The following is a 50,904-nucleotide window of genomic DNA, read 5'->3' as shown; positions in this document are numbered from 1 at the left end:
TTCGTGTTTTTGCCTGATTAATGACATTTTTATTCATATCATTAAACCAGCATGCGGCAAAACCCGAGAGTTTTGCACCTTGAACATCCGTCACCAGATGATCGCCAACATGAAGAATGTGCTCGTTTCCCGTTTCCCGTTTCCCGTTTCCCGTTTCCCGTTTCCCGTTTTAGTTCGGCCAAGTATCCGGTACAACAAACCAAAATTGACCGTTCTTTGTTTGAGCGTGAACAAACCTATCGGATGGTTTATCGATAGGCTCTAAGAACTGCTCATTGCCTATTGCCCAAAGTGGTTTAGAGAGGGCGTAAAGTGGCTCTTCAATTTGCTCCCATTGGCTTTGATAGCACCAGTAACCGGATATTTGGCTTGGGTCTAGTTCGTAACCTAAACAGCTTGTCGGGATAGGTTCTGCTGAAAAAGGGTTAACGTAAAGACGTCCCTGCATTAGAAGGTGCTCACTCGGTATATTGTCTAACGGCAACTGTTGGTGGAACTCTTCTCTTTGACTCATTTTTAGTTGGTGGGTGAGCATGCGGTCGAGTTTCTTGTGCAGTTGGTCGTGAGCATTCGGCCCATACCAAATACCCTCATGCAGTAAGTAGAACTTGATGGCCACTTCCCAATGCTCGTGTTGTTTGGTTTCCTGATTCTTGAGGATCAAATCAACGGCGCCAATCGTGCGGCCAGTCTTGTCATTGAGTTGAATCTCTTCAGCAATCAATTCATATCGAGGCGAGTAAGTCAGCAGCTTGGTGCAAAGGTGTTGGTAAAGGAAGCCAAGTCGTGGATTACCATCGTAGTCTTCGTTGTCTGATAGAGGTGATGCCAGAAGATCTTCTACAGTGGCAAATGGCGTTTGAAGTTTAAAAAGTGGCGGGGTGCAAGCAATCCATTGATAGAAACGTTGTAGAGAATTCATCCATTATCCTTGTTGTCACTGGCATAGCCTTCCTATTGTATCGAAATTTATTTGAGTTGGGGATGTCACAACTGGCATCTAGATTGCGGTTCGATATACACTTTGCTCAAGCCACAAGTATTGGAAGTAAAAATGAATAACTTACAGCTGGAAAAGATCCTTAACGAGAAACTGTCGCCGCAACTTATCAAAGATTACGCGCCAAATGGTATGCAAGTAGAAGGCAAATCAGAAATCAAACGCATTGTGACTGGAGTTACAGCCTCACAGGCATTGATCGACAAAGCCATCGAGTTAAAGGCAGATGCACTGCTTGTTCACCACGGTTACTTTTGGAAAGGAGAGCCTGAGCCAATTCGTGGTATGAAAGGAAATCGCATCCGTAGCTTGATTAAAAATGATATCAATCTATATGGTTATCACTTACCGTTAGACATTCATCCTGAGCTAGGTAATAACGCAGAACTTGCTCGTTTGCTAGATATTGAAGTGGAAGGCGGCTTGGAAGGGCACCCACAATCGGTAGCGATGTTTGGGCGCTTGAAACAGGCAATGACAGGCGCTGACTTCGCACACAAAATCAATCAAGTCCTAAACCGTGAACCTTTGCATATTGCGCCTGAAAATTCAGACAAAATGATTGAGACTGTTGGCTGGTGTACCGGCGGTGGTCAAGATTTCATTGAGCTTGCGGCTCAGCATGGATTAGATGCATTTATTTCGGGCGAGATCTCAGAACGTACCACTTACACGGCTCGTGAATTAGACATTCATTATTTCTCAGCTGGCCACCATGCAACCGAACGCTACGGCATTAAAGCGCTAGGGGAATGGTTAGCGCAAGAGCATGGTTTAGACGTTACGTTTATTGATATTGACAACCCAGTATAGAAGGGACGGGTTTTGTCCTTTGCTATGAGAGACAGTTGCACTTCGGGATCTGAAGGGAAGAACAGATCCCCAACTCGCTCGTCCCTCGCTCTTGAGGATGACGAAGTACTCGGACTCCGCACGAGCGCTATCCCGCATCCATAGGGCTTCAGCTCGTTCCTGAGTTCCTTAAATAAAGAAAGGGTTGACGCTTTCACGCCAACCCTTATTTTATTCGATTCTCGATTCTACCCGTTACTCACGCTCGTGCAATGGAGAGAACTCACGTTGAGTTTCACCAGTGTATAGCTGACGAGGACGACCGATTCGGTTTAGTGGGTCGCTGTGCATTTCGTTCCAGTGAGCGATCCAACCGATAGTACGAGAAATCGCGAAGATTACCGTAAACATCGATACAGGAATACCGATCGCTTTTAGGATGATGCCAGAGTAGAAGTCTACGTTCGGGTAAAGCTTCTTAGACACGAAGTATTCGTCAGAAAGAGCAATGCGCTCAAGTTCCATTGCTACGTCTAGTAGTGGATCTTGGATGTTCAGCTCTTTAAGAACTTCGTGACATGTTTCACGCATTACTGTCGCACGTGGATCGTAGTTCTTGTAAACGCGGTGACCGAAGCCCATCAGACGGAATGGGTCATCTTTGTCTTTTGCACGCTCAACATACTCAGGAATGTTGTCTACGCTGCCGATCTCTTCAAGCATCTTAAGACACGCTTCGTTTGCACCACCGTGTGCAGGACCCCATAGAGAAGCAATACCTGCGGCAATACACGCGAATGGGTTCGCGCCAGAAGAACCAGATAGACGAACTGTCGACGTTGAAGCGTTTTGTTCGTGGTCTGCGTGAAGTGTGAAGATTTTATCCATCGCACGCGCAACAACAGGGTTTACTTCGTATTCTTCACATGGGTTTGCATACATCATGTGCAGGAAGTTTTCCGCGTAGTTTAGGTCGTTACGAGGGTAAATAAACGGCTGGCCGATTGAGTACTTGTAACACATCGCTGCCAGCGTTGGCATTTTAGACAGTAGACGATAAGCCGCAATTTCACGGTGCTCGTCGTTGTTGATATCTAGTGAATCGTGGTAGAAGGCCGCTAGTGCACCAACTACGCCACACATTACTGCCATTGGGTGAGCGTCGCGACGGAAGCCATGGAAGAAGCTTGCGATCTGCTCGTGCACCATAGTATGGCGAGTAACAGTTGTTTTAAATTGCTCGTATTGCTCACGGGTAGGGGCTTCGCCATAAAGCAGGATGTAACATACTTCCAAGTAATCTGCGTTATTGGCTAATTGATCAATCGGGTAACCGCGGTGCAAAAGAATGCCTTTGCCGCCATCGATGTACGTAATTGATGATTCACAAGATGCAGTGGCAAGAAAACCTGGGTCAAAAGTAAAGTAACCATTGGCTCCCAGTTTACGAACATCAATCACAGGTGTACCTAGCGTACCGTCCATAATTGGCAGTTCGATCGGCGCATGACCTTCAACATGAAGGGTAGCTTTCTTATCCGCCATAACAATCTCCTTTGTTTATTATTTAATCCGTCCAGGATGTTTATGTGCCATTTTTGTACTGTTGTTAAAGCTTAAAGTCAATTTTTCTCCAGTTTTGTGTGCACTTGTTATGATTTTTCTCATGAAAATCGTTAAAAATCTGTTCTATGTAGCATAATTTGTTACATCAATTGTATTAGAATGTTGCTGGCCGTATATTGGCACAGAAAATTTTAGTTAAATCCTTATAAATTCGGGGCTGGAAACAAAAGTGAGGTTTGTTTACGGACTCCGTTTGTTAACAAAGTGTTTACAATTATCTCCGAGCTTATTGCGAGTATTTGTTAATCAAATGTTAACTTTTGTACGTTTGGAAGCTGAAATTGGTTATAACAATAAATGCTCAATGGAGCTGAGTGAGCAAGCCCGTGAAAGAAAGAAAGTCAAGACCTGTTAATTTAGATTTACAGACCATCCGCTTTCCTATCACAGCAATCGCGTCCATCCTACACCGTGTGTCGGGTGTGATTACGTTTGTTGCGGTGGGTATATTACTTTGGTTACTGTCCATTTCTCTGTCATCCCCGATGGGTTTTATGGAAGCCGCTGACATCGTCGATAGCTTCTTCGTGAAATTCATTCTGTGGGGAATTCTAACTGCACTTGCCTACCACATTGCTGGTGGTGTTCGTCACTTGTTGATGGACCTAGGCCACTTTGAAGAACTCGAGTCAGGCGCAATGAGCGCTAAAGTCGCGTTTGGTGCTACTGCAGTGTTATCACTATTGGCGGGGATCTTGGTATGGTAAAACACGTTTCTTCATTTGGTCGTAACGGTGTCCACGATTTCTTACTGATTCGTGCGTCAGCGATCATTATGACTCTATACACGATTTATCTGGTGAGCTTCTGCGCTTTCTCAGATATCTCTTACGCATCTTGGACCCAATTCTTTGGTGGCACATTCACTAAAGTCTTCACCATGTTGGCACTTGTTTCGATTCTGATTCACGCGTGGATCGGTTTGTGGCAAGTATTAACGGATTACATTAAGTGCGCGAAACTTCGTGGCGCACTGCAACTTGGTGTTATTGCCGTGCTATTCGGCTATGTCTTCTCTGGTCTATTTATTCTGTGGGGTGCGTAAGTGTCTATTCCAGTTCGTGAGTTTGATGCCGTAGTAATCGGCGCTGGTGGTGCAGGTATGCGCGCTGCACTGCAAATTTCGGAGCAAGGCCTATCTTGTGCTTTGTTGTCAAAAGTTTTCCCAACTCGTTCTCATACTGTATCTGCGCAAGGCGGTATCACGGTTGCGCTTGGTAACTCGCACAAGGACGATTGGCAGTGGCACATGTACGACACAGTAAAAGGTTCTGATTACATTGGTGACCAGAATGCTATCGAGTACATGTGCAAGAATGGCCCTGAGTCGGTTATCGAGCTAGAAAAAATGGGTCTACCATTCTCTCGTTTCGATAACGGTTCTATCTACCAACGTCCGTTTGGTGGCCAATCGAAAGAATTTGGTGGTGAGCAAGCGGCTCGTACTGCTGCTGCGGCAGACCGTACTGGTCACGCTCTTCTTCATACGCTTTACCAACAAAACGTTAAACACAAAACAACCATCTTCTCTGAGTGGTACGCACTAGACTTGGTGAAAAACCAAGACGGCGCGATCATGGGTTGTACTGCTATCTGTATGGAAACGGGCGAGATTTGTTACTTCAAATCGAAAGCAACTATCCTAGCAACAGGTGGCGCGGGTCGTATTTACGCTTCTACAACGAACGCTCACATCAATACTGGTGACGGTGTTGGTATGGCGCTTCGTGCTGGCGTTCCAATGCAAGACATGGAAATGTGGCAGTTCCACCCAACGGGTATCGCTGGCGCAGGTGTTCTTGTTACTGAAGGTTGTCGTGGTGAAGGTGGTTACCTTCTAAATAAAGACGGCGAGCGCTTCATGGAGCGTTACGCACCAAACGCGAAGGACCTTGCTGGTCGTGACGTAGTAGCGCGTTCAATGATGATTGAAATCCGTGAAGGTCGTGGTTGTGACGGCCCTTGGGGTCCACACATCAAGCTGAAACTGGATCACTTAGGTAAAGACGTTCTTGAATCTCGCCTTCCAGGTATCTGTGAGCTTTCACGCACATTCGCGCATGTGGATCCAGTGAAAGAGCCAATTCCAGTAATCCCAACCTGTCACTACATGATGGGTGGTGTTCCAACACAAGTTTCAGGTCAAGCAATCAAGCAGACTGCTGACGGCAATGACGTTGAAGTTCAAGGTCTATACGCATGTGGTGAAATCGCTTCGGTATCAGTACACGGTGCAAACCGTCTGGGTGGTAACTCACTGCTTGACCTTGTGGTATTTGGTCGCGCGACAGGTCTACACCTTGGCGAAACATTGGCTGCTCAAGCTGAAGCTCGCCCAGCAACTGAATCTGACATTGAAGCGTCTCTAGCGCGTACTATGCGTTGGGAAAACAGCACTGGTGGTGAAGATCCAGTTCAAATCCGTAAAGATCTGCAATCTTGCATGCAAAACAGCTTCTCGGTATTCCGTGAAGGTGATGCAATGGCAACAGGTCTAGAAGAGCTGAAAGTGATCCGCGAGCGTCTGCAAAACGCACACCTTGCTGATAAGTCTTCTGAATTCAACACGCAACGTATCGAGTGTCTAGAGCTAGACAACTTGATGGAAACTGCATTCTCTACAGCTGTAGCGGCGAACTACCGTACAGAAAGCCGTGGTGCACATGCTCGTTTCGACTTCCCAGAGCGTGATGATGAAAACTGGCTATGCCACTCTATCTACAACCCGGAAACAGAAGCGATGACGAAGCGTGATGTAAACATGACGCCAGTTCACCGTGACGCTTTCCCACCGAAAGTACGTACATACTAAGAGGAGGAAATGACTATGAAATTGAACTTCTCTTTATACCGTTACAACCCGGATGTAGACACAAAACCTTACATGAAGGATTACACCCTTGAGGTGGAAGAAGGCTCAGACATGATGGTTTTGGATGCGTTGATTCTGCTGAAAGAGCAAGATCCTAGCATCTCATTCCGTCGCTCATGTCGTGAAGGTGTTTGTGGCTCTGATGGCCTGAACATGAATGGTAAAAACGGTCTAGCGTGTATTACACCGCTTTCAGCACTGCAGGGTGACAAGATTGTCATCCGACCATTACCAGGTCTACCAGTAGTACGCGATCTTATCGTTGACATGACGCAGTTCTACGATAACTATGCGAAAGTTAAGCCTTTCTTGATTGATGATGGTGCTCTACCACCTTCACGCGAGAACTTACAATCGCCAGATGAACGTGCGCATTTAGATGGATTGTACGAATGTATCATGTGTGCATGTTGTACAACTTCTTGTCCATCATTCTGGTGGAACCCAGATAAATTTATCGGCCCTGCTGGTCTTTTAGCGGCTTACCGCTGGCTAATTGATAGCCGAGATACAGCGACTGATGAACGTTTGTCCGATCTTGATGATGCATTTAGCGTTTTTCGTTGCCATGGCATCATGAATTGTGTAAGTGTTTGTCCTAAGGGGCTAAATCCTACGAAAGCCATCGGTCACATCAAGTCGATGCTGGTGAATCGTTCGATTTAATTAACAACAAAAATTGCCGCTCTACTTGGAGCGGCTCTTAATAGCTCGGCGCAGACCGAAGCAAACGTGAAAACTACTGGTTAAGGGAAAATATGCACAACGGCGTGATGAAGGCATGGCTCGAGTCTTCACACTTGGCTGGCGCCAATGCAACGTATGTAGAGGACCTCTACGAACTGTATCTAAGTGATCCCGATCTGGTAAGTGAGGAGTGGAAACGCGTATTTGATGAGTTGCCTAAGAACTCAGAAGAAGTGGCTGAACAGCCGCACTCGCGTGTCCGTGACTACTTCCGACGACTCGCTCAAGAAACAAAGCATTACAGTGTCCAAGTTAGTGATCCAGATGTCGACGCTAAGCAAGTAAAAGTTCTACAGCTTATCAACGCATACCGCTTCCGCGGTCATGAAGCTGCTGAACTCGATCCTCTAGGTCTATGGCAACGTCCACCTGTGGCGGAGCTAGACCCTGCATTCCACAATCTCACCGAAGATGACTTCGCAGAAACTTTCAACGTAGGTTCTTTTGCCATTGGCCAAGAGACGATGCAGTTGAAAGACATCTACTCAGCACTGAAGAAGACTTACTGTGGTTCTATCGGTGCAGAATACATGCACATGACAGACACAGAGCAAAAGCGTTGGATCCAACAACGTTTAGAGTCTGTCGTTGGTCAGCCATCTTTCGATAAAGACGAAAAACGTACATTCCTTGAGGAGCTAACGGCTGCTGAAGGTCTTGAGCGTTACTTGGGTGCAAAATTCCCTGGTGCGAAGCGTTTCTCGCTTGAGGGTGGTGATGCACTGATTCCGATGACAAAAGAGCTGATCCGTCACGCTGGTACAAGCGGCATGCGTGAAGTGGTTATCGGTATGGCTCACCGTGGACGTTTGAACATGCTTGTTAACGTTCTTGGTAAGAAGCCACAAGATTTGTTTGATGAGTTTGCGGGCAAGCATGATGAAACATGGGGTACGGGCGATGTTAAGTACCACCAAGGTTTCTCTGCAGACTTTGCAACGCCGGGTGGTGATGTTCACCTAGCGCTAGCCTTCAACCCATCTCACCTTGAGATTGTAAACCCAGTAGTTATTGGTTCAGTTCGTGCTCGTCAAGATCGCTTAGGTGACTTTGATGGAAGCCGTGTACTACCTATCACTATCCACGGTGACTCTGCAATCGCAGGTCAGGGTGTGGTAGCAGAGACGTTCAACATGTCTCTTGCACGTGGTTTCTGCGTTGGCGGTACAGTTCGTATTGTTGTGAACAACCAAGTTGGTTTCACGACTTCGAACCCTCGCGATACACGTTCGACCATGTACTGTACTGACATCGCGAAGATGGTACAGGCACCAATTTTCCACGTTAACGCTGACGATCCAGAAGCGGTTGCTTTCGTAACGCGCATTGCACTGGATTACCGTAACGAGTTCAAACGCGATGTTGTGATTGATTTGGTTTGTTACCGTCGTCATGGTCACAACGAAGCGGATGAGCCGAATGCAACTCAGCCGTTGATGTACCAAAAAATCAAGAAACACCCAACGCCTCGTAAACTGTACGCTGATGTTCTGATCGACAAAAACGAATCAGATATCGAAGTGGCGACTCAGTTAGTTAACGAGTACCGCGACGCGCTAGACAAAGGCGAAGTCGTGGTTAAAGAGTGGCGCCCAATGGCTCTACACTCTGTTGACTGGTCACCGTACCTCGGCCATGACTGGGATGTTTCTTGGGATAGCACATTCGATTCAACTCGCTTGAAAGAGTTGGGTCAGCGTCTAATCCAATACCCAGATAGTCATAAGCTACAAAGCCGTGTAAACAAGCTATACAACGATCGTTCTGCAATGATCAGCGGTGAGAAGCCTCTTGATTGGGGTATGGCTGAAACGCTGGCGTACGCAACTCTAGTTGATGATGGCAAGCGTATCCGTATCTCTGGTCAGGACTCTGGACGTGGTACTTTCTTCCACCGTCACTCAGTTCTGCATAACCAGAACGACGCAAGCACCTACATTCCGTTGGCGAATATTCATGACAAACAAGGTCCATTCCAAGTCTTTGACTCAGTGTTGTCAGAAGAAGCGGTATTGGCGTTTGAATATGGTTACGCGACAGCAGAGCCAAGCGGTTTGACCATTTGGGAAGCACAGTTCGGTGACTTCGCGAACGGTGCACAAGTGGTGATTGACCAGTTTATCTCGTCAGGTGAGCAAAAGTGGGCTCGTCTATGTGGTCTCACTATGTTGTTGCCACACGGTTACGAAGGTCAGGGCCCTGAGCACTCATCTGCGCGTTTAGAGCGTTACCTACAATTATGTGCTGAACAAAACATGCAGGTTGTAGTGCCATCTACACCAGCACAGGTTTACCACATGATCCGTCGTCAGGTGGTGCGTCCTATGCGTCGTCCACTGATTGTTATGTCACCTAAGTCGCTACTGCGTCATCCACTTTGTACATCGTCATTGGAAGAGCTTTCTGAAGGCACATTCCAACCAGCGATTCCAGAGATCGATAATCTGGATCCAAGCAAAGTGAAACGTGTTGTGTTCTGTTCAGGTAAGGTTTATTTCGACCTTCTAGAGCAGCGTCGCAACAACGAACAAGATGATGTTGCTATTGTGCGTATCGAGCAGCTTTACCCATTCCCAATGGATGAAGTTCAAGCCGCTATCGCGCAATACACGAATGTTGAAGATTTCGTGTGGTGTCAGGAAGAGCCTCAAAACCAGGGTGCTTGGTACTGTAGCCAACACAACTTCCGTGCTGCTATTCCAGCAGGCGCAGATCTTAAATACGCAGGTCGCCCAGCTTCTGCTTCGCCAGCAGTAGGCTACATGTCGGTGCACTTGAAACAACAAAAAGCGTTGGTTGAAGACGCTCTGAACGTGAACTCAAAAACTTCGAATTAAGAACTAGAAGTTAAAGGAAGAAACAGATATGACAATTGAAATTCTGGTTCCAGATTTACCTGAATCAGTTGCTGACGCAACCGTAGCGACATGGCACAAACAACCAGGCGACGTAGTCGAGCGTGATGAAGTTCTGGTTGATATCGAAACCGATAAAGTTGTGCTTGAAGTACCGGCTCCGGAAGCGGGCGTTTTAGAAGCCATTATTGAAGAAGAAGGTGCAACAGTACTTTCTAAGCAGTTGATCGCGAAGCTTAAGCCAGGCGCAGTAGCAGGCGAACCAACAACAGATTCAACAGAAGACAAAGAAGCGTCTCCTGATAAGCGTCATAAAGCAACGCTAACAGAAGAGAGCAACGATGCGCTAAGCCCAGCTGTTCGTCGTCTTCTTGCTGAACACGGTCTTGAAGCTAGCCAAGTGAAAGGCTCTGGTGTTGGCGGTCGTATTACTCGCGAAGACATTGAAGCACACCTTGCAAACGCAAAAGCGGCACCTAAAGCAGAAGCTCCAGCAGCCGTTGAAGCGCCTGCAGCGGCTCGTAGCCAAAAGCGTGTGCCAATGACGCGTCTGCGTAAGACAGTAGCAAACCGTCTTCTAGAAGCGAAGAACAACACGGCAATGCTAACCACGTTTAACGAAGTGAACATGAAGCCAATCATGGACCTTCGTAAGCAATACAAAGACCAGTTCGAAGAGCGTCACGGTACTCGTCTTGGCTTCATGTCTTTCTACGTGAAAGCAGTAACTGAAGCACTAAAACGTTACCCAGAAGTGAATGCATCTATCGATGGTGATGACATCGTTTACCACAACTACTTCGACATCAGCATGGCGGTTTCTACGCCACGTGGTCTGGTGACACCAGTTCTAAAAGACTGCGACACACTAGGTTTTGCTGACATCGAAAAAGGCATCAAAGAGCTAGCAATCAAAGGCCGTGACGGCAAGCTAACGGTTGATGAGTTGATGGGCGGTAACTTCACAATCACTAATGGTGGTGTATTTGGTTCATTGATGTCTACGCCAATCATCAACCCACCACAATCGGCAATCTTGGGCATGCACAAAATCCAAGAGCGTCCAATGGCGGTTGACGGCAAAGTAGAAATCTTGCCAATGATGTACCTAGCACTATCTTACGACCACCGTTTGATCGATGGCCGTGAGTCAGTGGGTTTCCTAGTAACCATTAAAGAGCTACTAGAAGATCCAGCGCGTCTGCTATTAGACGTTTAATATCGCTAAAACGTCGAGTTGTCTCTGATAGCTCGACGTCTACAGCATCCGAGGCTAGACTGGCTCAGCGTCTGGCCTTCATTTGAACTGCCCCCGATATAAACTTATAAGCAGTTGATTTGAGAAGACCCTACAGACGTACCGCATCGATGCGGCGTTATGGAAATAATAAATCCCTTAAGGGATAAACAAACGGAATATCAAAATGAATTTGCACGAATACCAAGCCAAACAGCTGTTTGCAGAATTCGGTTTGCCTGTACCGGAAGGCTACGCATGTGATACGCCACAAGAAGCTTTCGAAGCAGCAGGTCGCATCACTACTGAAAAGAAAGTTGTAAAATGTCAGGTTCACGCTGGTGGCCGCGGTAAAGCGGGCGGCGTTGAGCTACACGATACAAAAGATGGCGTAAAAGAATTCGCACAAAAATGGCTAGGTAAGAACTTGGTTACTTACCAAACAGACGCAAATGGTCAGCCTGTTACTAAAATCCTTGTAGAAGAAGCGTCTAACATCGCTAACGAACTTTACCTTGGTGCGGTTGTTGACCGTGCAACTCGTAAGATCGTTTTCATGGCTTCGACTGAAGGTGGTGTGGAAATCGAAAAAGTTGCGGAAGAAACGCCGGAGCTAATCCACAAAGCAGCAATCGATCCACTAGTAGGCCCTCAGGCTTACCAAGGTCGCGAGCTAGCGTTCAAGCTTGGTCTTGAAGGTGACCAAATCAAACAATTTGTTAAGATCTTCATGGGTCTTGGCACTATGTTCTCTCAGTACGACCTAGCGCTACTAGAGATCAACCCATTGGTTATTACTGGCGAAGGCAACCTGCTGTGTCTTGACGGTAAGATCAACATCGACTCAAACGCGCTATACCGTCAGCCTAAGCTTCGTGAAATGCACGATCCTTCACAAGAAGACGAGCGTGAAGCGCACGCAGCTCAGTGGGAACTGAACTACGTAGCACTAGATGGCAACGTTGGCTGTATGGTTAACGGTGCGGGTCTAGCGATGGGTACAATGGACATCGTAAACCTACACGGTGGTAAGCCTGCTAACTTCCTAGACGTAGGTGGCGGCGCAACAAAAGAGCGTGTAGCAGAAGCATTCAAAATCATCCTATCTGATGACAACGTGAAAGCGGTTCTAGTAAACATCTTCGGCGGTATCGTTCGTTGTGACATGATCGCAGAAGGCATCATCGGTGCAGTGAAAGAAGTTGGTGTAACTGTACCTGTTGTTGTTCGTCTAGAAGGTACTAACGCTGACCTAGGTCGCGAAGTTCTTGCTAATTCTGATGTTGATATCATTGCTGCTGAGTCGCTAACAGATGCTGCTCAGAAAGTTGTTGCTGCTGCGGAGGCTAAATAATGTCTGTACTAATTAACAAAGACACTAAAGTAATCTGTCAGGGCTTCACTGGTGGTCAAGGTACTTTCCACTCAGAGCAGGCAATTGCTTACGGTACACAAATGGTTGGTGGTGTATCTCCAGGTAAAGGTGGTCAAACTCACCTTGGCCTTCCTGTATTCAACACGGTACGTGAAGCAGTAGAAGTGACTGGCGCAACAGCAACAGTTATCTACGTTCCAGCACCATTCTGTAAAGATGCAATCCTAGAAGCGATCGACGCGGGTATCGAGCTTATCGTAACGATCACTGAAGGCATCCCAACAACAGATATGATCGACGTAAAAGTGAAGCTAGAAGAAACTGGCGTTCGCATGATCGGTCCTAACTGTCCGGGTGTTATCACTCCTGATGAGTGTAAGATTGGTATCATGCCTGGTCACATCCACAAGAAAGGTAAAGTGGGTATCGTTTCTCGCTCAGGCACACTAACGTACGAAGCGGTTAAGCAAACGACTGATGAAGGCTTTGGCCAGTCAACGTGTGTTGGTATCGGTGGTGACCCAATCCCAGGTTCAAACTTCATCGACATCCTGAAGCTTTTCCAAGAAGACCCTGAAACAGAAGCAATCGTAATGATTGGTGAGATCGGTGGTACTGCGGAAGAAGAAGCAGCAGCTTACATCAAAGAAAACGTAACGAAGCCAGTGGTTTCTTACATCGCGGGTGTTACTGCTCCTCCTGGTAAGCGTATGGGTCACGCAGGTGCAATCATCTCTGGTGGTAAAGGTACTGCAGAAGACAAATTCGCAGCACTAGAAGCAGCTGGCGTTAAGACTGTGAAATCTCTAGCTGAGATTGGTAAAGGTCTACGTGAAGTGACAGGTTGGTAATTAACCAAATCACACTATAAGCATTAAAAAGCCTGCGATTTCGCAGGCTTTTCTTTTTCCGTCCCACCTTGTTTTTATCTTGCTTTGATTTCTGTCTCAAGCATGAGGTGGGTTGTATTAAACGCTCGGGCTATGCTTTGCGGCTAATAAGTTGGCTAAGCATGAATAAGAATGTGGCACTGATTACGACAGAGGGACCCGCTGGAGTATCGAAATGCCAAGACAGGCTCAGTCCCATCAACACCGCGATAGAACCAATAATCGATGCAAACAGCGCCATCTGCTCCGGTGAAGAAGAGACTTTACGAGCCGTTGCCGCTGGGATAATCAGTAGTGAAGTCATGATCAGTGCGCCAACAAACTTCATACCGACTGCGATCACTACACCAACCATAAGCATCAGAACTAGACGTACCAAATCGGTATTCACCCCTTCCACAGCAGCAAGCTCTTCACTCACGGTACTAGATAGTAGTGGACGCCAGAAAAGATATAAGCATGCACTAACTGCGAGTACACCAGCGTAGATGAACATCAGATCTTGAGGTGATACCGCGAGTAGGTCACCAAACAAGTAGCTCATTAGATCGACGCGAACATTGTCTAAGAAGCTGACGGAAACCAAACCAATCGACAAAGCACTGTGAGCCAAAATGCCCAGCAATGTATCCGTCGCGACAAGCTGTTGCTTTTGAAGTGTCACTAGCAGTACCGCTAATGCAAGACAGCAAACGAGCAGAGCAAGATATAGGTTGATATCTAGCAGAAAGCCAAGCGCCAGCCCCATTAAAGACGCGTGCGCGAGTGTGTCACCAAAGTAAGCCATTTTGCGCCACACTACGAATGAACCAAGTGGACCTGCGATAATCGCGATACCAATGCCGGCCAATATTGAAGGCAGTAAAAACTCAATCATGATGGTGATGTCCGTGAGCGTGGTTTAAGCAAGAGGTAGCGTCGCCAGTGACTGGTGAGCCAGCTAAATCGTGATGATGGTGTTCGTGGTCATGGTGGTAAAACGCTAGAGACTCACGGGTGGCATTGCCAAATAGAGCAATGTAAGAAGGATGCTGAGTAATGGTTGCCGGCGAGCCTGAACAGCACACGTGGTGATGCAAACAAATCACATCATCGGTCTTAGCCATGACTAAATGTAGGTCGTGTGAAACCATAAACACACCACAATCAAAGCGATGTCGGATGCTTTCAATCAGGTCATATAAGTCTATTTGGCCTTGAACATCGACACCTTGAGCGGGTTCATCCAAAACGAGAAGTTCTGGGCGTTGAAGGAGCGCTCGTGCTAGAAGTACGCGCTGATTTTCGCCACCAGATAGACGATGCATGTTACTTGCGATCAGGTGCTCGGCACCGACAAGGCGTAACGCATCAAGGCACTCTTGCTTGCTATACTTGCCTGCGAGGTTTAAAAAGCGAATCACGTTCAGCGGAAGAGAGTCGTTGAGTTTCAGTTTCTGAGGGACATAACCAATTTTCAGCTTACGCTGTTTGGTTAATTTACCGCTGGTCGGTTTCTGGAGACCTAGAATGACTTTAACTAACGTCGATTTTCCCGCTCCATTGGGACCAATTAGGGTAGTGATCTTGCCCTTTTCTAATTCCATAGTGACATTGTCGAGAACTCTACGTTCGTCAAACTCGACGCACAGTTGCTCAAGACGGACTAGTGAAGACATGAATGAAACTCATTTGCAAAATAATAATGTTATAATGTAACATTATCTCACTTTCCACGCCATACCCCAAGTAAAACTATGAAAAGAGCTATAATTCTTGCTGCTACAGCAATGTTAACCTTACCTGCTCACGCAGTCACTGTGTTAACCAGTATTAAACCGATTCAAATGATCGCAACCGAGCTAACGGAAGGTGTGACAAAACCAGACGTGCTGCTTCAAAACAACGCTTCGCCTCATGACTACGCTTTGCGTCCATCCGATGTAAAGAAAGTTGCAGCGGCAGATCTTGTCATTTGGTACGGTCATGATCTTGAGCCGTTTCTAGAGAAAGTCGTGACCGACAAAGGTAATACGCTAACGATTAGTCAAATTCCGGATTTGTCATTGCGCGAGTTTGGTAGCGAACATGCTCATGACCATGACGGTCACAACCATGGCACTCACGATCCTCACTTTTGGTTAGGTATTGAAACCGTTCAACAAGTTGCGAATGCTATTGCTCACAAGTTGGCTGAAATTGACCCTGAACACGCTGCAACTTATGCGGAAAACTTAAACAAGTTTGAAGTCCAGTTGAAAGCGACAGACGCAGAAATCAAACAGCAACTTACGCCAGTGAAAGACAAAGGTTACTTTGTATTCCACGATGCTTACGGTTATTTCGAAGAGCGCTACGACCTAAATCAAATGGGTCACTTTACCGTTTCTCCTGATCGAAAACCTGGTGCGAAAACGCTGATTCATATCCGTAAAACACTTGGCACTGGTGATGTAGCCTGTGTGTTCTCTGAGCCTCAATTTACACCCGCAGTGATTGAGAGTGTGATGCGCGGTAGTGACGTAAAAACGGGTATTCTTGATCCGTTAGGTAGCGAGATTGACGTAAAGTCAGGCAGTTACTTTGAATTTCTTCAAGGCATGTCGAATAGCTTTAGTCAGTGTTTGAGCGAAAAGTAACAATTGTGTTGTGCTTCTTGCATCAGATCTGTTTTTAACGTGATCTAGCAGTAAGAATTGCAAACCTTAGGCGCAGTGAGTCTTTCCTATCAAAGGATTTGAGATATCATTATCAATAATTAGCGGCTCGAAATAACCATATAGACACTAAGCTACGGAAAGCATGAGTGAATGATGAGACCGCACGTATTGATACATGTAAGGATTTTATCTTGCTGCGCCAAATAGCCCTACTTTTTTGGGCTTTTATCCTCTCATTTCAAGCAATTGCTTCAAGTGAAGCGAATGCGATCTTTTACCCTTTGCCGAATCAGGTTAAGGGCACTTTTATTGCAGCGAAAAAATTGTTCCCCGGTGAACAAGGTGGGCTCTGGATCCATGATGTTCATGGTCGTGTTCTGTTCTATGATGGCCAAACCACATTGCCAAAATCCGGTAGCTTTCTCAGAAACAAAGTAGAGCAGCTGGCTTACCACAAAGGCTCATTTTGGACATTTATTGAAAACGAGGTTTATCAAACTTACCCGAACCAAGAGCGTCGTTTAGTCTTTAGCCTCAATCCAGGCTCTCAGATCCGTAAGATTGGCTCATCCGGGAACTATATTTGGGTCAGTGATGGTGCGCAGTTCTATACCTATAATGTTGAAACCAGCGAACTGAACTCCTTTTCTCTATTACAGCTCTATCAGCATAGTAATAACAGTTACGTCTATATTAATGACGCTATCTTTGTCGAAACCAAGTGGGCGTTGGCGACAACTTCAGGCGTATACCTATCAGAAGGCAGCAAGTTTAATCATGTTGTCTCATCGGGCAAAAATTACATCGAGAAAGTGTATTACTCCCATACTCGTCGTGAAATCTTAGTCGGCACTTTAAAAGGCGCGTTGATATTTAATATCTATGAGCCAGGCAAGCCTGTTATTCGAATTGGCGCTTCTCATGTCTTAACCTTTGCTGAAACCAATCAAGAATACTGGGTAGGGACAGAGCAAGGTCTTTATTTGTATTCCTTCTTAACTGGCGAAGTAACCCAAGTGACACCAGCAAGTTTTCTGGAACTAGAGCTCGCCAGTACCAAAATTTACTCGTTGCTGAACGATAATATGGGGGGAATGTGGATTGCCACCAACCAAGGCATTCGCTATTACTCTCTGTTTAGTAAAAAGTTTGAGCGAATCACGTTCAGCAGTTATGACCAACAAATGCTCTCTGGTCGTATTCGGCAGACGCTTACCGGACCCGATGGTGCACTTTGGTTTGCGGACGATCATAAGTTGTATCGCTCGAACAATGGCAGCATTACCGATGTGTTGAATGTGTCGTCACAAATTAACGAATTTGCTTTTCAGGGAGAAAGGCTCTGGGTTGCTACGTCCACGGGTTTAGAAATATATAGCCTGAAAAACTTACAGCAGATGACATTCCCTTACCTGCAAGTCATCGCAGGTAAGACAATCGACCATATTACCGCGGATGGCCCCAATCGCCTTTGGATATCCAGTGGTTATCAGCTATTTAATATTGATGCTGTTAACCAGGCTATGAGAAATTTTGGCAGCGAATGGTTAGTGAGTAAGTTCTTACCCGCGAAGATTACGCGTCTGTACGACAAGGAAGAGTTGCTGCTGATAGGGACTGACCACGGCGTTTACGAGTATGACGGAGAGCGAATTCGCTTTAACCATTTTTCAGAAAAGTACGGTGAATCACTCGATATTATTACCGCAAATGATGGCTCGCAGTGGTTTGCTTCCGCCTATGGCGTTTTCAGAACCGTTCCGGGCAGCAATGAAAAACAAGTGATGGAGATGAGTGTCGCAAACTCTCGCCCAGCTTGTTTGCTTAGTGATTCGGAAGGGGTGTGGCTTGCTTCTTCTGTTGGCTTAAGTTACTACCATTTATCAGGACAGCTCATGAAGCATTACTCTTCTTCATCGGGCCTTATCAATAATGAATTCTTACCAGGCATTTGTAACGTTATCCGTAGTGCTGAAGATAGTGATCGCCAACTTATCTTTGGCTCTCAGTATGGGTTAGTTAAAGCTGACTCGTCTAAATTGCTGGTTTCTAACACGCCAGAATCTAAGCTTATTGTTAGCCAAGTCATGCTGGAAAATGAAGTGGTGCAAGTGGGTAGTGCCGACTTAGAAGAGATGAAGCTGCCTTATGGATCGTCCCTTAGTTTCCTTTTTGGTGTGATGCCCAAGCCTGACAATCAGAATTTGTATTATCGCTTAAATGAAAGTGAGAAATGGCAAACGTTAGAAGGTGGGCAATTAACGTTAGAACACCTTAATTCTGGCGATTACCACTTACAGGTTAGTAATGACTTACAACTGGCTTCGGGTTTGATCGGATTAGACTCCAGATTTACAGTGCTTAAACCATGGTATCTATCGAGGTTGGCCATATCGGGCTTTACCTTGGCTGTTATTGCGGTTCTTGCCCTTCTAATGTACTGGCGCTCACGCTATGTGCTGCAAGCTAACCGAGATCTGGCAGCTCAAGTTACGTTAAAAACCAACCAGCTGCGCCATCAAAGTCGAGTGTTGTTGACCAGTAACCAACAATTGAGAAAGCAGATTCAGGTAAGAAACCTGCTGGTGGATCATGTTGCTCAATCGATAAAGTCGAGTATTGATTCGATCGCGAACAAGCTTCCTATTGATGTGGATTCGGCAACTCAAGACCATTTATCCAAGACCTACTGGCAATTGAACGAGCTTAAAAGTGCTCCTGAAGACACCAGCAGCGGCAGTCAAAATTACAACTTAAGTCAGATAACCCAATCGGTGGTGGATGTTTGGCGCGAGGACTTTTCAAAAGCAGGCATTAATGTCGAACTGCAAGATGAGCAAAAGGCGAGCCGTATTTCATTAGAGAGCTTTAACCTCGATGTCATTTTTAACAGCATCTTTGCCAACATCATCAAGCGCTCGTTCCGGGGACAGTTGGTTAAATTAACACTGGAAGAGGGCAATGATATTGTCTCGCTGAGCTTCATTGACCATGGTACTCAGTTGCCAAGTAAAGCATCGACAATACGTCCAACGAGCACCAACAATGTTGACTTAAGTATGGATAACCTGCCTCAATTAGTTGCAGCCAGTGGCGGTCATTTATCGATGTTCACTTCTGATGCTCAAAATAAAATAGAGATTTCGTGGCCATGTGCTCAAGAGCCAAGCCATGTTGAGGAGGCGCTTCCTGAGTTTGCTCAGACACAGCAACCTCAACAAGAAGAGATGTCGCCTGAGCAAGAGTGGTTAATGAAAGTGTATCAGTTAGTGGCTGAGCACTACCACGACCCAGAGTTTGGTACGGCATCTGCCGCTAAGATGTTGTTTATGTCTGAGCGAAGCTTGCAGAGACGATTTAAGTCGGCGTCGTCCAGAACACTAAAAGATTATGTAACGGAAGTCAGGTTGGAGACCGCATGTGAGCAGTTGCTAGCTGGTGAGAAGATCAGTGAAGTTGCCTTCAACTGTGGCTTCAATGACCCATCCTACTTTAGCCAGAAGTTTAAATTACACTTTGGGTTACCGCCGTCTAAGTTCGCGATGACACAAGAGAGCCAAACAAGCCTATAGTGCTAATTCAAAGTTTATCTAGCCCAGCTATTAGAGTTGGGCTTTTTTACGCTTGTAAGACGAGCGGTATCGTAAAGAACGCGATATGGATGCTAGGTAGAAGGGTAATCAGATTTAATCTGGCGGGATGCGGGATGAAAGGCTCGATCCATCTAACGAGGAATACATGTAGCACAATGGCGATATAAAATTGCGATAGGTAACGAGAATAATTGGGATTTTTTCGAGGAAAACGTTTAGGGATTATAGGACGTTAAGTGATAAGCGAATGAAGAAAGAGAAGAAAAAAAATATCGTGGTATAGCCGGGGGGACTATACCACGGGTGTCAATGACACCTTCGCTTGCTGCCGGAGTGACATGTTGCCATGCCACCTCTGGAATTCTTTTGAGTGGCTGTTGCCTCTCGATGGGTTAACTATACGAGACCTTACTTATTTTTCTTATAAAAATAACGACAGCTTTATGTGAGAAAAGCGACAAAGTTTTATTTTGACATTAAGTTTCTGTTTTTAAATGAAAATTAATGTTGTCCAACTTAGTTTGTTACGGGTGTGTTAATTTTGGTCAGCCTGAAAATATTCGATTTTGACGAAAATGACGTGATATAACTTGACGGAGTTAACGTTAAACTGTCGGTGGTAATAGTGAAATCTTTGATTTCACACAATGATTAAGGTGATGTAGAAGAGTAGAATCGGCGCATTAAATAGTCTTAATAATAATATTTATCATTAGCAATACTCTTAAGGGCCACTATGAAGCTATCAGAAATTAAACCCGGAGAAACGGTCACCATCCGATTATTGGAAGGTCTCACATCGGATGTCAGAAAAAAGCTGATGGTTATGGGGTTATTGCCAAACACAGAAGTAAAAGTGATTCGACGTGCGCCAATGGGTGATCCACTGCAAGTTGAAGTCCGTGGTGTTTCTGTTGCGTTGCGAGAAACCATTGCGCAGAACATCGAAGTGGAGCGAGCATAATGCAATACCAAATTCTTACTGTTGGTAACCCTAATAGTGGTAAAACGACGCTTTTCAATGGCCTGACTGGTGCTAAGCAGCAAGTCGGTAACTGGGCTGGTGTGACTGTTGAGAAGAAAACAGGTCAGTACAAACATGCTGGTGATGAGTTCTTACTGACAGACCTTCCGGGTATCTACTCTCTAGACAGTGGCAACGACAGTAACAGTATCGACGAATCAATTGCATCTCGTGCGGTACTTACTCATCCTGCTGACTTGATCATCAACGTGGTGGACGCAACAAGTCTAGAACGCTCTCTATATATGACGTTGCAGCTGCGCGAACTCGGTCGCCCAATGATCGTCGTGTTGAACAAGATGGACGCGCTTAAGCGTGAGCGCCAAGTCATTAACGTTGCAGAGTTAGAAAAAACATTGGGTTGCCCGGTGGTGAGTTTGTCTGCAACAAATAAAGGACAAGTTGCAGAGTTTAAAGAGAAGCTGCATAAGTCTGTGGTTCAAGGTGTTGCACTAAAAGAAATTTCTTTGAACTACGGCGAGCAAATGGAAGCGGCGATCAACAACGTTTCGGCTCTTTTCAATGATCAAACCGTTTCCAACCGTGCTCTAGCAATTCGCGCGCTAGAAAAAGACGCGTTGGTTCTTAACAGCATGTCTGATGCTGACCGCAACAGCGTTGAAAACACGATCGCTGAGCTTGAACTGGATGTTGACCTGCACGTTGCCGACACAAAATACACACATCTTCATGAAGAGTGTAAGAAAGTACGCCGTAGCGAAGGTAAGCTAAGTCGTAGTGTGACTGAAAAGCTCGACCAGTTCATCTTAAACAAGTGGGTGGGTATCCCGTTCTTCTTTGTTGTGATGTACCTGATGTTTATGTTCTCTATCAACATTGGTAGTGCGTTCATCGACTTTTTCGATATCGGTGTTGGTGCGATATTAGTGGATGGTGGTCACCACTTGTTAGATGGCCATTTACCAGTGTGGTTAGTGACGGTGCTTGCTGACGGTATCGGCGGTGGTATCCAGACTGTTGCAACCTTCATTCCGGTTATTGCATGTTTGTATCTGTTCCTAGCGGTACTTGAAAGCTCAGGTTACATGGCTCGTGCTGCATTTGTACTTGATAAAGTCATGCAAAAAATCGGTCTGCCGGGCAAAGCATTTGTACCACTGGTTCTTGGCTTTGGTTGTAACGTACCGTCAATCATGGCGACTCGTACCCTAGACCAAGAGCGTGAGCGTAAACTGGCTGCATCTATGGCGCCGTTTATGTCATGTGGTGCCCGTCTGCCAGTATACGCGCTGTTTGCTGCGGCATTTTTCCCTGGTTCTGGTCAGAACATCGTATTTGCACTTTACCTACTTGGTATTGTGGCAGCGATCTTCACGGGTCTTTTCCTTAAGCACACGCTTTACCCAGGTAGCAGTGATAGTTTGGTGATGGAAATGCCGGACTACGAGCTTCCTACTCTACAAAACGTTGTAATCAAAACATGGCAAAAGCTAAAGCGCTTTGTATTGGGTGCAGGTAAAACGATCGTCGTTGTTGTTGCTATTCTTAGCTTCTTTAACTCGCTAGGTACCGATGGCAGCTTTGGTAACGAAGACAGTGAGAACTCTGTACTTTCTAAAGCAGCACAAGTCGTAACACCAGTCTTCGCGCCAATCGGTGTTCAAGAAGATAACTGGCCAGCGACAGTAGGTATTATTACCGGTATTTTCGCGAAAGAAGCGGTGGTTGGCACGTTGAACAGCCTATACACCACTCCAAGCGATGGTGAAGAAGCTGAATTCGATCTAATGGGCAGCCTAGAAGAGGCGGTAATGAGTATCCCTGAAAACCTTGCTGGCTTGAGCTACTCAGATCCGCTCGGTATTGAGGTTGGTGACTTAACAGACTCAAATGCAGTGGCAGAAGACCAAGAAGTTGATGCGTCTATTTTTGGTAACATTAAAGCGAAGTTCGCCTCTGGCAATGCTGCATTTGCCTACCTAATCTTTATCCTACTGTACACTCCTTGTGTGGCGGCGATGGGTGCCTACGTTCGTGAATTTGGCCATAAGTTCGCCCGCTTTATTGCAGTTTGGACAATGGCGTTAGCGTACTTATGTGCAACGTTCTACAACCAGTTGACGCACTTCGCGGATAGCCCGATTACTAGCGGTATTTGGATGGCAGCGATCGTAGCTATCTTCTTTGGCACGTATCGTGTGTTCAAGCGAGTTGGCAAGAAGCAACAAGGTTCGTTAGAGGCGCAAGTAGCATGATTTTAAAAGAGCTTTATCAATACATTGCAGACAAAGGAACCGTCTCCCAGTCAGATCTGGCTAAGCAGTTTGGGATGAGTGAAGATGGTGCCGACGCAATGTTAAGCGTGTGGATTAAGAAGGGTAAAATTAGCCGTCTAGTCGACACCAATAAAGCTCATGACGTGACTCGAGTGCGCTACTCGGTGACCAAACAAGATGGTCTATCTCTGACAGTCACCATGTAGCGATTGTCAGAATTAGTCACCTAAAAAGTTATCACGTAAAAACGACAAAGCCGCATCTGTAATGATGCGGCTTTTCTTTTTCTGGTTATTGTTTGTGAATACAGCGAAATCAATGCTCTTCAGAGTGTTTAGTCGCGCCTAACCCTAGGAACTTCAAACCAAGACTTAAAACTAAAATCGAAATAGGCAATGTTAAGATCGTCCAATCTAAGCTGTCGAAGTTAATCAGTACGAGCTCTAAAAACTTCACAAACAAGATTACGATGATGACTTCAGCCAAAATATTTTTTAGGTGGCCGATGTTTGGGGTTCTGATCCAATGCAAAACCGACTGTTCTTGTGTTTTCGCTTTAGCTTTGTTGGAGATAAACAGTGTGTAGATGCCATGAGCAAAAATGAACAAAACTAACGCGACAAGAAACGTATCCAGTGACTTGATCAAATACGCGATCGCGATGTCTGCTTTATCTAAATGTGCGAGTGCTTCTGGAGGTGTTTGATTAAGAATGAAGACCGCAAATGCCGAATAGGTTTTTGCTGCGCCCATAACAAAAAGCAAGAACGAAGCAGCCATAGAACAGATGATGGCGATCCAGCTAACGTATCGGAATGTGTTGAAGACTTGTTTCATGATGACCCTCTCTAATTGAGCTGGCAGTCTAAACAAGTTTGATTTAAGTGATAATCCCATAAAAATGAGAAAGATTGTTACAAATGTGTATTAATCTTTCTCTGTCTATTTCAGTCGTATTCAAAAACGAATTATTTTCGCTAGCAGTGCTTATGCTTTTTGGAAAATAGAGCTCAGTGACAGCACATTTTTAATGCGACCAAGCAATTCGTTTTGCTCTTCTTCTGTACGGAATTCACCTTTGGTGTTCCCCCAAACCGGTCCCGGCCATGCGACGTCATCTTTGAAGCGAGCAATATGATGAATGTGCAGCTGTGGCACCATATTACCTAGTGCACCAAGGTTTAGCTTGTCTGGACGGAAGGTTGCTTCCAGTGCTTGGCTTACCGCTTGAGACTCTAGCAAAAACTGTTGCTGTTCTTGCATTGGCAAGTGGTGAAGCTCTTTTAGGTTTGCACGTTTAGGGACCAAGATAACCCATGGCACAGCATTGTCTTTATGCAGAAGCGCCACACACAGTGGGAAGTGGCCGATAACGGTGGTGTCTTTTGCCAGTTGAGGGTGCAGTTCAAAACTCATTATATTATCCGATTTGAATTGAATGACATCAGTATACGCCAGATAAAACAAAAGGTTGACGCTTTCGCGCCAACCTTTCTAAATCGTCTCGATTCTCGATTCTCGATTCTCGATTCTCGATTCTCGATTCTCGAATCGCTTACATACGCTCTAGAGTATCGATACCTAGTAGAGACAGACCTTGCTTGATGCTCTTCGCTGTTAGGGCTGCTAGTTTTAGACGGCTTTGTTTCACTGCTTCATCTTCAGCAACTAGGATAGGGCACGCTTCGTAGAAGCTAGAGAATTGACCCGCTAGTTCGAATAGGTAGCTACACATGATGTGTGGTTGACCTTCGCGAGCAACAGATTGAACCGCTTCTTCGAACTGCATAAGTTTTGCGATAAGCGCTTTTTCTTTCTCGTCAGTGATCTTAATTTCACCTTGTAGATCATCCATAGAAACGCCAGCTTTAGCGAATACAGATGCTACGCGAGTGTATGCGTATTGCATGTATGGTGCAGTGTTACCTTCGAACGCTAGCATGTTGTCCCAATCGAACACGTAGTCCGTGGTACGGTGCTTAGAAAGGTCTGCGTATTTAACCGCTGCCATTGCAACTGTGTTAGCGATCGCTTTCTTCTCGTCTTCGGCTAGTTCTGGGTTCTTAGATTCGATCAGCTGTGCTGCACGAACTTCTGCTTCATCAAGAAGATCAGCAAGACGAACTGTACCACCTGCACGAGTCTTGAATGGCTTACCGTCTTTACCTAGCATCATACCGAACGCGTGGTGCTCAAGAGATACTGACTCTGGCACATAACCCGCTTTACGAACGATAGTCCAAGCTTGCATTAGGTGTTGGTGTTGACGAGAGTCGATGAAGTAAAGTACGCGGTCCGCGCCTAGTTCTTCGTAACGGTATTTCGCACATGCGATGTCCGTTGTTGTGTATAGGAAGCCGCCGTCGCGTTTCTGAACGATAACGCCCATCGCTTCGCCGTCTTTGTTCTTGAATTCTTCAAGGAACACTACTTGCGCGCCGTCATCTTCAACCGCAAGACCTTGTGCTTTAAGGTCTGCTACGATCTTAGGTAGCATGTCGTTGTACATGCTCTCGCCCATTACGTCATCACGAGATAGAGACACGTTTAGACGATCGTAGTTACGCTGGTTTTGGATCATGGTTACGTCAACCAGCTTCTTCCACATTTCTGCGCAGAACTCGTCGCCGCTCTGCAGTTTCACAACGTAGTTACGTGCTTTCACTGCGAATTCTTCGTCTTCGTCGTACAGTTTCTTAGACTCACGGTAGAAGCCTTCAAGGTCAGCCAGTTCCATAGAAACTTCGCCAGACTCTTGCTGTACACGCTCAAGGTTTGCGATAAGCATACCGAACTGAGTACCCCAGTCGCCGATGTGGTTCGCACGGATCACTTTGTGACCTAGGAACTCAAGAGTACGTACTACCGCATCACCGATGATGGTTGAACGTAGGTGACCAACGTGCATTTCTTTCGCAACGTTTGGTGCAGAGTAGTCAGCAACGATAGTTTGAGCTTCGTCTGCTGCAACGCCAAGGCGTGAATCAGCCAATGCTGCTTCCGCTTGCTTCGCTAGGAACTCTTCGCTTAGGAAAATGTTGATGAAACCAGGACCTGCGATTTCTGTCTTGCTCGCAATACCGTCTAGGTCTAGAACATCCAGTACTTTCTGTGCAAATTCTCGTGGGTTAGTACCCAGTTTTTTAGCAACGCCCATTACGCCGTTTGCTTGGTAGTCACCAAATTGTGGCTTTGCTGATTGGCGTACCGCCGCAGGACTGCCTGCAGGTGCGCCAGCGGCTTCTAGAGCCTGAGATACTTTGTCATTAATAAGTGCTTGGATATTCACACGCGTTTCCTTCAATTCAAGGACGAAGAACTCGGCGAAGTAAGTGCCAAGTTCTGCTGGAGTTCACAAAAATGGGGCTAATGATAACAACTTTATTGCTTTTCATACAGAGAGGAATTGGGGAAATTTATACTTTTTCGATTGAATGGAAATGAGGCTTGGTTTGCGTTTACTATTGCGCTCAGAGTAATGAGATAAATAGCCCCAAAAGAGAGCCACAATGACGACTCAACTAGTTGAAAAACGCCTAGCGCCTGAATTGATGATCCAAGATTTGGATGCATTTATGGCGAAGATTGAAGAGTTTGCATCCCTGTTAAAACTGGATCTGAGCTTTGCTCAAGCTGACCATATTGCGTTGCGTATTAACGATACTGATACCGCAAAAGCTGCGCATGAGGCTTGGATTCAACACGGAAAGGTGATTTCACAAGCGAAAATCAACGGTCGCCCAATTATTGTTATTGAGTTCGATAAAGCGTTGGAAAGCCGTGGCTGGAAGATTGAGTGTCTGGAGCTGCCATACCCTGCGGAAGGCAAAATCTACCCAACTGAAAGCTGGGAACATGTGGAGTTTGTGATTCCGTCTCATGCCGAAACCGCAGATGAGTTTCTTGCTGATTTGAGACACACTTATCCAGCGTTTGGCGCACGCTTTAATGAGTTAGAAGAGCTGGGTGTGAAGATCAAACTATCGAGCCCGAAAGGGGAAGGCGAACGCTTGAATAACCCAACGGTGGCGTTTAAGTATCAAGGCATTTGTATCAAGCTGCACCCGCATTCACTCAAGCGTATTGTTGAGTCTGAGCAGTCGTAAACGCTAGAGCGAGAGTTGCTTAGTTGTTGGAAGTAAAAAGGGAGCCGAGGCTCCCTTTTGCAAGCTAACTATTATTTAGTCAGTGACTTGCTTTTTGGGTTTGTAATGGAAAGCTTTTTGCCTTGCAACTCTTCATCTAGAGGCAGTGTAAAAGTTTTGGCAAACGGCATTCGTTTACAATGATCCGCCTTGTCTCTAACGATAGTAATAAGAGCTTCTGTCTGTGAGCTTTGCTCTATTTTTAGGCTAAAGTCCTCGTTTTCACTGCAGCCGTTAGACTCTGTGATAAATGAAATCTGACTCTCACTTGTCCTATAAGCCTCTACCATCATTGCTCGGTGCTCAGACGTCTGGTTTGTTTGCAGTCCTGCGTTTGCTGAACATGCAGTTAAACTGATAGTGCCCAAACCTAGTAGGAATATCTTGAGTCTATGTTTCATCTCGTTACCTTTTTTTGCGTCGTACGAATGAACCTGCAGCCATTAACATCAGTAGGCCAATAGATAAACTGCCGCCTGAACTAGACTTTTTATTAAAGTTGGCACCAGTGTTGCCAGTATCGCCCGTATTATCTGTGCTGACTGACATATTTATATTACGAATAACTGCTTGCGCGCTGTAAATACCACTCGAATTCGGTTGTTTGAGGTATGCAAACGCTATTGTATTAGATGTTTTGTACAGATCGATCTGGAGCTCTTCATAAGCGAGGAGTTGGCGGGTGACATAGTTAACTTGACCATTAACAAAGATGGCAAAGTAATCAAAACCATCGGACATTACTTTGAGATCCATGGTAAGTTTGCCCTTCGGAAGATCGGTCAAAACCAGCTCAGATACACCAGGATAAGCTCCCATATCCGCTGATTGAAGTTCACCATTTTCAGCCGTCCAAGCGTTTTGACCGGTGTAAACATTAGCGTTTGCTAGCGGAATGGCATTACGCACTGATCTGCTTGCTTTATCTACACCTGAATACTCGAAAGTTGTTGTGAGTTTGGACAGTTTCGGATGATCGGTAAAGAGCTCTATCGTTGTTGCCGATTCCGAATAGCTAGGTTGGTAGCCGACGGTAATTTGACAGCTTTGCGAAGGCTTTAAGGTACCAGTACAAGTGCTTTTCTCGATGGTACTTCCGTATGATATTGTGCTTTGGTAGATGTTGAATGGGATAGTATCGTCATTACGAATCGTAAAGGTCTCTTGCTGCGCTTTTCGCTCAACGAAACGAAGATCTCGGTACTGAGTGAAGCTGATAGTATTGCGATGGCTATCTATCCAACCATTGTGTTGAAAATGAGCGACGTTGGCGTAAACACCATAAGCGTTTGGTTGAGCACATCCATCCCCCCAGCTGACCACGCCTAGCAATTTGTTGATACCGTTATCATCAACGATGAGTGGACCGCCGCTGTCTCCTTGGCAGCTATCTTTTCCTCCCCAATAGTATCCCGCACAGATGCCATCATCTGATACGTTGGCGTAATTTCCTTCTAGGTTTTGGCAGGTCTCTCGATCCACATACTCTAAATCAACTTGTTGTAAAACAGCCGGAAATTCCCTTCCTGTCGTAGAGGTGTTTCCCCATCCTGCGACATGTACTTTATCTCCTGCGCGTACGTTAGCTAGAACTTCTGGCGTTGCAAGAGCAATAGTCGCGCTGTCGACACTGCGTTCCAACTCAATCAGAGCCATGTCATTGTTCGTTGTTTTGCTGTTATATGCATCATGTGAATAGATATTTTTAACGGCGATGCGCTGTGCTTGAGACTCTCTGTTTTTGTCATAAAGACCAAGAACGATATCCAGATCGTCCGCATTGAGGTCTTCTACGCAGTGCGCAGCAGTTAATACGTATTTTCCACCAAGGAAACTACCGCCACAGAAGTGACCAATAGATGCTGGCTGTCCTTTACGTACCAGTGAAGCAATAAACTTCCAGTCAGAAGTATTGGCTGGCTCACCGCCGATAATGCGAGTGGATACATCATTCTTAACAGGCTTAAGAGTATCTGCGATTGTGGTTGCTGGCAAAGTCAGCCCAATCAGAAAAGCCACTAACGTTTTTTTCATTTTAATTCCGTAATATTAAAGTGATTTTATAAAAATGAGAATGAATTATAGATAGAGTTATTACTCGAGTAAATAGCTGAAAGAGAATGAAAAGCTATAAAATAGGGGAGTGATTCTTGGGATTTATTGCGGAAGATACTGTTGAAAAAATAAACCCGCCGATTAGGCGGGTTTATTCATAGTGAAATGGTAAAAAGAGAGAAGTAATTACAGAATAACCGTCTTATTACCGTAGACAAAAACGTGGTCATTGATCACTTTATTCAAAGCCTTGCTCAATACGTTCTTCTCTACATCGCGACCTGCTTGCGCCATATCTTGTGCGCTGAACGTATGATCCACTGGAATAACGTCCTGCTTGATGATTGGACCTTCATCCAAGTCATTTGTCACGAAGTGCGCCGTAGCACCGATGATCTTCACACCGCGATCATAAGCTTGTTGGTATGGCTTAGCACCGATAAACGCGGGTAAGAAGCTGTGGTGGATATTGATGATCTTGTGACGGTATTTCTCCACGAAAGTCGGAGTGAGAACACGCATGTATTTCGCCAGTACAAGGTAATCGGCATCATATTGATCAATCACTTCAAGCATCTTCTGCTCGTGCTCTTCACGGCTAAGATCTTCGTGAGTCACGTGATGGTAAGGGATATCAAAACGTTCAGTGAGTGTTTGAAGTTTGTCGTAGTTACCAACAACCGCAGCAATTTCAACATCTAAGCTGCCATCGTAAGTCTTCATCAGAATATCACCCAGACAGTGCGCTTCTTTGGTTACTAGGATGACGATGCGTTTACGGCGAGAGCTAATAAGTTTACGTTTTGCACCTTGTGGCAGCGCTTGGTCTAAATCGGCGAGTAGCGTTTGATCGTTGAAGTAACCCTCCAACTCGGTTCTCATGAAAAAGTGCCCACTGGTGTTATCAACAAACTCGTTATTATGAACGATATTCAGCTGATGCTTATAACAGATATTGGTGATTTTTGAGATCAAACCCGGTGCGTCAGAACAATGGGTTAACAGTGTTTTCTTTTCCATAAATCAGATACTTCCATGCATTATTTTTCTAGCGTACGAATAAAAGGGTCACTTCAGAAGCGTGAATCGTACAGCAATCTGACTTCATAAATAATCTATTCTCGGCGCGGTTTCAACCAATTATCCGTTGAAGCCCTTGTTTGGTGTGCTTCATTTGTTCATTTAAAACACCAAGGTTTACTCTGCGTTAACCCTCGAATTGATATAAGCGATTCAGTATTCGTGTGTTGAATTTCGAGGAGGTAAAGGATGCCTAAACATTTTGGTGTTTCTGATGAGGATTTCCGCCAGTTAATGGAACAATTACATTTGCTCAATGCAAACCAAAAATCTCTGTTGCAACGTCAACTGAGGAAACTAACCGTTTCTGAATCCATGAGCACTTTGTCGGAAGAGGAACTCTCGTTTCTGCAAACCGTATTGAGTCGTTGAGAGCGAATAGACAGAAATAGCGCTGCAGGTTGTCTGATTGAACAAGTATCTCTGATATACTCACGACAATTTTTCCAACCAGATGCCAGGCATGATCGCAAAAACATTCTCCTCTGAGGGCGCGTTAGGCAAAGCCATTCCGGGCTTTCAAGCTCGCCAGCCACAAATCGATATGGCAGAAGCTGTCAGCAGTGCGATCAAAGACCAAACTCAGCTCGTGGTAGAAGCCGGGACGGGAACGGGTAAAACCTTCGCTTACCTTGTGCCGGCGCTCTTGAGCGGAAAAAAAGTCATCATCAGTACCGGGTCGAAGAACCTGCAAGAGCAATTGTATCACCGTGACTTGCCGTTGATGGTCAATGCTTTGGGCTTTTATGGACAAGTCGCGCTACTAAAAGGTCGCTCCAATTACCTATGTTTGGATCGTCTTAGCCGACAAATGGTCGAGAGCCATACTAATGAAGCCGATCCAACACTGCTGACTCAATTGGTTAAAGTCCGCACTTGGTCGTCTGAAACCAAAACGGGCGATTTAGGTGATTGTGAGGATCTGCCAGAAGACAGCATGATCATCCCAACCATTACCTCTACCAACGATAACTGCCTGGGCAAAGAGTGTCCGAGCTACACCGATTGTTTCGTCCTAAAAGCACGCAAACGCGCAATGGATTCAGACATTGTTGTCGTCAACCACCACTTGTTCCTTGCAGACCTCGCGATCAAAGAAACCGGCTTTGGTGAGTTGATCCCAGAAGCTGACGTGTTCATCTTCGACGAAGCGCACCAGCTTCCAGACATTGCCAGCGAATACTTCGGACAATCGATCTCTAGCCGTCAGATCCAAGAGCTCGCTAAAGACATTGAGATAGCCTACCGCACTGAAGCAAAAGATATGCGCCAGCTACAAAAAGTCGGTGATAAGCTGATGCAAAGTGCGATGGATATGCGCATCGTGCTCGGTGAACCGGGCTTTCGTGGAAACTGGCGTGAAGCGCTGCAATCAGAATCGATCAAGCGTGAATTGGTGCGCTTAACCGATAGCTTAGATCTGGCGATTGATGTGTTGAAACTGGCACTAGGTCGAAGCCAATTGCTGGAAACCGCCTTTGAGCGTGCCAACCTGATCAAAGGACGAATTGATCGCGTTTGTGATGTCGATATTACTGGTTACTCATACTGGTACGACACATCTCCCCGTCATTTTGCTCTGCACATTACGCCGCTATCGGTTGCAGATAAATTCCATGAGCAAATTGAAATCAAACAAGGCGCGTGGATTTTCACTTCTGCAACCCTTGCAGTATCTGGTGACTTTAAACACTTTACTGACCGTCTTGGATTGAAGCCGAAGCAGCAGTTTTCGTTGCCATCTCCGTTCGATTACGAGAAGCAAGCGCGCCTATGTGTGCCTCGTTATTTGCCAGAGCCAAACAGCCCAGGCTTAGCCGACAAACTGGTGCGAATGCTTGCGCCTGTGATTGAAGAGAACGACGGGCGTTGTTTCTTCCTGTGTACTTCGCACAGCATGATGCGTGAGCTTGGTGAACGCTTCCGTGAAGTGCTGGATCTGCCTGTGCTAATGCAAGGTGAGATGAGCAAACAAAAGACCCTTGCCGAGTTTATGGAACTGGGTAATGCACTGCTGGTGGCGACGGGTGCATTCTGGGAAGGGATCGATGTTAGAGGTGATGCGCTGAGCTGTGTTATCATCGACAAATTACCGTTTACTGCCCCTGATGATCCGCTGCTCAAAGCCCGAATCGAAGATTGTCGATTACGTGGCGGTGAGCCGTTTGCAGAAGTGCAAATCCCGGATGCGGTTATCACGTTAAAGCAGGGCGTAGGACGTTTAATTCGAGACCAAAAAGATCATGGTGCCTTAATCATTTGCGACAACCGTTTGGTAACGCGTGATTACGGTGGCATCTTCCTTGGCAGCTTACCGCCAATCCCAAGAACACGGGATTTGGAACGAATCAAAACATTCCTAAAAACAGAACAACCTGCCGCAGACTAATGCGCTGTGGCATCAATAAATTAAAGAAGAATTGTAGAGAGTTACATGAGCGCAAAAATTCTTGCTATCGATACGGCAACTGAGAACTGTTCAGTTGCGCTACTGGTTAATGACCGAGTGATTTCACGCAGTGAAGTGGCTCCTCGTGACCACACTAAGAAAGTACTGCCTATGGTGGACGAAGTACTGAAAGAAGCGGGCCTGACTCTACAAGATCTAGACGCATTGGCGTTTGGTCGTGGTCCGGGCAGCTTTACTGGCGTTCGTATCGGTATTGGTATCGCGCAAGGTTTGGCGTTTGGTGCTGACTTACCAATGATTGGCGTTTCAACGTTGGCTGCGATGGCACAAGCAAGCTACCGCCTGCACGGTGCAACGGATGTCGCGGTTGCGATTGATGCGCGTATGAGTGAAGTTTACTGGGCACGTTACACTCGCCAAGAAAACGGTGAATGGGCTGGTGTCGATGCAGAATGTGTTATTCCACCAGCGCGTCTAGCGGAAGAAGCACAAGCAGACGACAAAACGTGGACTAAAGCGGGTACTGGTTGGGATGCTTACCAAGAAGATCTTGGTAAACTGCCATTCAACTTAACGAGCGGTGATGTGCTTTACCCTGATTCGCAAGACATCGTGATTCTTGCTGAACAGGAACTTAAGAAAGGCAACACAGTCCCAGTAGAAGAATCGAGCCCGGTTTATCTGCGCGATAATGTAACGTGGAAGAAACTTCCGGGTCGCGAATAATTCATCACTACTAGAATATACGGGGCGTTTGCCCTGTATTTTTATGGAGCGTTATGGCGTCTATCAATGGTTTACCTCCTGCGTTAATACCGGGTGCAAATCGTACCAATAAAGTCGGTAAAAAAGGGCAGGTAAAGAAAACTCAAGATAAGCAGTCCGTTGGTCAACCTTCTAAGGTGGCGAACGCCGTCGCGCACTCCATTAAACAAGTGGATGAGTCTCAGATTCATCGCGCTCAAGTGCAATATGATTTGCCCGAGGGTCATGCTCGCAAAGCAATGGAACAGTATATGGACGTCATGAATCGAGCAAAGAAAGAGGAACTTGCTCAGTTACTTGGTGTCGATATCTATGTGTAAAACAACGAATTTATAGTGGGGGTTTATGAAACTTTCTGGACGTATTTTTCTGGTTATTATCGCGGCATTCGGGCTTTCTGCCTGTAGTTCTCTTCCTGAAGAGTTGAATGCAAGCACCGAGCAGGTTTTAACGGATTACAAAACCTTTGCCGAAGACCAAGGACAGACTGCTAACGATGTCCGCCTTGGTGGTGTTATCGCGAAAGTGGATAACTTGAAAGACCAAACGCGTCTGGAGATCGTAAACCTGCCAATCAGCAAATCAGGCAAGCCAGACATCGACCAAGAACCAACGGGTCGCTTCGCGGTTTATTTTGATGGTTACCTAGAGCCGGTTGCTTTCAGTAAAGGTCGAATCATTACCGTGGTTGGTAAAGGTGCGGGCGAAGAAGAAGGTAAAATTGGCGAGCATCAATACATCTTCCCAGTCATCAAAGGCGATGGTTACCGCTTATGGAAGATTGAAGAGCGAGTACGTATGTACGACACGCCAACCTATTACTACCCTTGCTACTCCATTAACTGCCGTATGATGCGTTCGGATTTCCCGCAAGACGGCAAGGTGATCAAGAAGGTTAAATAATCTGTGATGAATGAGCGCCGTTTTGCACTCCCAAATGGGAACATGGCTGCCTTAGAGATCGGAAACGAAAAAACGACTGCTTGTTCAGTCGTTTTTCTTCATGGGTGGATGGATAACGCGGGCAGCTTCAAAACCTTGATGAACGCCATCCATCAGTGCAATCCTGATCTTCATTTATTAGCAATTGACCTATTTGGTCATGGCTTATCCAGTCATAAATCCTCAGACAATTACTACCCCTTCCACGACTATATTGCTGATTTACACCAATTATTGGATGAATTATCGCCAAACAGACTGGTGTTAGTAGGTCATTCACTAGGCGCATTAATCGCAAGTTGCTATAGTGCTGCCTTTCCTGAACAGGTCGAAGCGTTAGTGCAAATTGAAGGAGCGGGTCCACTCGCAGAACAGCCTTCCAATAGCGTAAAACGACTGCGTGATGGTGTCCTTAACCGGAAACGTCAACGCAACAAACCGGAGCGATCTATCGCTTCTTTCGATCTGGCGTTAAAGCTACGCATGCAAGCGAATCACCTGACCGCCGAGCAGTTGATGCCAATCGTAGAGCGCGGAACCGAATGTCGCGAGAACCAATGGTTTTGGCGACACGATGCCAAATTAAAGTGCGATTCTCTTTACCGCATGGCACAGGACCACGCGAACTCGATCACCAGCCAAATACGCTGTCCGCACCTGATCATTTTGGGTGACAAAGGATTTCAGCATTTACAGTCTAACCAAGTCGATTGGGGCGAAAATCCACCGAATGTGGTTTCTGTCGCGGGTGGTCACCATTGTCATTTAGAGCAAACACTCGAGGTGGTAAAGCGAATTCTTGGTGTAGTTAACAAAATTTAAACAAGTGTTTGAGAGTTACGTGCTCAAGCACGTTTGCTGTGCTGTAATAGTGCTCAAAATAAAAAGGACGCTATTTTTTAGCCAGTTATAAACGAGGAGTAACATCGTGGATAAACCATGGCTTTCACGTTATCCAAGTGACGTACCTGAAACCATCAATCCAGAGCAATATGAGTCTTTGGTAGAAATGTTCGAGCAGTCTGTTCAAAAATACGCAGACCAACCGGCATTCATGAACATGGGCTCGGTCATGACCTTCCGCAAATTGGAAGAGCGTAGCCGCGCATTCGCCGCATATCTACAAAACGAACTAAAGCTGAAGAAGGGCGACCGCGTTGCTCTTATGATGCCAAACCTGCTTCAATACCCTGTCGCGCTATTCGGTATTTTGCGTGCAGGCTGTATCGCTGTGAACGTGAACCCACTTTACACTCCTCGTGAGCTTGAGCACCAGCTAAATGATGCTGGTGCAACGGCGATCGTTATCGTTTCTAACTTCGCGAACACGCTAGAGCAAATCGTAGAAAACACGCCAGTGAAACACGTGGTTCTGACCAGTCTTGGTCAAATGCTGCCACGTGCAAAAGGTACGCTTGTCGACTTCGTGGTTAAGTACGTGAAGGGCATGGTGCCTAAGTACGATCTACCGGGTGCAATCTCAATGCGTAAAGCGCTGCACAAAGGTCGTCGTCTTCAATACGTGAAGCCATTTATGTCTGGCGATGATATTGCATTCCTACAGTACACTGGTGGTACAACGGGCGTAGCGAAAGGCGCAATCCTGACGCACCGCAACATGATCGCTAACGTAATGCAGGCTAAAGGCGCATACGGTCCAGTTTTGGCACCAGGACGCGAGCTTGTTGTGACAGCACTGCCGCTTTACCACGTATTTGCACTGACGGTGAACTGTCTACTGTTCGTTGAAATGGGTGGCAACAACCTGCTTATCACTAACCCGCGTGATATTCCGGGCTTTGTGAAAGAGCTGCAAAAATACCAGTTCACTGCGATTACCGGTGTAAACACGCTGTTTAACGCGCTAGTGAACAACGAAGATTTCCATGAGCTAGATTTCAGCAACCTTCGCCTAGCAGTAGGTGGTGGTATGGCAGTGCAACGTGCTGTCGCTGAAAAATGGCAAAAGACCACAGGCTGTTACCTACTAGAAGGTTACGGTCTAACAGAATGTTCTCCATTGGTGGCGGCTTACCCGCACGACCTAGTGGAATACAACGGTTCTATCGGTCTGCCTGTGCCGTCAACAGAAGTACGTATTGTTGATGAAGAAGGTAACGCATTAGCAAATACTGAGACAGGTGAGCTTCAAGTTCGCGGCCCTCAAGTGATGCAAGGTTACTGGCAGCGCCCTGAAGCGACCAAAGAAGTGATCAACGAAGACGGTTGGCTATCAACGGGTGACATCGTTAAGTTTGATGATGAAGGCTTCCTACACATCGTTGACCGTAAGAAAGACATGATTCTTGTGTCTGGTTTCAACGTTTACCCGAATGAAATCGAAGACGTAGTCGCACTGCACGGTAAAGTGCTAGAAGTCGCGGCAATCGGTCAGCCTCACGAAGTGTCTGGCGAGTTGGTGAAGATCTACGTTGTAAAACGCGATCCGAGCCTAACCAAAGACGAAGTGATTGCACACTGTCGCCAACACCTAACTGGCTACAAAGTGCCTAAGTTGGTTGAGTTCCGTGAAGATCTACCTAAGACCAACGTAGGTAAGATCCTTCGTCGCGTACTGCGTGAAGAGAACGACGCAGAGCTAGCGAAGAAGAGCGCATAAGCGGATTTCTTTGTGCAACAATCATTTATTGCCAAATAGTGTTAGAATGCCAGCGTTTTGCTGGCATTTTTTTATAGCGAGAAGCATGTGAACTATCAGATCATTACGAAAAACAAAGACCTAGAAGAAGTCTGCGCTCTAGCAAGAGAAGCCGACGTAGTTATGCTGGATACCGAATTCGTGCGAATCAGGACTTACTATCCGCAGCTAGGTTTGATTCAGCTTTTCGATGGCAAACAACTTTCCCTTATCGACCCGACGGAACTGACGGACATGACGTCGTTCGTCGAGTTGCTAAAAGACACCTCAGTGCTAAAAGTACTGCACGCGTGTGGTGAAGATTTAGAAGTCTTCCAAAATGCCTTTGGCTGCACACCATTTCCAATGGTGGATACTCAGTTGATGGCGGCATTTTTGGGTCACGGTTTATCGACGGGCTTTGCTACGCTGGTGGAAGAATACCTAGGCGTGGAGCTAGACAAGAGCGAATCTCGCACCGACTGGATGGCGCGCCCACTGACTCAAAAGCAGCTTGATTACGCCGCGGCCGACGTGCACTACCTAATGCCTCTTTACGAGAAGCTACTAGATAAAGTGAACGAATCAGGCTGGTGGGAAGCGGTTCAGCAAGAGAGCGACCTACTGGTATCAAAGCGTATTCGCAACGTGAACGAAGAAAACGCCTACCTAGACATTAAAGGCGCATGGCAGCTAAGACCGGCTGAACTTGCGATTCTTAAGCCTTTGGCGACTTGGCGCTACCGCGAAGCGATTAAGCGCGATCTAGCGTTGAACTTCATCTTCAAAGAAGGTGATTTGCTGACGGTGGCTCGCCTTGGTTTGACTGGCTTTAAGAAGATGGAAGCGGAAGGCATCGACATCCGTGCGATTAACCGCCATGGAGCGAAGATTGCGGGTATTGTGAAGCAAGCGAAGCAAACACCAGCCGATGATTACCCAGCGAAAATCGAACGTTTGATGGATTACCCAGGCTACAAGCAAATCTTCAAGAACATGAAGGATGTGGTGAAGGTAGCGTCGCAAAAGTCAGGCTTGGCGACCGAGTTCTTGGCGTCTAAAAAGCAGATTAACCAAATCATCAGTTGGGTATGGAAGAAAGACCGTGACCCAGCGCGTCTACCGGATGTGATGCAAGGCTGGCGTCTTGAATTACTCGGCGAGAAGATGAATAAGGTGCTGAAGTAAGTACCAATAAAAAAGGTTGGCATTATCGCCAACCTTTTTTGTAACACGCATTTGTCTTTTGTTTTGAGTCCCCATTTCAGCAGGACTAAGCCACAGGGTCATTCCAGCGAACCTAAGTGAGACTAGGAATCTACTGACAGCTCGCTTTGACGCCAAAACCTTCTTTCACCGACCCGAGTGCTCTGGTAATAGATTCTGAATCGCGATCGTACCTCGCTGTCCAGAATGACGAAGAGGAAGACTCTCAAGCAAAGTCGAAAAGTAATTACTTCTCGTCTTCTGGCAACTTCACGTTTAGCTCAAGAACCGAAATATCATCGTCCTTGTGCTCAAACGTCAAATCCACCATGTTTGGATCAATCGCAACGTATTTGCTGATCACCTTCAAGATGTCCTCTTTCAATTGAGGCAAGTAAGAAGGCGCAGGATCGTTCTGGCTACGACGCTCAGCAACGATGATCTGCAAACGCTCTTTGGCTAGATTCGCTGAAGTTTTCTTTTGCGGGCGGAAAAATTCTAGTAGTGACATGTCTAGCCTCCGAATAGTCGTTTAAAGAGTCCTTTCTTCTCCTCAGTAAGGAAACGAAATTCAACCTGGTTGCCCAGTAGGCGGTCTACCGTATCAGAGTAAGCCATGCCCGCGTCTGTGTTCTCATCAAAGATCACTGGCACACCTTTGTTTGATGCATTCAGTACTGCTTGGCTTTCTGGAATCACGCCCAATAGAGAAATGTGTAGGATCTCTTCTACGTCTTCAACGCTTAGCATCTCACCTTGTGTTACGCGAGAAGGGTTGTAACGCGTCAGTAGTAGGTGCTGCTTAACTGGCTCAAGACCTTGTTCAGCGCGTAGTGACTTAGAATCTAAAATACCTAAGATACGGTCAGAGTCACGTACCGAAGACACTTCTGGGTTGGTCGTTACAATCGCTTCATCTGCGTAGTACAGCGCCATCAGAGCACCTTGCTCAATACCTGCTGGAGAGTCACAGATGATGAAGTCGAAGCCCATTTCATCCAACTCAGTGAACACACGTTGCACGCCATCTTTGGTTAGCGCGTCTTTATCACGTGTTTGAGAAGCTGGAAGAATGAATAGGTTATCTGTGCGCTTGTCTTTGATCATCGCTTGGTTAAGCGTTGCTTCACCGTTGATGACGTTAACAAAGTCATACACCACGCGGCGTTCACAGCCCATGATAAGATCGAGGTTACGCAAGCCGATATCAAAATCGATCACCGCAGTCTTTTTGCCCTTAAGAGCCAGACCAGAGGCGATGGCTGCGCTTGAAGTGGTTTTACCAACGCCACCTTTACCAGACGTTACTACAATAATGCGTGCCATTTTATTTCCTTTTTAGACTAAATCGTGAGTGTTTCTAGATGTAATGATTCTTCGGCTTTACTGATCATTACTTTCTTTTGCCAATACTCACTCTCAATTTGATCGCTCAACCAGTAATCTCCTGCAATGGAAACCAGTTCAGCTTGTAAATCGTGACAAATAATTCGGGCTTCTTGTTGGCCGCTCGCCCCAGCAATGGCGCGTCCGCGTAGGGTGCCATGAATGTGGATAGAGCCATCAGCAATCACTTCTGCACCAGCGCTTACGTGTGCCAGTACAACCAAGTCACCGTCTTTGGCGTAAATCTGCTGGCCAGAACGTACAGGCGTACGAACGATTTTGGTCGGCGCCATTTTCGCTGGTGCTTGAGTTGGAGATTTGCTCGCAGACATGATGGCGAAGCCCGCTTCTGAGGCAAGGTTTTGAACGCGTTTATCTTTACAGCCAGTCACACCAACCGGAATAAACCCTGCATCGGCGATGCCTTGTTTAAGTGCGGTGAAATCAATATCGCCTTCTACTTTTGCTATATTGATAACCAGAGGTGCGGATGCGAAGAAAGAGGGTGCTTGAGAAACCTTTTCTTGCAAAAATTCGACAGTCTTAGCGATCTCGTTGTCAGAAAGGTGTAAAACTGACAATGTAAAACTGCTACCTTTAAGGTCAGGTGAATGGGTCATCGTGGACTTCTTGCCTTTATTGAAAGAGCGTTGCCTTAAACTAGGTCTGTCATGTTATATTTCATCCTTTAGCGCAGCAAGTTCTCAAGCGGGCAAATAAGTGAATTAATCTCAAATTTGCTATCAAGTTTGCGAGAATTTTACGTTTTCAACAAAATCCGCACTCAAAGCGGGTAAATCAGCACAAAAGGCTCGTCATGCTTTGTTCTATTTATAAAAGCTCCAGAAAAGAAGGCACTTATCTCTACATTCCGAAAAAGGATGATTTCTCACAGGTTCCTGACACGTTAATGCAGATGTTCGGTAAGCCTATGCCGGTGATGACAATCAAACTTGATGGTCGTACTTTGGCACAAGTTGATGTCGAGAAAGTGAAAGCGTCATTAATTAATGATGGTTTCTTCCTACAGGTTCCGCCTCCGCCGGAAAACCTACTAGAAAAATACAAAGAACAAAAAGCCCAGCAGAAAGGCGAATAACGTCACCGCTTTTCATCTGGGAATTCTGCCTCGCTCAAGGAGGGCGATATGAAAAAGATACTGGCAGCAATGCTCAGCGTTGGTATGTGCACTTCAGCCTTTGCAAGTAGCGATGGCTTTGATGAATACCTAAACAAATTGCGTGCAGAAGCGCGTGATAAAGGCATTTCCGAACAGGTGATTAGTGCCGCTTTTGCTGATGTGGAATACAAACCACGCGCCGTAAAAGCTGACCGTAACCAACCTGAGAAGAAACTGACGTTAGATGAATACATTCCGCGCGCGGTACCTGAGTGGAAGGTCAAGCAAGCGAAGCAGCTGTATAAAGAACACTACGCTGAGCTAAAACGCATTGGTGATGAGTTTGGCGTGCAGCCGCGCTTTATCGTTGCGCTGTGGGGCGTGGAAAGTAACTTCGGTAAGTTCACCGGTAACTTCCGCGTGATCGATGCGTTGTCGACCATGGCGTTTGAAGGTCGTCGTGAAGAATTCTTCCGTAAAGAAACCATGGCGGCACTACAAATCCTAGATGAAGGTCATATCGATCTAGAGAATTTCAAAGGTTCTTGGGCTGGTGCGATGGGTCAATGTCAGTTTATGCCAAGCTCATTCCTACGCTTTGCTGCGGATGGTAACGGCGATGGCAAGAAGGACATCTGGCAATCAGAAGCGGACGTGTTTGCTTCTACTGCGAACTACCTAAGTAAATCTGGCTGGGATGATAAGTTCACTTGGGGTCGTCAGGTTAAAGTGCCACACGGCATCGACCATAACCTGCAAGGTCGCGAAGCGGAAAAAGGTAAGTATCTGCAAGAGTGGAGTAAGCTTGGCATCACCAAATACGATGGCAGCCCACTTCCTAAGCTGGACGAAGACATCAAAGCTTGGTTGATCATGCCAGACGATGAGAACGGTCGTACTTACTTGGTGTACAACAACTACAATGTGTTGATGAAGTGGAACCGCTCTTACTACTTCGCACTGGCGGTAAGTCACTTAGCTGACCGCATCACATTCTAGGTTGAATGTATAAACGAATAAAAAGGGGCTCTTCGGAGCCCTTTGTTTTCTCTATTTGAAACGAGGTTTGCGTGTTATCTGAACGTGCTGCACAAATGGTGATCTTCTCAGCGTTGATCAAACATAAGAACTTTACCGCTGCGGCAAAGAGCCTAGGTGTGTCTGTTTCTCACGTCAGTAAACAGCTCAGCCAGTTGGAAGCTTCACTGGGCATTAAGCTTGTTCAACGCACCACGCGCAGCTTTACACCAACCGAAGCTGGGCAAACCTTCTATCACCATTGTGAACAAGTGGTGCAAGCTGTTAGCAGTGCCACGTTAGAGATGGAAAGCCAACGCGATGAAGTCGCCGGTTTGGTTCGTCTTGGGTTGTCGCAGTCTTTTGGCACGCTGCATATCATCCCTGCCATTCAAGAACTTCGTGAGAAATACCCGCAACTGCAAGTCGAAGTGCATTTGTTCGATTACAAGGTCGATATGCTCGAAGAAGGCTTGGATTTGTGGATCACCAACAATGAACACCTACCAGAAGGCTACATTGCTCAGCGCTTGGCGGATTGCCAATTTGTGGTTGCTGCATCGCCGGATTACTTACTTAAGTTCGATACGCCAACCGAACCGAATGACTTGTCACAGCATAATTGCCTTATCTACCGCAGTTGGGAACGTGACTACACCAGTTGGGCGTTCACCAATCGTGAGCAAGAGCTCAACGTGAAAGTCTCTGGCAACTACTCGGTCGATTTAGCAGAGGCGGTGCGTGATGCCGCAATCGCAGGGTGGGGGATTGCTTACTTAGCCACTTATTTGCTGGGGGATGAATTCCGATCAGGCAAATTGATCCAGCTTCTGCCTGATTGGAAAGCCAGCCAATCCATGCCGTTTTATGCGGTGTACCCTAGCCGTCAGCATATGCCGAAAAAGATCTCAGCAGTGATCGAATTCATCAAACAGAAGATCGGATCGCCTTGCCACTGGGATCAGCGATTAGCGCCGTATATTTCGATTCCGAAGTAGAGAATACATAAGGTGATTTGAATCACAAAATTTTTCCAAATCCAGAAACATCTTTTCCATTTGGAAATAATAACTTTAGGCAAACGTTTATCTTTATTTAATTCAATGAGTTATTTTGCTGGTTAAAGAGTGAGCAGGCGAGATTCTCAGCCTGTTAACATCCCTAACTTGCAGCATTTCTTTCACTCTATACAATCCGACGCCTTTCCTGTTCCCCCTTTTGTCGGATTCATTTTATGAACTCAATTCTTGGTATCGTAGTCATCCTATTCGTAGCATGGCTGCTTTCGACTAACCGTAAGAACATTCGTCTACGAACGGTGTCTTTGGCTTTTGCTCTGCAAGTAATCTTCGCGCTATTGGTACTTTACGTACCAGCGGGTAAAGAAGCACTTAACGCCGTAACTGGCGCGGTTTCTAACCTAATCAACTACGGTCAAGAGGGCATCGCGTTCCTATTTGGCAACCTAGCAACAGGTGGCTTTACCTTCGCGATTAATGTTCTAGGTATCATCATCTTCTTCTCGGCACTAATTTCTGGTTTGTACCACATTGGTCTAATGCCAAAAGTGATCAACCTAATCGGTGGTGGTCTACAGCGTTTGCTAGGCACAGGCCGTGCAGAATCACTATCTGCAACAGCGAACATCTTCGTTGGTATGATTGAAGCGCCACTAGTCGTGAAGCCATACCTGAAGCACATGAGTGATTCTCAATTCTTCGCAGTAATGACAGGTGGTTTGGCATCGGTTGCTGGTGGAACGCTAGTGGGTTACGCATCACTGGGAGTGGATCTTAACTTCCTGATCGCGGCGGCATTCATGTCTGCGCCAGCGGGTCTTCTGATGGCAAAAATCATGATGCCAGAGACAGACACCACAACACCAGATATCGACCTAGACCAAGTAGAAATGCCACGCGCAACCAACGTGGTTGAAGCAATGGCAGACGGCGCAATGTCTGGTCTACGTATCGCAGTTGCGGTAGGTGCAACGCTATTGGCGTTCGTGAGTGTTATCGCGATGCTAAACGGCATTCTAGGCTGGTTCGGTGGTCTATTCGGTATGGAACTGAGCTTCGAGCTAGTGCTTGGCTACCTATTCGCACCAATCGCATGGTTGCTAGGTATTCCTTGGAATGAAGCTATCGTGGCAGGCTCTCTGATCGGTAACAAGATCGTGGTAAATGAGTTCGTAGCCTTCATCCAACTGATGGAAGTGAAATCTCAGCTAAGCGCACACTCACAAGCTATCGTAACCTTCGCACTGTGTGGTTTCGCAAACATCTCAACCATGGCAATGCTAATTGGCGGCCTAGGCTCACTCGTACCAGAGAAGCGTTCATTCATTTCGAAATACGGTTTCCGCGCAATTGCAGCAGGTGTAATGGCGAACTTGATGAGTGCATCAATCGCTGGCGTGATTTTGAGTTTGTAACAGAACCCCTCCCTAACCCTCCCCTTAGAAAGGGGAGGGGACTAGGCTTGAGTGCGCTTAGTGTGAAGCACCAGTCGACAATTAATATGATGTGCGCTGTGATTTCATAGGGAAAAGCGATCTCAGTCCGGTCCTCCCCATTTTCAAGGGGGAGCTAGAGGGGGTTGCTGCTCCGAACTAAATCCAGTTTCGGTATTTGAATAAGTCAGAAAACAAAAGTGAGCTCAGTTCAGTCCTCCCCATCTTCAAGGGGGAGCTAGAGGGGGTTGTTGCTCCGAACTAAATCTGGTTTCTATATTTGAATAAGTCAGCTAGCCAAAAGCGATCTCAGTCCGGTCCTCCCCATTTTCAAGGGGGAGTTAGAGGGGGTTGCTGCTCAGAACTAAATCTAGTTTCGGTATTTGAACAAGTCAGCGGACTAAAAGCGATCTCAGTCCGGCCCTCTCCCTTTTTAATGGGGAGCTATAGGGGTTGTTGCTACGAACTAAATCTAGCTTCGGTATATGAATAAGTCAGAAGACCAAAAGCGATCTCAGTCCGGTCCTCCCCACTTTTAAGGGGGAGCTAGAGGGGGTTACTGCTCCGAACTAAATTGAATAACCTTTCCAAAACAGACTCGGTTTGCTTCATCACTTCTTCGTTGGTAAATCGCCAGAACCTTAATCCCCAATGTTTCCATGAATGCATCCCTAATTGTATCTTTCTCTTTTCCCTCATCAGAGAAATGGCTATCGCCGTCAATCTCAATAACTAAGTCCAATTCCGCACAATAGAAGTCAACAATATAGCGACCAATGCCATGTTGCCGTCGAAACTTTACGCCAAGCTGTTTACGTCTGATTCTTTGCCAGAGTATCTCTTCAGGTTTTGGCATATTTGTACGTAACTGACTCCTGATTTGCTTTTGGTACTTTAAGTTAAAAGTTCGTTGTGGCACTGGTGGTTCCTTTGCGTTCTTAACCCCTCCCTAACCCTCCCCTTAGAAAGGGGAGGGGACTAGATCGGAGTGCGCTTAGTGTGAAGTACCAGTCGACAATTAATATGATGTGCGCTGTGATTTCATAGGTAAAAGCGATCTCAGTCCAGTCCTCCCCATTTTCAAGGGGGAGTTAGAGGGGGGTGTTGCTCCGAACCAAATCCAGCTTCGGCACTTGGATAAGCCAGGGAACCAAAAGCGAACTCAGCCCAGTCCTCCCCATTTTCAAGGGGGAGTTAGAGGGTGTTGTTGCTCTGAACTAAATCCGGTTTCGGTGTTTTGAATAAGTCAGCGAACTAAAAGCGATCTCAGCCCAGTCCTCCCCATTTTCAAGGGGGAGCTAGAGGAGGTTGCTGCTCAGAACTAAATCTAGTTTCGGTGTTTGAATAAGTCAGAAAACAAAAAGCGAACTCTGTCCGGTCCTCCCCATTTTCAAGGGGGAGTTAGAGGGGGTTGTTGCTTCTAACTAAATACAGTTTCGGTGTTTGAATAAGTCAGAAAACAAAAAGCGAATTCTGTCCGGTCCTCCCCATTTTCTAGGGGAGTTAGAGGGGCTTATTACTCCAAACTAAATCCGGTTTCAGTATTTGAATAAGTCAGCGAACCAAAAGCGAACTCAGTCCAGTCCTCCCCATTTTCAAGGGGGAGTTAGAGGGGGTTGTTGCTCTGAACTAAATCCGGTTTCGATATTTGGGTAAGTTAGAAAACAAAAAGCGATCTCAGCCCAGTCCTCCCCATTTTCAAGGGGGAGCTAGAGGGGGTTGCTGCTCCGAACTAAATCCGGTTTCGATATTTGAATAATTCAGCGAAACAAAAGCGATCTCAGCCCAGTCCTCCCCATTTTCAAGGGGGAGTTAGAGGGGGTTATTACTTCAAACAAAAAGGGCTCCTTACGGAGCCCTTTCAGTATCTGTACTTCTTTATTTCTTCGTATGGAACTGCTCGCAAGCCAGCATCGTGTTCTCAATTAGGCTTGCTACCGTCATTGGGCCAACGCCGCCCGGTACTGGTGTAATGAAGCTCGCGTTCTCTCGTGCTTTATCGTATTCCACGTCACCTACTAGCTTGCCCGACTCAAGACGGTTGATGCCCACATCGACCACAACAGCGCCTTTCTTAATCCACTCACCAGGAATGAAGTTTGGCTTACCAACTGCAACCACAACAAGGTCTGCTTGGCGAACGTGACCCTCTAGATCTTTGGTAAAGCGGTGACAAGTTGTTGTCGTACAACCAGCAAGAAGCAGCTCAAGTGTCATTGGGCGACCAACGATGTTTGATGCGCCAACCACAACCGCGTGCTTACCGCGTAGTTCGATGTTGTAACGGTCAAGCAGCGTAATGATGCCTTTTGGCGTACAAGAACGAAGCTTAGGAATGCGCTGTGCTAGACGACCAACGTTGTAAGGGTGGAAGCCATCCACATCTTTCTCTGGGTGAATTCGCTCAAGAACGTGCGTTGCATCGATACCAGCAGGAAGTGGCAACTGAACAAGAATGCCATCGATTTCTGCGTCGTTGTTCAACTCATCGATAAGTGCCAACAACTCTTCTTCCGACGTTGTCGCAGGAAGGTCAAAAGACTTAGAGACAAAGCCAACTTCTTCACACGCACGGCGCTTACTGCCAACGTAAACTTGAGAAGCTGGATCTTCACCAACTAAAACAACTGCAAGACCAGGAGCACGAAGGCCAGCCTCAACGCGAGCTTTCACACGTGCTGCAACTTCGGATCGAACAGTTTGGGAAATGAGAGTTCCATCTATATTTTGAGCAGTCATGACTTTCCTTTTTAAATTGAGAAGGCAAATTATTTGCGGCGCATTGTCGCAGAAAATCTATTTAACATCCATACGCAAACGTTTGCTTTGGGGTGTTTTTGAACATTTATCGCTTTAGTGCCCTTTTTTTAGGCATTCAGATCAGAATGTTATGAAAACCCGTTGATTTAAGCGCTTGAACTCGTATAATCCTGTCCCTGTAGCGCGCCCTTAGCTCAGCTGGATAGAGCACGTCCCTTCTAAGGATGTGGTCATAGGTTCGAATCCTATAGGGCGTGCCATTTATTTAGAAACCCTGTTAACTCCCCCGAGTTATCAGGGTTTTGTCGTTTTAGGCGCCAGAATTTCCAACTCAACGTCTCCTACAACTTTTGCACTACCTTCTAGTCTTTGCAATCAATAGCACTTACTATGTGTTCAGTTCAATTGCAGCCTTATCTTTATGTCTTCTACCTCCAATTTCTATAACCAAAATGCGAGCTCATTAGCGGAGCAATATAACTCGGCGACATTTGAGAACGTTCACGCTAGCTGGCAGCCTTTTTGGCCTCATATAGGCGATCGCGTATTGGATGTGGGTGCTGGGTCTGGGCGAGATGCAAAATGGATGTCGGAGCAAGGCTGTGAAGTGATTGCTCTTGAGCCTGCCGCATCTTTACTAGCGCTTGGTAAAGTTAAGACGGGTGATTCGGTTACTTGGCTTGACGATGCCTTGCCTGCGCTTGAGAAAACCACCAACTTAGGGCTTCGCTTTGATCTTATTTTGGTGAGTGCGGTTTGGATGCATCTTGCTACTTCTCATCGTGAACGCGCTTTCCGTAAGCTCTCTAATCTACTAGCACCAAATGGTCGATTGGTCATAAGTCTTCGTCTTGGTGACTTCACTGATGGGCGCAAAGCTTACCCTGTCTCCGTTCAAGAATTAGAAAAGCTGGCGAAGAACAGTGCGCTTATGGTTAGGCATGTCTCCGACAGTGACGACCAACTCAAGCGGGATGATGTTCATTGGCAGACAGTTGTCATGTCACTTCCCGATGATGGTTCCGGTGATCTCAACAAGGTTCGTCATATTATCGTGAACGATTCCAAGTCAGCGACTTACAAACTGGCATTGCTACGAACCTTATTGCGAATTGCAGACGCACATTCCGGAGCCGTTATTGATCGTACTGATGGCAAAGTCGCGATCCCCCTTGGTTTAGTTGGCCTGTATTGGATTCGTCAGTTCAAACGCCTCATCGATAAAGAAAACATCCAGCAGAATTCCAATGCCTCAAAAGGGCTCGGATTCATCAAGCCTGATGGTTGGGGCAAGCTATCTCATTTAAGTCCTGATGATTTGTCGATTGGTACCATGTTTGTTGGTGATGATGCGGCTGCTTTAGATAAAGCGATTAAAGACAGTTTGAAAACCATCAAAGATGGCCCAGTTACCTACACATACCAAGGTGACAAATCGAATCCATATTTTGAAATGGTACGTTCATCGAAAAAGCATAAAGGCACTATTGTTGTTGATGGAGCATTCCTTGAAAGCTATGGCCAATTTATTCTGGATGAGAGCTTGTGGGACTGCTTTAGGCTTTATCACTCTTGGATTGAACCGCTGGTGGTCAACCAATGGATCCTTGAAATGCAGCGGTTTAGCTCAAACCAAGAACGAGGTATCGCGCTACAAACATACCACGATTGTTTAGTTTGGATTGATAAAGACCACGACACTCGCGCGGTACGCAAACGGGTAGAGCAGTTACGTTCGAATCAATCTGAGATCATCAGTGTTTGGAGCGGGAGCAAGCTGCGTAACGAATACCATGTAGACCACTGCTTACCTTTTGCTTATTGGCCGAACAACGATAAATGGAACCTGCTGCCCACATCTAAAACTGAAAATCTCAACAAGCGCGATCGGCTGCCTGCGGTCTATCGGTTGAATGCGTCGAAACAACGTATTTTGGATTGGTGGGAATTAGCGTGGGGAGAATCAGAGACACTCAGCCAATCATTCTTTACAGAAGCATCGCTGTCTTTACCCAATGTGCCTGCTTCCTGCCAAGACTTTGAGCATGTATTTGAGGCCATGGGGTTGCAGATTCGCGGTGTGAAAAGTCGTCTTTGTATTGCTGAGTGGTAACTGAGCTCTCCGTCTAAGTTTTGATGGAGCGGAACGCCCCGAGATTAAGACTTCGGTAACCTTCCATGCAAACTGTATGCATGGAGGTGAGCATGGTGAATTTGACGGTTGATGCGCTGGTTCTGGCGGCTCTCTCTACCGCTAGTTGGGATGGTGTTTATCACTGTGAGGTTGGACTTGGTCAGACCAACGCTGGTCTAAATGCATGGGTTGAGTATCAACTTTCTATTGATGATGAAAGCTGTACTTTGGGCATCTTGGGCTTTCAGACAGAAGAGAACATAAAGTGTGCGACGAGTCGTCAAGACCACACTATCGATATTTTATTTACGTCTTATTCTAACGGTAGAGTTACCAATCGATACGGTGTTCAATTTTACCAAGTTGGAGAGCCTCTAATCAGACTAATTCAGCGTGAAGACAGTGTTGTGACTGAGTGGAAGTCCATTCAACCGAATTCCGATGTGCAACAAACTACTTATTGCTTTGATCGGAAAGAAAAATCATGAAGTATGATTTTTTCTCATTCCTATTCTTATCCTAAATGTTTTCTATAAAGCTCACCGATCTACCTCACACTTTTGTGCTTCACAACTGATACTGATGTTAAAAAAGTAAGAAATGGACTACAGTTTTACAAATGTTTTCCCACTGTGGTTTTATCGTGAAAACGGTTTCTAAGCGATTGTATAAGCTACTAAAAATAACAAAGCTTAAGCACAAAAAAGATAAGGTTTTTTCCTTTCCTAACAGCCTGATGCGTAAGAACCAGAAGGTTGTAAACACTCTCTCGCCTTTATCTTTATTCCCTAATAAAAATGATGTTTCTTGTTCGTGTTTTTCCTCCTCTCCTGTTGATGCCCTAGCTTGGGGTAATCGCGTTTCACCCGAGTTTAAAAGCAAAGTCAGCGACATTTCTCAAGAGCTCAATATAGACCCAAACCACCTAATGGCTTGCATGGCGTTTGAAACGGCAGAGACGTTTAGCCCGAGCATCAAAAATGGTTCTGGAAGTGGCGCGACAGGGCTGATTCAGTTTATGCCTTCAACGGCCGAGGCGCTGGGTACCAGCACCAAAAAGTTGGCCAAGATGAGCGCAATTGAGCAGCTCGATTACGTCAAAGCGTACTTCTTGCCGTACCGTGGTCGAATGGACTCTCTTGAGGATGTGTACATGGCCATCCTCTATCCGGCTGCCATTGGTAAACCCCATTCGCATGTGTTGTTTAAACAGGGGTCGATCGCGTATCGTCAGAACGCGGGGATCGACCGCAACAACGCTGGCAAGATCACGTTAGGTGATGTGTCCTACAAGGTGAGGCGCAAGCTAGAGAAGGGCAGGCACCCCAAGTTTTACGGTTAACTTTCCGTTCGGCGGAGGATCAGAAGGTCGCTCCGCCATCCACTCTCAAATCATGCATGGTGATATGACCTGATTTATCACTGAGCAAAAACTCAATCGCGTTGGTGATGTCCTTGGTCTCGGCAATCTTGTTTAACGGAATGCCCATGCGATGGGAGGCCAAGTTGCCTTGAATTGTTTCTCGCTCGCCATAAGCTTCATTCCACATCTGCTCTTGCATTGGGGTTCGGGTTGAACCGGGACTGACGATGTTGCAGCGAATGCCATGTTCTGCCAATTCTAACCCCAAACATTGCATCCACATGTGCAGGCCAGCTTTGGAAGTGCAGTAAGCGGACATCTTGACGCGTGGTGTGTCTGCGGCGTTGGAACCGACGGCCACAATCGCGCCTTGCTTGCTGTGTTTGACCAGAATTTTAGCCAGTTGTTGTGTGAGCAGCATGGTGCCTTTTAAGTTCACATCCAAGGTTTTAGTCAGTGCTTCCAGTGGCAAATCTAAAACTGATTCGAGATGCAAAGTGCCAGCACAAGTGACGATGTAATCAGGGATAAGTTGGTCTTGCTC

General features: G+C 46.2%; 45 protein-coding genes, 1 tRNA gene and 2 pseudogenes (1 of these 48 cut by a window edge). 31 read left to right on the top strand and 17 right to left on the bottom strand.

Annotated features, from left to right (window positions below; genetic code table 11):
- Together KIO97_RS15920 and KIO97_RS15915 are read right to left on the bottom strand one after the other, a co-directional pair.
- Positions 1 to 127: pseudogene (locus tag KIO97_RS15920) on the bottom strand (2-haloalkanoic acid dehalogenase); the annotation flags it as partial.
- Positions 128 to 169: 42 nt separating this feature from the next.
- Positions 170 to 922, bottom strand: coding sequence for a DUF1853 family protein (locus KIO97_RS15915; protein WP_285383408.1), 753 nt, complete (start codon positions 920 to 922; stop codon positions 170 to 172).
- A gap of 132 nt (positions 923 to 1,054) precedes the next feature.
- Here KIO97_RS15915 and KIO97_RS15910 point away from each other — a divergent pair, with 132 nt between their 5' ends.
- Entirely contained in the window at positions 1,055 to 1,813 is a 759-nt protein-coding gene (locus tag KIO97_RS15910; RefSeq protein ID WP_285383407.1) for a Nif3-like dinuclear metal center hexameric protein, read from the top strand.
- A 234-nt stretch (positions 1,814 to 2,047) separates the two neighbouring features.
- Here the strand turns inward: KIO97_RS15910 and KIO97_RS15905 are convergent, their stop codons facing one another.
- On the bottom strand, positions 2,048 to 3,337 hold the full coding sequence (locus KIO97_RS15905) for a citrate synthase (RefSeq protein WP_005426685.1): 1,290 nt from the start codon (positions 3,335 to 3,337) through the stop codon (positions 2,048 to 2,050).
- A gap of 395 nt (positions 3,338 to 3,732) precedes the next feature.
- Between KIO97_RS15905 and sdhC the strand changes: the two genes are divergently transcribed.
- The 8 genes from sdhC (at position 3,733) to sucD (ending at position 13,355) form a co-directional block, all read left to right on the top strand.
- Positions 3,733 to 4,125, top strand: coding sequence for a succinate dehydrogenase cytochrome b556 subunit (gene sdhC / locus KIO97_RS15900; RefSeq protein ID WP_005426687.1), 393 nt, complete (start codon positions 3,733 to 3,735; stop codon positions 4,123 to 4,125).
- Positions 4,119 to 4,463, top strand: coding sequence for a succinate dehydrogenase, hydrophobic membrane anchor protein (sdhD, locus tag KIO97_RS15895; RefSeq protein WP_005426689.1), 345 nt, complete (start codon positions 4,119 to 4,121; stop codon positions 4,461 to 4,463). The genes sdhC and sdhD overlap by 7 nt, the downstream gene beginning before the upstream one ends.
- Entirely contained in the window at positions 4,464 to 6,230 is a 1,767-nt protein-coding gene (gene sdhA / locus KIO97_RS15890; protein WP_005426690.1) for a succinate dehydrogenase flavoprotein subunit, read from the top strand.
- Between the two features lie 15 nt (positions 6,231 to 6,245).
- Positions 6,246 to 6,956, top strand: coding sequence for a succinate dehydrogenase iron-sulfur subunit (locus KIO97_RS15885; RefSeq protein ID WP_005426697.1), 711 nt, complete (start codon positions 6,246 to 6,248; stop codon positions 6,954 to 6,956).
- Between the two features lie 92 nt (positions 6,957 to 7,048).
- The gene (sucA, locus tag KIO97_RS15880) at positions 7,049 to 9,874 is read left to right on the top strand and encodes a 2-oxoglutarate dehydrogenase E1 component (protein WP_005426698.1); all 2,826 of its coding nucleotides are present in this window, start codon (positions 7,049 to 7,051) and stop codon (positions 9,872 to 9,874) included.
- Positions 9,875 to 9,902: 28 nt separating this feature from the next.
- Positions 9,903 to 11,111, top strand: a complete 1,209-nt coding sequence (gene odhB, locus KIO97_RS15875) for a 2-oxoglutarate dehydrogenase complex dihydrolipoyllysine-residue succinyltransferase (RefSeq protein ID WP_005426699.1) — start codon at positions 9,903 to 9,905, stop codon at positions 11,109 to 11,111.
- A 205-nt stretch (positions 11,112 to 11,316) separates the two neighbouring features.
- Positions 11,317 to 12,483: an ADP-forming succinate--CoA ligase subunit beta gene (gene sucC, locus KIO97_RS15870; protein WP_005426700.1), complete on the top strand. Its 1,167-nt coding sequence runs from the start codon at positions 11,317 to 11,319 to the stop codon at positions 12,481 to 12,483.
- Complete coding sequence (gene sucD, locus KIO97_RS15865; RefSeq protein ID WP_005436989.1) at positions 12,483 to 13,355, top strand: succinate--CoA ligase subunit alpha; 873 nt, start codon at positions 12,483 to 12,485, stop codon at positions 13,353 to 13,355. Before sucC ends, sucD begins: the two co-directional genes overlap by 1 nt.
- 130 nt (positions 13,356 to 13,485) lie before the next feature.
- On the opposite strand, the gene znuB is transcribed toward sucD, so the two are convergent.
- Positions 13,486 to 14,271, bottom strand: a complete 786-nt coding sequence (gene znuB / locus KIO97_RS15860; RefSeq protein WP_045370492.1) for a zinc ABC transporter permease subunit ZnuB — start codon at positions 14,269 to 14,271, stop codon at positions 13,486 to 13,488.
- On the bottom strand, positions 14,264 to 15,052 hold the full coding sequence (gene znuC, locus KIO97_RS15855; RefSeq protein WP_285383406.1) for a zinc ABC transporter ATP-binding protein ZnuC: 789 nt from the start codon (positions 15,050 to 15,052) through the stop codon (positions 14,264 to 14,266). Before znuC ends, znuB begins: the two co-directional genes overlap by 8 nt.
- Before the next feature lie 78 nt (positions 15,053 to 15,130).
- On the opposite strand from znuC, the gene znuA reads away from it, so the two are divergent.
- The 5 genes from znuA (at position 15,131) to KIO97_RS15830 (ending at position 23,093) form a co-directional block, all read left to right on the top strand.
- The gene (gene znuA / locus KIO97_RS15850; protein ID WP_038892099.1) at positions 15,131 to 16,012 is read left to right on the top strand and encodes a zinc ABC transporter substrate-binding protein ZnuA; all 882 of its coding nucleotides are present in this window, start codon (positions 15,131 to 15,133) and stop codon (positions 16,010 to 16,012) included.
- A 212-nt stretch (positions 16,013 to 16,224) separates the two neighbouring features.
- On the top strand, positions 16,225 to 19,605 hold the full coding sequence (locus KIO97_RS15845; protein WP_285383410.1) for an AraC family transcriptional regulator: 3,381 nt from the start codon (positions 16,225 to 16,227) through the stop codon (positions 19,603 to 19,605).
- 757 nt (positions 19,606 to 20,362) lie between these two features.
- Positions 20,363 to 20,590 (top strand): FeoA family protein, encoded by a 228-nt coding sequence (locus KIO97_RS15840; RefSeq protein WP_005426705.1) that lies wholly within the window; start codon positions 20,363 to 20,365, stop codon positions 20,588 to 20,590.
- The gene (gene feoB / locus KIO97_RS15835; protein WP_050909024.1) at positions 20,590 to 22,866 is read left to right on the top strand and encodes a Fe(2+) transporter permease subunit FeoB; all 2,277 of its coding nucleotides are present in this window, start codon (positions 20,590 to 20,592) and stop codon (positions 22,864 to 22,866) included. Before KIO97_RS15840 ends, feoB begins: the two co-directional genes overlap by 1 nt.
- Entirely contained in the window at positions 22,863 to 23,093 is a 231-nt protein-coding gene (locus KIO97_RS15830; RefSeq protein ID WP_005426709.1) for a FeoC-like transcriptional regulator, read from the top strand. The genes feoB and KIO97_RS15830 overlap by 4 nt, the downstream gene beginning before the upstream one ends.
- 109 nt (positions 23,094 to 23,202) lie before the next feature.
- Here the strand turns inward: KIO97_RS15830 and KIO97_RS15825 are convergent, their stop codons facing one another.
- The 3 genes from KIO97_RS15825 to argS form a co-directional block, all read right to left on the bottom strand.
- Positions 23,203 to 23,724: a YqhA family protein gene (locus tag KIO97_RS15825; protein WP_005426711.1), complete on the bottom strand. Its 522-nt coding sequence runs from the start codon at positions 23,722 to 23,724 to the stop codon at positions 23,203 to 23,205.
- Between the two features lie 150 nt (positions 23,725 to 23,874).
- The gene (locus KIO97_RS15820; RefSeq protein ID WP_005382194.1) at positions 23,875 to 24,303 is read right to left on the bottom strand and encodes an HIT domain-containing protein; all 429 of its coding nucleotides are present in this window, start codon (positions 24,301 to 24,303) and stop codon (positions 23,875 to 23,877) included.
- A 139-nt stretch (positions 24,304 to 24,442) separates the two neighbouring features.
- Positions 24,443 to 26,176 carry an arginine--tRNA ligase gene (argS, locus tag KIO97_RS15815; RefSeq protein ID WP_285383405.1) on the bottom strand — a complete coding sequence of 578 codons (1,734 nt, stop codon included), beginning with the start codon at positions 26,174 to 26,176 and terminating at the stop codon, positions 24,443 to 24,445.
- Between the two features lie 220 nt (positions 26,177 to 26,396).
- Between argS and KIO97_RS15810 the strand changes: the two genes are divergently transcribed.
- Positions 26,397 to 26,993, top strand: a complete 597-nt coding sequence (locus KIO97_RS15810) for a VOC family protein (RefSeq protein ID WP_285383404.1) — start codon at positions 26,397 to 26,399, stop codon at positions 26,991 to 26,993.
- A 71-nt stretch (positions 26,994 to 27,064) separates the two neighbouring features.
- Here the strand turns inward: KIO97_RS15810 and KIO97_RS15805 are convergent, their stop codons facing one another.
- The 3 genes from KIO97_RS15805 to purU all read right to left on the bottom strand — a co-directional run bounded on the left by KIO97_RS15805 (position 27,065) and on the right by purU (position 30,107).
- Positions 27,065 to 27,433, bottom strand: a complete 369-nt coding sequence (locus tag KIO97_RS15805) for a hypothetical protein (protein ID WP_285383403.1) — start codon at positions 27,431 to 27,433, stop codon at positions 27,065 to 27,067.
- A 4-nt stretch (positions 27,434 to 27,437) separates the two neighbouring features.
- Positions 27,438 to 29,066 carry a serine protease gene (locus tag KIO97_RS15800; RefSeq protein WP_285383402.1) on the bottom strand — a complete coding sequence of 543 codons (1,629 nt, stop codon included), beginning with the start codon at positions 29,064 to 29,066 and terminating at the stop codon, positions 27,438 to 27,440.
- Positions 29,067 to 29,273: 207 nt separating this feature from the next.
- The gene (purU, locus tag KIO97_RS15795) at positions 29,274 to 30,107 is read right to left on the bottom strand and encodes a formyltetrahydrofolate deformylase (protein WP_005428723.1); all 834 of its coding nucleotides are present in this window, start codon (positions 30,105 to 30,107) and stop codon (positions 29,274 to 29,276) included.
- 249 nt (positions 30,108 to 30,356) lie between these two features.
- On the opposite strand from purU, the gene KIO97_RS15790 reads away from it, so the two are divergent.
- The 8 genes from KIO97_RS15790 to rnd all read left to right on the top strand — a co-directional run bounded on the left by KIO97_RS15790 (position 30,357) and on the right by rnd (position 38,110).
- Positions 30,357 to 30,539, top strand: coding sequence for a hypothetical protein (locus KIO97_RS15790; protein WP_005428722.1), 183 nt, complete (start codon positions 30,357 to 30,359; stop codon positions 30,537 to 30,539).
- Positions 30,540 to 30,630: 91 nt separating this feature from the next.
- Positions 30,631 to 32,556, top strand: coding sequence for an ATP-dependent DNA helicase (locus tag KIO97_RS15785; RefSeq protein WP_285383401.1), 1,926 nt, complete (start codon positions 30,631 to 30,633; stop codon positions 32,554 to 32,556).
- A gap of 45 nt (positions 32,557 to 32,601) precedes the next feature.
- Positions 32,602 to 33,303 carry a tRNA (adenosine(37)-N6)-threonylcarbamoyltransferase complex dimerization subunit type 1 TsaB gene (gene tsaB / locus KIO97_RS15780; protein WP_012127278.1) on the top strand — a complete coding sequence of 234 codons (702 nt, stop codon included), beginning with the start codon at positions 32,602 to 32,604 and terminating at the stop codon, positions 33,301 to 33,303.
- Positions 33,304 to 33,356: 53 nt separating this feature from the next.
- Positions 33,357 to 33,662: a hypothetical protein gene (locus KIO97_RS15775; protein WP_005428720.1), complete on the top strand. Its 306-nt coding sequence runs from the start codon at positions 33,357 to 33,359 to the stop codon at positions 33,660 to 33,662.
- Positions 33,663 to 33,687: 25 nt separating this feature from the next.
- Complete coding sequence (locus tag KIO97_RS15770; protein ID WP_285383400.1) at positions 33,688 to 34,245, top strand: Slp family lipoprotein; 558 nt, start codon at positions 33,688 to 33,690, stop codon at positions 34,243 to 34,245.
- A gap of 6 nt (positions 34,246 to 34,251) precedes the next feature.
- Entirely contained in the window at positions 34,252 to 35,106 is an 855-nt protein-coding gene (locus tag KIO97_RS15765; protein WP_285383399.1) for an alpha/beta fold hydrolase, read from the top strand.
- Between the two features lie 106 nt (positions 35,107 to 35,212).
- Complete coding sequence (gene fadD / locus KIO97_RS15760) at positions 35,213 to 36,904, top strand: long-chain-fatty-acid--CoA ligase FadD (protein WP_012127281.1); 1,692 nt, start codon at positions 35,213 to 35,215, stop codon at positions 36,902 to 36,904.
- Positions 36,905 to 36,991: 87 nt separating this feature from the next.
- A complete protein-coding gene (rnd, locus tag KIO97_RS15755) occupies positions 36,992 to 38,110 on the top strand; it encodes a ribonuclease D (protein WP_285383398.1) in 1,119 nt (372 codons plus the stop codon).
- A gap of 265 nt (positions 38,111 to 38,375) precedes the next feature.
- Here rnd and minE read toward each other — a convergent pair whose 3' ends face one another.
- The 3 genes from minE to minC are packed head-to-tail and all read right to left on the bottom strand — an operon-like array spanning position 38,376 to position 40,134.
- A complete protein-coding gene (minE, locus tag KIO97_RS15750) occupies positions 38,376 to 38,639 on the bottom strand; it encodes a cell division topological specificity factor MinE (RefSeq protein ID WP_005437690.1) in 264 nt (87 codons plus the stop codon).
- A gap of 2 nt (positions 38,640 to 38,641) precedes the next feature.
- Entirely contained in the window at positions 38,642 to 39,454 is an 813-nt protein-coding gene (gene minD / locus KIO97_RS15745; protein WP_005437688.1) for a septum site-determining protein MinD, read from the bottom strand.
- 17 nt (positions 39,455 to 39,471) lie between these two features.
- On the bottom strand, positions 39,472 to 40,134 hold the full coding sequence (gene minC, locus KIO97_RS15740; protein WP_005437686.1) for a septum site-determining protein MinC: 663 nt from the start codon (positions 40,132 to 40,134) through the stop codon (positions 39,472 to 39,474).
- A gap of 197 nt (positions 40,135 to 40,331) precedes the next feature.
- Between minC and KIO97_RS15735 the strand changes: the two genes are divergently transcribed.
- The 4 genes from KIO97_RS15735 to KIO97_RS15720 all read left to right on the top strand — a co-directional run bounded on the left by KIO97_RS15735 (position 40,332) and on the right by KIO97_RS15720 (position 44,085).
- Complete coding sequence (locus KIO97_RS15735; protein WP_012127285.1) at positions 40,332 to 40,613, top strand: YcgL domain-containing protein; 282 nt, start codon at positions 40,332 to 40,334, stop codon at positions 40,611 to 40,613.
- A 48-nt stretch (positions 40,614 to 40,661) separates the two neighbouring features.
- Positions 40,662 to 41,633: a lytic transglycosylase domain-containing protein gene (locus KIO97_RS15730; protein WP_103413456.1), complete on the top strand. Its 972-nt coding sequence runs from the start codon at positions 40,662 to 40,664 to the stop codon at positions 41,631 to 41,633.
- A gap of 71 nt (positions 41,634 to 41,704) precedes the next feature.
- Positions 41,705 to 42,649: a LysR family transcriptional regulator gene (locus KIO97_RS15725; RefSeq protein WP_017188388.1), complete on the top strand. Its 945-nt coding sequence runs from the start codon at positions 41,705 to 41,707 to the stop codon at positions 42,647 to 42,649.
- A 236-nt stretch (positions 42,650 to 42,885) separates the two neighbouring features.
- A complete protein-coding gene (locus KIO97_RS15720) occupies positions 42,886 to 44,085 on the top strand; it encodes a NupC/NupG family nucleoside CNT transporter (RefSeq protein ID WP_285383397.1) in 1,200 nt (399 codons plus the stop codon).
- A gap of 564 nt (positions 44,086 to 44,649) precedes the next feature.
- Here KIO97_RS15720 and KIO97_RS15715 read toward each other — a convergent pair.
- Both KIO97_RS15715 and folD read right to left on the bottom strand, forming a co-directional pair.
- Positions 44,650 to 44,959: pseudogene (locus KIO97_RS15715) on the bottom strand (endonuclease domain-containing protein).
- Positions 44,960 to 45,981: 1,022 nt separating this feature from the next.
- Positions 45,982 to 46,842, bottom strand: coding sequence for a bifunctional methylenetetrahydrofolate dehydrogenase/methenyltetrahydrofolate cyclohydrolase FolD (gene folD / locus KIO97_RS15710; RefSeq protein WP_005430847.1), 861 nt, complete (start codon positions 46,840 to 46,842; stop codon positions 45,982 to 45,984).
- Between the two features lie 204 nt (positions 46,843 to 47,046).
- Here folD and KIO97_RS15705 point away from each other — a divergent pair.
- From KIO97_RS15705 to KIO97_RS15690, 4 genes are all read left to right on the top strand, one after another.
- Positions 47,047 to 47,123 (top strand) — tRNA-Arg (locus KIO97_RS15705).
- Positions 47,124 to 47,284: 161 nt separating this feature from the next.
- A complete protein-coding gene (locus KIO97_RS15700; RefSeq protein WP_285383396.1) occupies positions 47,285 to 48,976 on the top strand; it encodes a class I SAM-dependent methyltransferase in 1,692 nt (563 codons plus the stop codon).
- A 92-nt stretch (positions 48,977 to 49,068) separates the two neighbouring features.
- Positions 49,069 to 49,485 (top strand): DUF5991 domain-containing protein, encoded by a 417-nt coding sequence (locus KIO97_RS15695; protein ID WP_285383395.1) that lies wholly within the window; start codon positions 49,069 to 49,071, stop codon positions 49,483 to 49,485.
- Between the two features lie 131 nt (positions 49,486 to 49,616).
- On the top strand, positions 49,617 to 50,339 hold the full coding sequence (locus KIO97_RS15690) for a transglycosylase SLT domain-containing protein (RefSeq protein WP_038891816.1): 723 nt from the start codon (positions 49,617 to 49,619) through the stop codon (positions 50,337 to 50,339).
- 19 nt (positions 50,340 to 50,358) lie between these two features.
- Here KIO97_RS15690 and KIO97_RS15685 read toward each other — a convergent pair whose 3' ends face one another.
- Positions 50,359 to 50,904 carry the 3' portion of a 2,3-dihydro-2,3-dihydroxybenzoate dehydrogenase gene (locus KIO97_RS15685; RefSeq protein ID WP_285383394.1) on the bottom strand. The gene runs 246 nt beyond the window's last position, so the window shows 546 of its 792 coding nt (coding positions 247–792); the start codon falls outside the window, past its right edge; the stop codon is at positions 50,359 to 50,361.

Source organism: Vibrio sp. B181a, assembly GCF_030248375.1.
In the GTDB taxonomy this organism is placed as follows: Bacteria; Pseudomonadota; Gammaproteobacteria; order Enterobacterales; family Vibrionaceae; genus Vibrio; species Vibrio campbellii.
The sequence above is the reverse complement of the archived record's forward strand: the minus strand, read 5'-3'. Positions and strand labels throughout refer to the sequence as shown.

Bases quoted from the DNA above. Each gene is read 5' to 3' on its own strand.
- odhB (WP_005426699.1), top strand. From the start codon at position 9,903: ATGACAATTGAAATTCTGGTTCCAGATTTACCTGAATCAGTTGCTGAC.
- znuC (WP_285383406.1), bottom strand. From the start codon at position 15,052: ATGTCTTCACTAGTCCGTCTTGAGCAACTGTGCGTCGAGTTTGACGAA.
- tsaB (WP_012127278.1), top strand. From the start codon at position 32,602: ATGAGCGCAAAAATTCTTGCTATCGATACGGCAACTGAGAACTGTTCA.
- KIO97_RS15770 (WP_285383400.1), top strand. From the start codon at position 33,688: ATGAAACTTTCTGGACGTATTTTTCTGGTTATTATCGCGGCATTCGGG.
- KIO97_RS15905 (WP_005426685.1), bottom strand. From the start codon at position 3,337: ATGGCGGATAAGAAAGCTACCCTTCATGTTGAAGGTCATGCGCCGATC.
- KIO97_RS15885 (WP_005426697.1), top strand. From the start codon at position 6,246: ATGAAATTGAACTTCTCTTTATACCGTTACAACCCGGATGTAGACACA.
- KIO97_RS15765 (WP_285383399.1), top strand. From the start codon at position 34,252: ATGAATGAGCGCCGTTTTGCACTCCCAAATGGGAACATGGCTGCCTTA.
- KIO97_RS15830 (WP_005426709.1), top strand. From the start codon at position 22,863: ATGATTTTAAAAGAGCTTTATCAATACATTGCAGACAAAGGAACCGTC.
- minD (WP_005437688.1), bottom strand. From the start codon at position 39,454: ATGGCACGCATTATTGTAGTAACGTCTGGTAAAGGTGGCGTTGGTAAA.
- KIO97_RS15775 (WP_005428720.1), top strand. From the start codon at position 33,357: ATGGCGTCTATCAATGGTTTACCTCCTGCGTTAATACCGGGTGCAAAT.
- KIO97_RS15840 (WP_005426705.1), top strand. From the start codon at position 20,363: ATGAAGCTATCAGAAATTAAACCCGGAGAAACGGTCACCATCCGATTA.
- minE (WP_005437690.1), bottom strand. From the start codon at position 38,639: ATGTCACTACTAGAATTTTTCCGCCCGCAAAAGAAAACTTCAGCGAAT.
- KIO97_RS15720 (WP_285383397.1), top strand. From the start codon at position 42,886: ATGAACTCAATTCTTGGTATCGTAGTCATCCTATTCGTAGCATGGCTG.
- KIO97_RS15690 (WP_038891816.1), top strand. From the start codon at position 49,617: ATGTTTTCCCACTGTGGTTTTATCGTGAAAACGGTTTCTAAGCGATTG.
- KIO97_RS15915 (WP_285383408.1), bottom strand. From the start codon at position 922: ATGAATTCTCTACAACGTTTCTATCAATGGATTGCTTGCACCCCGCCA.
- minC (WP_005437686.1), bottom strand. From the start codon at position 40,134: ATGACCCATTCACCTGACCTTAAAGGTAGCAGTTTTACATTGTCAGTT.
- KIO97_RS15730 (WP_103413456.1), top strand. From the start codon at position 40,662: ATGAAAAAGATACTGGCAGCAATGCTCAGCGTTGGTATGTGCACTTCA.
- KIO97_RS15695 (WP_285383395.1), top strand. From the start codon at position 49,069: ATGGTGAATTTGACGGTTGATGCGCTGGTTCTGGCGGCTCTCTCTACC.
- KIO97_RS15910 (WP_285383407.1), top strand. From the start codon at position 1,055: ATGAATAACTTACAGCTGGAAAAGATCCTTAACGAGAAACTGTCGCCG.
- KIO97_RS15810 (WP_285383404.1), top strand. From the start codon at position 26,397: ATGACGACTCAACTAGTTGAAAAACGCCTAGCGCCTGAATTGATGATC.
- KIO97_RS15735 (WP_012127285.1), top strand. From the start codon at position 40,332: ATGCTTTGTTCTATTTATAAAAGCTCCAGAAAAGAAGGCACTTATCTC.
- KIO97_RS15785 (WP_285383401.1), top strand. From the start codon at position 30,631: ATGATCGCAAAAACATTCTCCTCTGAGGGCGCGTTAGGCAAAGCCATT.
- folD (WP_005430847.1), bottom strand. From the start codon at position 46,842: ATGACTGCTCAAAATATAGATGGAACTCTCATTTCCCAAACTGTTCGA.
- sucD (WP_005436989.1), top strand. From the start codon at position 12,483: ATGTCTGTACTAATTAACAAAGACACTAAAGTAATCTGTCAGGGCTTC.
- sdhD (WP_005426689.1), top strand. From the start codon at position 4,119: ATGGTAAAACACGTTTCTTCATTTGGTCGTAACGGTGTCCACGATTTC.
- KIO97_RS15790 (WP_005428722.1), top strand. From the start codon at position 30,357: ATGCCTAAACATTTTGGTGTTTCTGATGAGGATTTCCGCCAGTTAATG.
- sucA (WP_005426698.1), top strand. From the start codon at position 7,049: ATGCACAACGGCGTGATGAAGGCATGGCTCGAGTCTTCACACTTGGCT.
- purU (WP_005428723.1), bottom strand. From the start codon at position 30,107: ATGGAAAAGAAAACACTGTTAACCCATTGTTCTGACGCACCGGGTTTG.
- KIO97_RS15825 (WP_005426711.1), bottom strand. From the start codon at position 23,724: ATGAAACAAGTCTTCAACACATTCCGATACGTTAGCTGGATCGCCATC.
- sucC (WP_005426700.1), top strand. From the start codon at position 11,317: ATGAATTTGCACGAATACCAAGCCAAACAGCTGTTTGCAGAATTCGGT.
- znuA (WP_038892099.1), top strand. From the start codon at position 15,131: ATGAAAAGAGCTATAATTCTTGCTGCTACAGCAATGTTAACCTTACCT.
- feoB (WP_050909024.1), top strand. From the start codon at position 20,590: ATGCAATACCAAATTCTTACTGTTGGTAACCCTAATAGTGGTAAAACG.
- KIO97_RS15800 (WP_285383402.1), bottom strand. From the start codon at position 29,066: ATGAAAAAAACGTTAGTGGCTTTTCTGATTGGGCTGACTTTGCCAGCA.
- KIO97_RS15700 (WP_285383396.1), top strand. From the start codon at position 47,285: ATGTCTTCTACCTCCAATTTCTATAACCAAAATGCGAGCTCATTAGCG.
- znuB (WP_045370492.1), bottom strand. From the start codon at position 14,271: ATGATTGAGTTTTTACTGCCTTCAATATTGGCCGGCATTGGTATCGCG.
- KIO97_RS15820 (WP_005382194.1), bottom strand. From the start codon at position 24,303: ATGAGTTTTGAACTGCACCCTCAACTGGCAAAAGACACCACCGTTATC.
- KIO97_RS15805 (WP_285383403.1), bottom strand. From the start codon at position 27,433: ATGAAACATAGACTCAAGATATTCCTACTAGGTTTGGGCACTATCAGT.